Source organism: Pyramidobacter porci (assembly GCF_009695745.1).
Taxonomy (GTDB): domain Bacteria; phylum Synergistota; class Synergistia; order Synergistales; family Dethiosulfovibrionaceae; genus Pyramidobacter; species Pyramidobacter porci.
The window spans coordinates 287629-345299 of the sequence record NZ_VUNH01000001.1; the positions used below are offsets into that span (position 1 = coordinate 287629).

The following is a 57671-nucleotide window of genomic DNA, read 5'->3' on the forward strand; positions in this document are numbered from 1 at the left end:
GGCCGCGGCGATCTGCATGGCGATGTCGTGCCCCAGCTGCTGAAACTCCTCGGTCTTGGCGACGAAGTCGGTCTCGCAGTCGAGCTCCACCATCACGCCGACCTTGCCGGTGTTGTGAATGTAGGAGAAAATGCGGCCGTCCTTGGCGTTGCGGTCGGCCTTCTTGGCTGCCTTGGCAAGCCCCTTCTCGCGAAGAAAGTCGATCGCTTTCTCGGCGTCGCCGTTGCACTCGACCAAAGCTTTTTTGCAGTCCATCATCCCGCAGCCGGTACGATCACGAAGTTCTTTAACAGCAGCAGCAGTAATTTCCATTATGGCGACCTCCTTCGGAACTATTCGTCGTTGCCTTCGGCGGTAACTTCGCCGTAGGCCTCCGTCAGCTTCTCCTTCATATCGAGGATGGAAGCGTCGCTGGCGGCGGTCTCGTCGGCATCCGGAAGCTGAACGTCAGACACCGCGCCGTCTTCTCCGCCGCGGCCTTCGATCACGGCATTCGCCATCAGGCCGCAGATCAGTTTGATGGCGCGAATAGCGTCGTCGTTGCCGGGAATGGGATAATCGATCATTTCCGGATCGCAGTTCGTATCGACGATGGAAATGACCGGGACGTGAAGTTTGCGCGCTTCCATGACGGCGATGTCCTCGCGGCGGGGATCAATGACGAAGAGCGCGTCGGGAAGAGCGCGCATCTCCCTGATGCCGAGCAGATATTTCTCGAGCTTGGCCAGTTCCTTGCGGAACAGGGAAATCTCCTTCTTGGTATAGTCGCCCCAATCGTTGTCGGCTTCGTGTTTCTCAAGCTCGATCATGCGCTGCACGCGCTTGCGGATCGTGGCGAAGTTGGTCATCAGGCCGCCCAGCCAGCGCTGATTGATATAGAACTGGCCGCAGCGCTGCGCCTCTTCGCGGATCGTGTCCTGCGCCTGGCGCTTCGTGCCGACGAAGAGCACCGAACCGCCGTCCTTGGCCACGGAACGGACGAAATCATACGCCTTCTCGAGGCCTTTGACGGTCTTCTGCAGGTCGATGATGTACACGCCGTTGCGCTCCGTGAAGATGTAAGGCTTCATCTTCGGATTCCAGCGGCGCGTCTGATGTCCGAAGTGGACACCGCACTCAAGAAGCTGCTTCATGCTGACAACTGACATTCCAAAATTCCTCCTCGGTTATCCTCCACCGTATTCCAGCAGGCTTGGGACCCTCTCGCGAAGGCACCGCCCTCAGCCCTCGTACGGTGTGCGTTTTTAAAAACCGATTCATTATACCATACCGTTCCGCCATTGCAAGAGCTCATGCTTCCGCGTCAGCGATCGCGCCGGGATGAATTTTTCCACTTGACGTGCGGCTCCCTTCATGTGATACATTGAAGTCGCGAGATCATATCACACGTCAGAGTCTACATGGGGAGTTCGCCATGGAATACAGACCTCTCGGACGCACCGGGCTTTCCGTCAGCGCGATCGCGTTGGGATGCGAAGGCTTCACGGACAAAAGTCCGGAAGCCGTAAGGAAAGATTTTGACTACGCGCAGGATTTGGGAATCAACTTTTTCGACTGCTATTCTTCCGATCCGCAGCTCCGCTCCGCTTTTGGGGAGGCGCTGCGAGGGCGCCGGGAAAAATTCATCGTCCAGGGGCACGTTTGCTCTGTCTGGGAAAACGGTCAATACCTGCGCACGCGTGATCCCGTCAGAACGGAGAGCGCTTTTCGGGATTTGCTGAGGCGCCTGGGGACGGATTATATCGACGTCGGCATGATCCATTATGTCGACGCGGAAGACGACTTTCGCGCGGTGTTCGACGGCGAGATCATTCAATACGCTCGGCGATTGAAGGAGAGGGGGCAGATCCGCTTCCTCGGACTGAGCAGCCACAATCCGCACGTCGCGTCGCTGGCCGTTGGAACGGGGCTGATCGACGTCCTGCTGTTTGCCGTCAATCCCTGCTACGACATGCAGCCTGCCGGCGAAAGCGTAGAGGATCTCTGGGCCGATGAAAGCTATGGGAAAGATCTGCACAACGTGGATCCGGAACGTGAAAGTCTTTATGAACTGTGCGCGCGCCGCGGCGTGGGGATCGACGTCATGAAAACCTACGGCGGCGGCGACCTGCTCAGCGAGCGGAATTCGCCTTTCGGGCGCGCCTTCACGCCAGTGCAGTGCATCGAATACGTTTTGACTCGTCCTGCCGTGGCCGCCGTCATGATCGGCTGCAGGACGCAGGCGGAGATCCGCGCCGCCGTCGACTGGTGCGCGGCGACGCCGCAGCAGCGGGATTACGTGTCTGTCATGCAGGGGCTGACGCGTTTTTCCTGGCAGGGGCACTGTATGTATTGCGGCCACTGTGCTCCGTGCCCCAAAGGCATCAGCGTCGCTGCCGTCAATAAATTCCTCAACCTTGCCAAAGCGCAGAAGCAGATTCCGGAAACGGTGCGCGAGCACTATGCTCTGCTGCCTCACCACGCCTGCGAATGCATTGCCTGCGGCCGCTGCGAGAAACGCTGTCCCTTCGGAGTTCCGATCATCGATGCCATGAAGGAAGCTTTTTCGCTGTTCGGCTGCTAGACCGCGCGGCATGGGGATCCCCGGCGTTCAAAGAGCGCAAAAAAACAGGCGGCTGAGAGATTCAGCCGCCTGTTTTTTTTGCGCTCTTTGAAAATTTACAGCATCTTCAAATCTTCGAGGATATTGCGCGCCAGCTCTTCATAGGAATGATCCGTACTGTCGTAAATGCGGCACTGGAGCTTTTCCATCAAAGAACGGGCGTCGTCCAGTTCCGCCCTGATCTTGTCGATATCGGCATATGCCGCTTTCTGCGGATCGAGGCCCATGGCGACGATCCGTTCGCAGCGGAGCTCTCTTAAGCGCTCAGCCGAGATCAGGAGCCCGACCCTCTTTTCCACGCTCACATTCCAGATGCGGGAATCGGGAGCGATGCCGGGCAGCAAGGGAACGTTCGAGACGGCGTACCCTTTCAGGGCAAGCCAGATCGAGAGGGGCGTTTTTCCGGCACGGGACACGCCGAACAAAACGATGTCAGCGGCGGTCATCAGCTCGGGGGATTGTCCATCGTCGCACCGGAGCGTAAATTCGATGGCCTTGACACGACGCAGGTAATCGCCGTCGACGCGGCGGTTCACTCCCGGGCGCTGCATGGGCTGCCGCCCCGTGAGGCGGCAGATCTCTTCGACCAGGGGGCCCATCATGGACACATAGCCCAAGTTGTACTTTTTCGCGTCGGCAATCAACGCCGCCAACACGTCGGTTTTGACCAGAGTGCTGACGATCAGGTGGCCGCCGCGCCGATAAAAATCGCCGGCGATCCCGTGAACCTGAGCGACTTCGCGAACCGAACGATGGCGCTCGATCGTCACGTCAAGGTCATCGAATTGAGCCAGCGCCGCGTGGAGCATGCTTTCGGCAGTCTCTCCTGTTGAATCGGAAACGATGGAAACACGTAATGTCATAAAAATGCCTTTCAGTCTATTTGACTTTGCTGAGATCCCCGACGCGCATAAAGAGATTCTGACAATGGGACAACAGCGCGAGACGGTTGGCGCGAACGGCCACGTCCTCGTCCATGACCATCACGTCGTCGAAGAAGGCCGAAACGGCCGGGGAAAGCTGGGCCAGGACGTTCATCAGCCCGTTCCAGTCGCTTTTCCGCAGAGCGGCTTCCACTGGTTTTTCCGCCTCGTTCACGGCCGCATAAAGATCCTTTTCGGCATCCTTGACAAAAAGCGAAGGATTCACGGAACTCGAGACGCCCTCTGCCTTCGTCAGGATGTTCTTCACCCGCACCGCGGAATTGACCAGCTTCGTGAACCAGTCTTCCTGTTTCACCTCCGTGAACGCGCCCAGCAAATAAAGCGTCTGCAGGGGACGGGAGCCTGTCACGGAGAGCGCCAGTTCGATCAGTTCGTGGCCGTATTCTTTTTCCTTGAGCTGAATGAGCGTACGCTGCCTTACGAACTCCAGCAGCGAGCCCAAAGCCTCGCCGCCAACTTCGAGGTCCTGGGCGATGAAAGCGAGCAGCGCCTCCAGATCGAGGTCGAGGCGAAGCCCCCAGAGGATCTCGTTGATGCAGCGGATGGCGCGGCGAAGGCCGTAAGGATCCTGCGACCCCGTCGGCTGGAACCCCAGCTTGTAGGCTCCGAGCATGTTGAAGGCCCGTTCGGCAATCCCCACGACGGCGCCGATCACGTCGGAAGGAAGTTCGTTTCCCGCCGCGGTCGGCATGTACTGCTCGGCGATGGCCTTGGCAACCCGCGGATCCTCTCCGTTTTTCAGGGCGTATTCGCGGCCCATGATCCCCTGGAGTTCGGAAAATTCGCCGACCATGCCGGTGACAAGATCCGTTTTCGAGAGGTAGGCCGCGCGTTCGACCAGCTTTGCGTCGTCCTTGTTGCCGAGGAGGTCGCAAATCTTCCGGGAGATCTTGACCATTTTCATGGTCTTGTCGTAAACGGAACCCAGCTTCTCCTGATAGATGACGTTTTTAAGGTCTTCGACCCGCGCCGAGAGGGGGCGTTTCAGATCTTCCTTCCAGAAGAAAACGGCGTCTTCCAAACGGGCGCGCAGAACCCGTTCATTTCCTTCCCGAACCAGCTCCATATTGGGAATCAGATTGTTGCTGACGCCGACAAAGCAGGGCATCAATTTGCCGCTGTGGTCGTGAACGGCAAAATATTTCTGGTTGTCTTTCATCGAGGTCGTCAGGACTTCTTCGGGGATCTCCAGATACTTGCGGTCAAACGAGCCGTAAAAGGGCACGGGATACTCGACGAGATAAAGATTTTCCTGAACCAGTGAGGGATCGAGCTCGACGACGCCGTCAAGCTCTTTTTCGATGCCGGCGATGGCGGCGCGCATTTTCTCCTCGCGCTTCTTCTGATCGACGATGACCCAGTTGTCGTACATGACGGTCAGATAGTCGTCGCTCGACTCGATCTCCACGGAAGGCGCTCCCATGAAACGATGTCCGCAACTGGTCCGGCCGCTTTTCATGCCGTTCAGCTCGAACTCGACGACTTTCGCTCCGATCAGGCAGAGCAGCCAGCGGATCGGGCGGGCAAAGCGGACGGTCGAGTCGTACCAGTACATGTTTTTGGGAAAAACGATACGGGAGATGATGTGCTTCATCATGTCCGGAAGCAGGGCGTCCGCGGCGCCGCCCCTGTGATTGATGACGGCGAACGCATAATCCACGCCGTTGACGTTGCGGCTTTCAAGCTGTTCGACGGCAATGCCTTTGCTTTTGGCAAAACCTTCTGCCGCACGAGTCGGCGTTCCCGTGCCGTCGAAGGCGGATTTCCACGCCGGCCCTTTGTGCTCTTCGGAAAGGTCCTCCTGACGTTCCGCAACGGAACGAACCAGCAGCACGAGGCGGCGGGGAGTGCCCATCACCTCTATGCGCCCATGCCCGAGACGCTGCGCGGCAAACTCTTCCTCGGCGTATTGAGCAATGTCGCGCAAGGCGCTTGGCATAAAACGGGACGGTATCTCTTCCGTTCCAATCTCCAGAATCAGATCTCTTTCCATCGGTCCGTCCCCCTTTAAAATTTTTTCATGAGCGGATAGCCCATGTCTTTCCGTTGCTGGGCATAGGCTGAGCAGCACTTCGACGCAATGGCGCGGATGCGCGACACATACCCCGTGCGCTGCGTGACGCTGATCGCGCCGCGGGCGTCGAGAAGATTGAAAATCTGCGAGCACTTCAGCACGCAGTCCCAGGCGGGCAGAACCAACGCCTGATCGGCAAGGCGCAGGCTTTCCTTCTCATACAGGGAAAATATTTCCGCAAGCATGGCGACGTCGGCCACCTCGAAGTTATATATGGAGTTCTCGACTTCTCCCTGATGATGGACATCGCCATAGGTCACTTTGTCGTTCCACTTCAAATCGTAAACGTTGTCGGCCTTTTGGACGAACATGGCGATGCGTTCAAGGCCGTACGTTATTTCTGCGGGCACCGCTTCCATATCGACGCCGCCGACCTGCTGGAAATAGGTGAACTGAGTCACTTCCATGCCGTCGAGCCAGACTTCCCAGCCGAGTCCCCAGGCGCCGATCGCCGCAGACTCCCAATCGTCCTCGACAAAACGGATATCATGCTCGCGGGGGTCGATCCCCAGCGCGGCAAGGCTGTTGATGTAAAGCGCCTGGATGTTCTCCGGCGCCGGCTTCATGATCACCTGGAACTGGTAATAATGCTGCAGGCGGTTGGGGTTGTCGCCGTAACGCCCATCCGCCGGACGGCGGGACGGCTGCACATAAGCGACGTTCCAGGGTTCGGGACCGATGACCCGAAGCGACGTAGCCGGATGCATCGTACCGGCCCCGACCTCGATGTCGTAGGGCTGCTGAACGATGCATCCCTGATCCGCCCAATAGCGTTGCAATCTCAGCATGATATCCTGAAAATTCATTCCACACGCGACCTCCAATTCAAACTATCGATTATCATCAAGGTTTTTCACAAAGAGTTGCTGGACGTTTCGAGCCTGTTCCAACAATTTCGATGTGCTGTTCTCCGGTACAAAGCTTTTCGAAAGGGCGTAAGCCGCGAATTCATCGATGTCCAGCGGGTTCTGTCCGTGGGCGCAGTCCGCACAGACAAAGGTCCCCTCCCGCCAGACGGCGCGTCCGCCCAAAGGCTTTCCACAAATGCTGCAGGAGTGCAGATCAGGCGCGATCCCCCAGCTGAGGAGCCAGCGCCATAAAAAACGCGCATCGAGCAGTTCCGACGCGGCTCCTTCGCTCAGCGCCTTCAACGCCCAATAGAAGAGAGCCAGCAAATCGTCGTAGGGATACCCGGGAATCAAGTGCCGTTCGAACATCTTCGCCCAGCGGACAGCCTGGATCACGGCCCGCGGATAGCGTCGCAGCGCCCAGAAGTCCTCGGTGACCTCGATTTCCTTCAGATATGTTTTTCTTTTTGACTGATAAAGCTGGTAATGTCCCCAGACAAAAGGCTCCAAGGCGCCGCCGAAACGCATCGAGCCTTTCGAGGCTCCGGGAACGTACACCCAGTTCGTGCCGGCGCTTTTTAAAAACAACAATACGGCGACGTCTCCCTCCATGTAGTTTCCGCGCCGCAGCACGACGCCCGTCCGCTTGATGAGACGCTGAGACGTCTCCTCCGGGAGGTCTATTCGTATCCCAGTCTTTTCAATTCCTTTTCCGAGTCTCTCCATCCTTTGTCAACCTTAACCCAAAGTTCAAGATACGTTTTATGTCCCGTCATCTCTTCCAGCGCTTTCCGGGCGGCCGTGCCGATGGTCTTGATTTTTTCCCCTTTTCTGCCGAGAATGATGGCCCGTTGGCCTTCCCGCTCCACGTAGACCGTGGCGCGGACGAACAAGTCCCTGCGCTCCGGATATTCATCGGGCGACTTGAACTCTTCGATCTCCACGGCGACACTGTGCGGCACTTCCTCGTCGGTGAACGCGATGACCTTTTCGCGGATCAGTTCCTGCGCGATGAAACGCTCCGTTCTGTCCGTGATCATATCGTCCGGATAGAGCGGCGCCGCGACAGGAAGCAGACTCTCGAGGGTTTTGACAAGAACTTCAGTGTTGGTGCCGTCCTTCGCCGAAACGGGAACGACGTCTCTGAGTTTTATTTTTTTCGTGAAACGGTCGATCACAGGAAGGATCTTGTTTTTGGAGCCAGGCAAGTCCACCTTGTTGACGGCCATCACAACCGGAACGTCCGAATGCTCCCGGAGAACTTCCGCAATGCGGGCGTTCTCACGCTGTTCCGGGCGATCGTCAATAGTCACCACGTAAAGGATGACATTCGCGTCTTCAAGTCCCGATACGGCCCGCTCGACCAGACGTTCGCCGAGCTTGTTCAAAGGCGCGTGAATGCCGGGCGTATCGACAAAAAGGATCTGACTTGACGCTCCATTGTAAAGCCCCAGAATGTTGTCGCGGGTCGTCTGAGGTTTCGCGGAAACGATCGACAGCTTGTACTTGAGGATTCTATTGAGAAGCGACGATTTGCCCACGTTGGGGCGGCCGATGACGGCGACGACTCCTGCACGAAAATCTGTCTGCACTTTGATCTATTCTCCTGCCTCCGAGGTGTCCCTGCGGATCATAACGTCGTTGATCCGATGGCCATCCATGCTGAGGATCTCGAAAAGCCAGCCGTCCAACGCGACCGTATCCCCTTCGTGAGGAAAATTGCCGAACTGATCCAGTAAAAATCCTCCCACCGTGTCGACGTCGTCGCAGACGAAATGGCTGTTCAGAACGTCATTGAGCTCTTCAAGGGAAATACTGGCCTTCGCTCTGTAAGAATCATCGGAGAGACGTGTCACCGTTTGTTCCTCTTTATCGTATTCATCCTGAATTTCGCCGACGATCTCCTCCAGAAGATCTTCGAGAGTGATCAGTCCCGCCGTGCCGCCGTACTCGTCGACGACGACCGCCATGTGCATACGGACGTTTTGCATGATTCTGAAGAGCCTGGGCACGTACATCGTCTCGGGCACGAACAGCGGCGTCCTCATGAACTTGGTGACCGGCTCGTTCTTTTGCCCTTTCATCAAAGCTGTGAGCAGATCTTTGACGAGAACGATCCCGTCGATGTGATCCGGAGTGTCCGTAAAAACAGGGACTCGGGAATCCCCCATCTTTTCAATAAACTGAAGCGCGTCGTCCACCGTCCGCGCCGATTCGATCATGTGCATCCGAGTGCGGGGAATCATGATCTCGGAGACACGGATCTCGTCAAATGAAATGACGCCGTCGATCATCTGGCGTTCGGATTCTTCGATCGCGCCGGAGGCTTCGCCGATCTTCACGACTTGCCCTATTTCCTCTTTGGTAACGAAAGAATCTTTCAGAGAAAGATCCAAACCTGTGATGCAACTGGCTATTCTCGCAAACTGCTCCATTCCCCAGATCAACGGCGTCACAAGCCAGCTGAAAAAACGCACAAGCGGGAGAACCACGATAAGCAGACGTTCGCCCTTCGCCATCGCCACGCACTTGGGAATCACTTCGCCGAAAATGATGATCAAAATGCTCATCACGACGACGGCGGAAGCGACGCCGTGTTCGTCAATCAATGACGTTGCCAGCGCCGTGGCGGCAACGCTCGCCGCCACGTTGACGAGATTGTTGCCGATGAGAATCGCTGAAATCGCCTGATACCGGTCTTCATTGACCCAGTCTACGAAGCGTTCCAGAAAGGGATATTCCTCGGCCAGCAATTTCATTCTCGTGCTGCTGGCGGCCGTCAGCGCCATCTCGGACGCACTGAAAAAAGCCGAAAGGAACAACAGAATAACTATCGCCGTACATAATTGAGGCAAAGCGTCCAAAGATCATTCCTCCTGCGCTTTGGTGTGACGTTCCTTCTGAACTTCATGTGCGGAGCGCGTAAAGATGACTTCATTCACGCGGTGTTCCCCTACGTCGGTGACCCTTATCGTCCAGTCATCATCGCGGTAAATATCGCCTTTCTCGGGGAATCCCATGAACTTATCGAGAACATAGCCGCCGACGGAGTCAACATCGCTGCAATCGAAGTCGTATCCCACGACGGCCCCGAGATCCTCGAGCGACTCCGTGCATTTCACCCGGTACGAGTTCTCGTTCAACTGCACGATAGGGGCTGATTCCTCGTCATATTCGTCGCGTATATCGCCGACGATCTCTTCAAGCAGGTCTTCAAGAGTGACGATTCCCGCCGTGCCGCCGTATTCATCCACGACTACCGCAAAGTGAACGTGCTTGCCGCGCATCATGCCGAAAAGATCGTTGACTTTCATCGTTTCCGGGACGAAGAGCGCCCTCCGCATAAAAGCGCTGAGAGGGGTATCCATCTTGCCGGCTCGCAGATAGGGAATCATGTCCTTGAGGTAAACGACGCCGACAATGTCATCCGGCGTTTCACGAAAAACGGGAATTCTCGAATGTTCCCAATTTTGCATGAGAGAAGCGACATCGGCAATGGTCGCATTCACCTCCAATGCGTCCATGGACACGCGAGGGACCATGATCTCCGAGACTCTGGTCTCATCGAAGGCGATAACGCCGTCGATCATTCTGCGTTCCGAAGCTTCGATAGCCCCGGATTCTTCGCCGTTTTTCACCAATTGCTCTATTTCATCCCGCGTGACGACCGCGCTTTCCAACGTCATGTCGACGTGAAACAAGCCGCTGAAAAAGGCTACGATCTTCTCCAAAATCCAAATAAGGGGGCTGAAGACGACGGAGACCGCGCGCAAGCCGGGCAGGATGACATTGAAATTCCTTTCACCGAGGGCCATGCCGATACATTTAGGCAGGAAGTCGGCAAAAAGGACCATCAGGATCGTCATGATGACCGTCGCCCAAAAAACGCCTCTTTCACCCCAGAAGTTCGTCGTCAAGACCGTCGCGAATGAACTGGCAGCGACGGAAAAGAGATTATGCGCCACCAAGATGGCGATAATGACTTTTTGTCTTTCAGCAAGCTCCCAATCAACCAGCGGAGCCAGTTTGGCGTTGTCTTCGCCGAATGCCTGAGCCTTGGCTGCACTGACCGAAGAAATTGCCGCCTCGCCCACGCTCAGATAGCCGCTCAGCATCACGAGAAAGACGACGGTCAAAAGGAGGACGACAAAAGACGTCATTTTTTCTCGGGCCCCGCGTTACCGGCAACCGGAACGGACAGTCCTTTCAGAAAAAGATCTCGGAAATGTTCCTGCACGCTCCACATTCTCTTTTGTTTCTCCGGCGTGTCGTGATCCCACGCCAGAAGGTGCAGCATGCCGTGAAAAACAACGAGCGCCAGTTCCGATTCTTCCGATACGTGATGTTCGAAAGAATTCTTTCTGATGACTGCGGGACACACCACAATATCGCCGAGGAGAAGAGGCGCCCGCTGAGCGTCGGGGACAAACCTGCCTTCTTTTTCAAAAAGGGGGAAACTCAACACGTCCGTTGGAGCGTGGATCTGACGGTATTCATCGTTCACCTCGGACATTCGCGTCTCATCCAGGAACTGCAGAGAAATGAGCAGTCCCCCATGTGCGCGCCATGCCGGCCAATGGACGTCATATAAGTCTGCCGCCAGCCTTTCGAAAGTGGCGATATTCGTTTTTGCCAGCGTCAGCAGGGGATCCTGTTCGACGTCACTGGCGATGAGAATGCGGACTTCAGGATTCTTTCGCCGCCGCTGTTTTATTTTGAACCGCGACCATGTTCGAGGAGCCATGCGCATCCTGAGCCTCCTTTCCTTGCTCTTCAGGCAACGATTTCAGCGGTTTGATGTCGCGCGTATGATACATCGAACGCAACGTACTGACCAGCGCCGCTTTGATATCCGAGAGGTCTTTCAGAGTGAAGGGAACTTCGTCCAGCTGGCCAGTGCTTATCTTGGACTGCACCACGTTGTCGGCAAGACGGGTGAGGTCGAGAATGCCCTTGATGTTGGCGCTCTCCGCCCGCGCCGCGGCCTCCGTCGAATCGGCAATCATCAGAACTCCGGTTTCCTTGCTTCGCGGCCTCGGTCCAGGATAGCAGAATTGACTCTCGTCAGCTTTCAGCCCCGCCTGCAGCGCTTTTCGATAAAAATACGTCAAGCAGGTTGTGCCATGATGTTCCGCAATAAACGCTTTTATCTGCGACGGCAGACGATATTCGTCGGCAAGTTCCAGTCCGTCTTTCACATGCGACAGAATCACGAGCGCGGATAAAGCCGGCGACATCTCATCATGAGCGTTTCTTCCCGAAATTTGGTTCTCGATAAACGATTGCGGCCGTTTCAACTTGCCAATGTCATGGAAACAAGCGCCCGCCCGGAGCAGCATCGGATTCAGACCGATTTTCTCGGCTGCCGCCTCGGCCAGATTCCCCACCATTTGGCTATGATGATAAGTGCCGGGAGCCTCGACCTGCATTCTCTTCAGCAGCGGATGGGAAGGCTGCGTCAGCTCTACAAGCTGCAAAGGAGAAACGATATCGAAGAGGATCTCCAGCAGCGGCAGCAAGACGATAACCATAAAGCTCAACAGCAGGCACGCCGTAAACATAATAGCCACCTGACGAACGCTCATCAGATTGGTCAACCCCCATTGGAGCACCGAGGCGACCCCAAGCATCGCGATGCCGAGAACGAACACATGGATCCAGACGGCAGAGCGCGAATAATTTCTTTTGAAAAGAGAGATTCCCAAAATGGCTCCGGCGCACCCCGAAATTGCATTGATGGCAAACGCGGTGACATCGTATCCTGAGGTGATGATCGAGGCGCTCAACGTCACGGCGACAGCGCAATTCAACGCGCCGATGTCGGGAAGCGTGAGGTAGATCATGGCAATCACTGGGAAAACGCCGACGCCGTTGACGCCCCAATAGATCACGCCGATCTGAAAGAGCCAACCCAACAACAACAGAAAGAACGAATAAGTCCAGTCTCCATGATACGTCGTGCTTATAAAAACGTGGGTCATGGTCTTGCGGATCCACAGAACGCTTATGCAGGCCACGATGACGGCGAAGACAAGGGACGTCATCGGGAAACGCCCCTCGGGATACCCTTGGAGTTTCAGGATCCTCGCAAGCTGCGGCGTCACGATTTCCCCTTTGTTGACGATCCGGTCGCCGGCATAAAATATGTGCTTGGTCTGTTCGATATCGGAGGCCGCCAGCGATTTTATACGCTCCGTCAGATCGGGATCGACTTTCTGATCACCTTCGGACAGTCCGACGAGAATCTGATAAATGATGTTTGCGGAAGAAGGGTTCGTCTCCACCAGACCGATGCGCTGCCATATGAACTCATCCTTTTCGTCCGCAGACAAATTCATGTTGCGCTGAAGATCGTCATGGATCGAGCGCACGGTAGCGACAATCTGCTCCCGTGTGTCCAGAGACGCAGCATCCAAGAGCTCACGGAGTTCTTTGGGCAAAATTCTGTCGTCGAGCGGCCGATTCAAGAGGATCTCGCATTCATCGTCGAAACCGACTTCGCTTTTCATATGCCCCTTGACGACGACCCCGATGATTCCGTCGGCGACTTCCGCGCGCAGCCTTTCCGTCGCTTCGTTGTCGTCGTAGTTCATGTCGCGAACGGCGTAATACGTTCGCTGAGCGGTCGCACCGGAAATAAAGTAAGAGTCGGAATCAACCGTGTACCATCGTACCTGTACGACGACCATCGCCACAAAAGCCGCAATCGCGTAAGGCAGGAGCTTCACGATGTACTTGCAGGAGCTTTGGAAGAGCTTCCTCCATTGAGTCCGGTCCAGCTGATCAATATTCATCGTCCGTTTCCTCGCCGTTATCTCTTCTGTGATGCCTCATATTGATCATAGGCAGCAACAATTTTTTGGACAATTTCGTGCCGCACCACGTCTTCATTTTGCAGGTGAATAAAAGAAATCCCTTCGATATCTTTGAGGATCCCCTGAACGAGCCTCAGTCCCGACTGCTTGCCGTTGGGCAGGTCAACCTGAGTGAGATCGCCGGTGATGACCGCCTTGGAACCGAAGCCGATGCGAGTCAGAAACATCTTCATCTGTTCAGGCGTTGTATTTTGAGCCTCGTCGAGGATGACAAAACTGTCGTTGAGGGTCCGCCCCCGCATGTAAGCAAGAGGGGCGATTTCAATGATTCCTTTGTCGGCGTAACGGGCGAATTTTTCGGGGGAAAGAAGTTCAAAAAAAGCGTCATATAACGGGCGGAGGTACGGTTCCACCTTTTCACGAAGATCGCCGGGCAAAAAGCCCAGACTTTCGCCCGCCTCGACTGCCGGCCGCACGAGAATGACGCGGTTGACGCTTCCGGTTTTAAGCTGATTTACGGCCTGACAGACCGCAAGGTAGGTTTTCCCCGTTCCTGCCGGTCCAATGCCGAAAATCACCGTGTTCTTCTCCATCGCCTTGACATATTCAAGCTGCCGGGCGGTACGCGGCCTGATAGGCTTGCCCCGGTAAGTGATGCAAAGCAGTTCCGAATAGAGCGAAGCGACATCGACGTGACCGTTCTTGTGCAGAGTTTCAAGCATATAGCGAAAATCTTGCAGGCGGAACTGATGGCCATTTTGTGCCGCATCGCGTATCTGCGACAAAAAGGCATGGGCCTGGCGTACGTTTTTTTCTTCGTCCCCGGCGACGGTGATCAATTCTCCCCGCCTGAAAATGCGGACCTTTCGCTTTGACTCGAGAAATTCGAGGTTTTCATCGTCCTGCCCGCAGATTCTCATCAACAGCGCGGGGTCAGAACATTCCAACTGCATTGTATAGACTCGGTCTATGGTAATACCTCCCCCGCTTCCCCGCGTGAAAGTTTCATACAACAAACACAGCATGGAGGGACGGAAAAGCCGCCCCTCCTTTTTTATAGAGTTTTTCCGATTTCCGAATGCAAATACCGCGAACTCCTCGGCTCTTACACGGGATACGCGGAACCATCCACGAACTCGTTCAGGCCGATATCGGTCATCGTTTCACGGGCGTACTTCTTCACCAGAAAATCCTTGGCAACCGCCGGGAAAAGCACATAGGTCAGCACGTCCTCGGGCTGGGTGATCCACGACGCAACTTCTTTTCGGGCCTTTTCCAGCTCCGGCTCGATAAGATCGGCAGGACGGCAGGTAATAGGCTTGTCTCCGCCAAGAACTTTTTTCTGGATTTCCGGGTCCATCGGCGCGGGCGTCTGACCATACATTCCCTTGAAGAGATTATACACTTCCTTGGGAATGATTTTCCACCGTTCCCCGGAAAGCACGTTAAGCGTCGCCTGCGTGCCGACAATCTGGCTGCTTGGCGTCACCAGAGGCGGATACCCCATGGCCGCGCGGACATAAGGGACTTCCTCCAGGACTTGCGGCAGTTTATCCTGCTGCCCGGCTTCTTTCAGCTGATTGACGAGATTCGAATACATGCCGCCGGGAATCTGCGCAAGCAGAATATCCGTATTCGCGCCCTGAACCTTTACGAAGATTTTGTCGTATTTCGCGCGTATCTTCTTGAAATGATTGGAAATCGGCGTCACTTGGCGAATATCGAGCCCCGTGTCCCACTGGCTGCCGGCAAGAGCGGCCACAAAGGTCTCGGTGCACGGCTGACTGGTCCCCATCGAGAAGGGAGACAGAGCGCAATCGATGACGTCGGCGCCGGCTTCGATCGCGGCGTAATAAGCCAATCCTGCGAGGCCACACGTATAATGCGAATGCACTTGGATCGGCAGCGCCGTCGCCCGTTTGATGCCATGGACCAGTTCCTTGGCAGCCGTCGGCGTCAACAATCCGGCCATGTCCTTGATGCAAATCGAATCGGCGCCAAGGTCTTTCATCTGCGAAGCCAGTTTCACAAAGGCCTCTACCGTATGCACCGGAGACGTAGTATAGGCGATGCAGAGCTGAAGGTGCGCTCCTTCCGCCTTAGTCTGGGCAGCCGTCACTTCGAGGTTGCGGAGGTCGTTCAGCGCGTCGAAAATCCTGATGATGTCAATGCCATTGCCGACCGCCCGCTTCACAAATTCTTTGGCGGTATCGTCAGCGTAATGGCGGTATCCCACGAGATTCTGCCCTCTCAAAAGCATTTGCAGCTTGGTCTTCTTGAAATGCTTCTTCAGCGTGCGCAGCCTTTCCCAGGGATCTTCGTTGAGGAAACGCATGCAGGCGTCGAAGGTCGCTCCCCCCCAAACTTCTAAAGAGTGATAGCCGATCTCGTCCATCTGATCCAGTACCGGCAGCATGTCATCAAGGGACATGCGCGTAGCCATCAGCGACTGATGAGCATCGCGGAGCACCGTTTCAGTGATCTCCACCCTGCGCGTTTCGGAAATCTCGCGGGTGATTTCCCGTGCGGCAGACTCTTCGGCCGGCGGCATTTTCTTTTGGATGTCCGCCTTTTCATCCCCGACGGCGGCTGAAGAATGCGCTTTCTTTGAAACCATGTAAATTCCCTCCTACGGATATATTTCAATTTTTGCTTTTGTTCGAGAATATTTGCCAATGCGACTACTATATCACAAGGAAGCTTTCTTCGCTTGATTCCATAAATATATTAAATCGTTCAATGAAAGATCGTACCATTTTTTGTCATGCTGCTCGATTTGCGTCTCGATATAACGGAACCGACGTTCGAATTTTGCATTCGTCCTTGACAAAGCCAAGTCCGGGTCAACGCCGCAGCGCCGTGAAAGGTTCACGACCGCGAACAGAAGATCGCCGATTTCCCCGGCGAGCTCCTGTTTTTTATCGGCGTCGAGGACTTCGCAGACTTCGGCAAGCTCTTCCCTGATCTTCTCCACGACCGGCGTCTGTTCTCCCTGAGGCCAATCGAATCCTACGCCGGCGGCTTTCTCTTGAATCCTGTAAGCCTTCGCCAGAGCGGGCAGACGGCGCGGCACTCCCGTCAGAACGGAAACGTCCCGTGTCTGTTCCGCCTGGCGCTCCTGACGTTTTATTTCCTCCCAGCCGGTCGGGGCGCTCTGGTGTGCCTCGGCCGACGCTCCGCCAAAAATGTGAGGATGACGGCGAATGAGCTTCTCGGTTATGATCCTCGGAATGTCGTCGATTGAAAAATCGCCTTTTTCCTCTGCTATGGTGCCGATAAAAATCACCTGAAGCAGCAAATCCCCGCATTCTTCAAGGACATGTTTCATGTTCCCCTCGGCCTCGCGGCGCTCAATGGCGTCTACCAACTCGTAGGCTTCTTCGATGATATGCGGACGGAGGGACTCGTAATCCTGTTTGCGATCCCAGGGACAGCCGCCCGGAGAGCGCAGTTTTTTCATGGTCTCTATGAGTTCGGAAAAACGACCGGGCTCCTTGTCCATTTTTTGCCTCCTCAAATTAAGAAATATCACGCCCGGGGAACGACTTTTTTCATCAACTCCCCGGCAACGGCATGCAGTCCGTTGACGCCGCCAATGCCGAGGCGCGCGCCGCTTTTTACGATCCAGCGCGGAGGCAGGAAGGCACCTTCCCTCAAGGGACCCTCAAGAGCGACGAGCGCCTTCGAGACCCGGAGCTTCTCGATCCCGAGAGCCCCGCCTTCGCCGCGGACCAGAGCCGCGTCAAGTAGCCCTTGAACCTGCTCGGGCAGAGGCCCATACCGATCAAGAAGTTCCGCCCGCATTTCCTCGTATTCCTGAGCGCTCAAGGGGGATAACAAACGCCTGTACAACCCGATGCGCAGATCCATCTGCGGGACATATTCCACAGGAATCACCAGCGGCATGCCCACATCGACCAGCGCGGGCTTTATTCCGATCCCTCGCAGCTGGTCGACGCGCTCCTTCAATTTTTTCAAGTAAAGGGTATAGCCGATGCGCTCCTTAAAGCCATGCTGTTCCGTTCCGAGGATCTCGCCCGCCCCGCGGATCTCGAGGTCACGCTGCGCCAGTTGATAGCCGCCATTCTGCGAGCCGACGGCGCCCAGGGCTTCAAGGCGTTCGCGGGTCTGGCCGCCGCTTTCTTCGGATTCATAAAAAAACAGGGCGTAAGCGTTCTCGCTGCGTCGCCCGATGCGGCCGCGTATCTGATGCATCTGCGCCAGGCCAAGGCGTCTGACGTCGTCGACGATCAGCGTGTTGGCCCGCGGCACGTCAAGCCCGCTTTCGATGATCGTCGTGCACACCAAGATTTCAATTCTGCCGTCATAGAACTCGTTCATCGTCTTCTCGAGCTCGCGCTCTCCCATTTGCCCGTGAGCAACGGCCGTGCGGTGTCCGGGGAAAAGGTTGGCAAGACGCGCCGCGATCTGTTCTATGTCGTCGATGCGATTATGCAGATAGTATACCTGTCCGCCTCGCATGAGCTCGCGGAGAACCGCGTCATGCGCCAGACTGGGATCCCATCGGGAGGTCACGGTAAAGACTTCGCCGCGCCCTCGCGGCGAAGTGGCGATCACGGAAATGTCCCGGATGCCGCGCAGAGCCATGGAAAGGCTTCTGGGAATCGGCGTCGCCGAAAGAGAAAGCACGTCCAGCCCGGGATGCGCCACTTTCAGCCGCTCTTTGTGTTTGACGCCAAAACGGTGTTCTTCGTCGATTATCAGCAGTCCCAAGTCTTTGAATTGAATGTCGTCCTGAAAAAGGCGATGGGTGCCGATCAGGATGTCGACGCGTCCTTTTGCCGTTTCGTCGAGAATTTCCTTCTGCTTTTTCTTGGGGATCATTCGCGAAAGCAGCTCGACGCGGATCGGAAGTTCGCCCACTCTGGCGACGCAGGTGCGATAATGCTGGAGGGCCAAAACCGTTGTCGGCGCAATAATCGCCGCCTGCGCGCCATTTTCGACGGCTTTGACCGCCGCGCGCAGCACAACCTCGGTTTTGCCGTAACCGACGTCTCCGACAATGAGGCGGTCCATAGGCCAGCGGCGTTCCATGTCGTGCTTGACGTCGCGGATCGCCCGGAGCTGATCGACGGTTTCTTTGTAGGGAAAGCTCTCTTCGAAGCGTTTCAGCAGGTCGCCGTCGCGTCCAAAAGCTCGCCCCTCGGCCAGTTCGCGCTGGGCGTAGAGATTCAGGAGCCCTTGCGCTTCCGCTTCGATCTGCGCTTCCGCTTTTTTCCACGCCGAACGCCAGCGCTTCGACTTGAGGCTGTCGAGCTCGGGGACGCCGTTACCATTCCATGGGGTGAGGCGGAAAAGCTCAGCGGTAGGGATAATCAGTCTTTCGTTGTCGGCGAACCGCAGAACGATGGTTTCGTAATTCTGGCCGCCAAAATTCTCGACCGATGTCCCCTCAAGCTGGCAGACGCCATATTTTTCGTGGATGACCCACTGGTCCTTCTTCAAGCTCGCCTCAAGGTCCAAAGGCATGCCGTGGTTGACCTCTTCTTCGGCAACTTCGTTGATGCCGAAAAGTTCCGCGTCGGAAATCCAGATCTCGTTCCGGTCTTTCACCACGACACCGCCGCTTAAACTGCTGCCCTGCTGGAAAGAGACCTGCTCGGGAAATGAACTTCCGGTCAAGTTGCGGCTGGTGATATGGATCTTGAATCCCGCCTGCAGATGGCTGTCGACGTACGCGCGGGCCGCTCTCAGATCGCCCCGGAAATAAGGAACGACGCCGAAATCAAGGGCGTCCTGGTGAACGCCCTCCCCGGGAGCCGATACTCTCAACCGCGGCAGACGCCCCGTGTCCAGCAAAAACCTTTCGAACGCGTCGGGCGCAAGCCGCTGCTTTTCGTCGACAAGCGCGTTGTAGAGCTCGCAAAAAGCCGCAAAGCCGTCCTCGAGCCTGCGGGGCTGGACCAGCAGCGTTCCGTAACTGCCCCAGGCTCTTTCGCGCTGTTCGTCTTCGCTGTGATTGACGCTGCGCACAATGAAATGCGGCAGATTTTGAAAGCTCCTCTGCGAGCGGGGTTGAAAAAAGCGGATCGATTCCACGTCCTCGTCAAAAAACTCGACGCGCAGCGGCGCCTTTTCGGAGGGATCGAAAAAATCGACGATACCGCCGCGAACCGCAAACTCGCCGGGCTGCCATACCAACTCCGCCCGCCGATAGCCGTTTTCGGCAAGCCAAGACGTGAGTGTATCCCGTCCCAAACGTTTGCCGGCCGCCAAAGTCAATCCCACTTTGCCGAAGCGAAACGGCGTGAGCAACGCTCCCGGAGTGGCCACCAACATCCCGCTCCTTGCATTGAGCCATCCCGAAAGCGTATGGCCGCGCCGCAGAAACGAATCCCCGTTCCGCAGCTTCTCGCGGTCCAAAGGGGGCTCTTCGAGCAGACGGCTTTCGACCCCCAGCACTTTCAAATCAGAGTCCAGAGTCAGCGCCTCCTGGCGCGTCGGCACAAGAACAAGAACCTTTTCACATCCGCGCAGGGAACACGCCAGCCCGGCGCCTTCCAGAGGAATGCCGACCGACGCTCCGCGCGCCCAAAGCCGAGAATCGACGTCACTTAAGCGAGAAGTCAGAGTTCGTCACCTCCCTTTCGCTTATAGCGATCATAAACAAAAAACGGCGAAAGCGTCATGCTTCGCCGTTTACAGAACGTACATCACAACTGTTCACGCGGTTCATAAGTTTTTCTGCGTCAGACGAACACCACTCCAGACAAAAAGCTGAAGCTTTTTCGATTGACCTGTCAATGACGCGGCGATCGTCAGCGGAAAAACGCCCCGTCACCCAAGCGGCCATATCGTAGCGCGGCGGGCAGGGATCGACGCCGAGGCGCAGACGCGGAAAATCCCCGCTGTTAAGATGGGCGATGACGGATTTCAACCCGTTATGCCCCCCGGCGGAGCCTTTCGAACGAATCCTCATACGTCCCAGCGGCAGGTTGATATCGTCCACGACCACGAGGATATTCCTCGGCTCGATCTTGTAGAAACGGGCGATCTCCCCCACGGCTACGCCGCTGTTGTTCATGTACGTATAGGGTTTGAGAAACACGACCCGTTCGCCGCCGACATTCAACGGCCCCCAACAGGCGCCGCCGAACTTTGTCGACGGCTCGCCGGCCCGCAGGCGATTTACGAGACAGTCGATCACATCCCAGCCGACATTATGCCGCGTCAAAGCGTAATCCGTGCCGGGATTGCCAAGCCCTGCAATGAGGCGCAAGTGCTTATTCGTTCGCGCAGTAAAAGTCGATGTGCAGCAGCCGGTCCGTGGCGTAATTCTTCGTGGCGGACTTGATCACGCAGTTTTTCACTTCCCCGTTGGGAAGTTTTGCGGCAAAGACGGTCTTCTTCACATCGTCGGACATAAGGTAGGGCAGCATCGTTTTGGTCTCCACCTTAACGGAGTAGGTCTGGTCAAGGGCCGGTCCGTAGACGACGGCGGGGAGAAAGCCTTCCTTGCGCAAACGGCCGCAATACGCCGAACCTGAATCCTCGCGATTCTCAAGAACAATCTGAACTGCTTCTGACATAATACAAAGAGCCTCCTCAAAAAAATTATTTACAATGGCGGGTCCGAAATCACTCAAAAAGATCGCTCACCGACCCATCAGTGTGAATCCTTCGAATAGCCTCGGCAAAAACCGGGGCCATGGACACTTGCACTATTTTATCCAATTTCCTTTCCGCTGGCAATGGGATCGTGTCGGTCACAACGACTTTTGTGACGGCGTCGTCGCTGAGACGGTCGATGGCGGGGCCGGAGAGCAGGCCATGAGTCGCCGAACAGTAGACTTCCTTGGCGCCCAGGCTTTCCAACGCTTTGGCCGCGTTGACGATGGTGCCGGCCGTATCGATCATATCGTCGATGATAATGCACGTTTTGTCGGCCACGTCGGTGCCGATGATTTCCATGACCTCGCAAATATTGGCCATGTCGTGACGGCGGCGTTTATCGACGATGGAAATCTCCGCTTTCAGAAGCGTCGCCAGTTTCCGGGCGCGGACGACCCCGCCGGCGTCGGGCGATACGACGACGAATTGACTGGTGTCTTGATCGCCGATAAGGTGCTCTTTGAACCAGCCGGCCAGAAGCGGCACGCCCAAAAGATGATCCACGGGAATGTCAAAGAAACCCTGGATCTGCCGCGCGTGCAGGTCCGCCGTAACGACGCGGTCGGTGCCGGCGTGCTCGATCATATTCGCGACCAGCTTTGCCGAGATCGGCTCCCGCCCTTTGGCCTGACGATCCTGACGGGCATAACCGAAATAGGGCATGACAAGGTTGATCCTTCCCGCGGAGGCTCTCTTCAGCGCGTCGACCATGATCAGCAGTTCCATCAGGTTGTCGTTGACGGGCTTGCACGTTGGCTGGATCACATACACGTCTGCGCCGCGGACGCTCTCTTCGATGCGGAAGCCCACCTCTCCGTCGGCGAAGTTGTAGTGGGTAACGTTCGCCAGCCTGATTCCCAGCTCCTGGCTCACTTTCTCCGCGAACTCGGGATGAGCGGTACCGGAAATAACCATGATCTGCCTCTCGCTCGACATCATCTTTCAAGCCTCCATATTTTTTTCGCGCTCAGCCTTTTTTCTTTGTGCCCATCCCTCGCGCACGACCTGACGATTTCTCGCCACGGCGAGCGCGCCCGCGGGGACGTCCCGAGTGATGACCGACCCGGCGCCGATCACGGCGCCGTCGCCGATGTTCACCGGGGCGACGAACATCGTGTCGCTGCCGATAAAACAGCGATCCCCGATCCGCGTTTTGTTTTTATTGACACCGTCGTAGTTGCATGTGACGGATGCCGCGCCGATATTGGTTTCCGCGCCGATCACGGCGTCCCCCATATAGCTCAGGTGAGGAACTTTCGTCCCTGCGCCGATCTCGCTGTTTTTGATCTCGACGAATTTTCCGGCAAAAGAATCCCGCAGAAGATGCGTGCCGTCCCGCAAGAAACAGAAAGGCCCCATCTTCACGTTTTCTTCCGCAACGATATCTTCGGCGACCACATAGCCGAGACACTGCACGTTGTCCTTCAGTATGCAGCGGCGGAGGATCGTTCCCGAGCCGAGGCGGCAGCCCGCGCCGATCTCGCTGCATCCCCAGATCTGAACGTTCGGGGAAAGGAACGCCTCGCCGTGAAACACGACCCGCGGCGAGACCCACGCCGTGCTCGGGTCAACGCATTTTACCCCTTTGAGCATCCACGCCGCGAGAAGGCGGTCCCGCATTTTCAGCGAAAGCGCGGCAAGCTCGAGCGGATTGTTCACGCCGGCGAGATTCTCGGCACCGAGTTTCACCGGAACGACGTTCAGGCCGCGACGGCAGGCCCAGGAAATGAGATCGACAATGTAATATTCTCGTTGACTGTTGTTCTGCGTCAAGCCGGAAAGCCCCTCAAGAAGCGTGGGAACAGCGAACACGTAGACGCCGGCGTTTATTTCGGATATGCGCAGCTGCTCAGGCGACGCGTCCTTTGCCTCCACGATGCGGACGCCGCTCCCGCTCCTGACGACGCGCCCGTAGGAAGCCGGCTCGTCCAGATCGCAGGTCATGAACGCCGCGTCCGCCGCGTCCGCATGATCAAGAAAAGATCCGATCTCTTGTTCGGTGATCATCGGCATATCGCCGTTCACGACCAAAATGCGGTCCCGCTCTCTAATCCAATCGACAGCAGTCATGACCGCATGCCCCGTGCCAAGCTGCTCTTTCTGCCAGATCACTTTGGCGTCGGGGGCATTCTGTGCGAGCCACGCCTCGACGTGTTGCCCTCCGTGTCCGGCCACAACGGCGATGTCGTCGATGCCGGCGGCTCGCAGCGCTCGTAAAACATAGTAAAGCATCGGCTCTTCGAGGAGAGGCTGCATCACCTTGGGAACCGCGCTCTGCATTCTCGTTCCCTTGCCGGCAGCCAATATCAACGCGCTGCATTTCTCCGGCCGCGTCATTTTATCATCCTTTCAGAAAGTCGTCGGATGATGAACCCGATAACTTCCTCGTTTCATATTTTCATGGTAAGATTTGGAAAAGAGCAAAAGAACGAGTCTATACTATCATGGTCTCGAAGCCTGTCAAGGCAAAGAATGTAGAAAATCCCGGAGGCATCTGCTCATGAATATTTCAGCGGCCAAACCCTATGCGATGATCGTTCTCTTCGTCATGCTGATCGTTTTCTCGATTCTCGGCTTCATGGCCATGAAACCGCAAAGTACGCAGAAGAATATCGATGCGTTCTGGATTTCAGTGATTGCGTTTCTGTTTTTGCTTGCCGCCTACATTTTCTTTTTTGTCTCCCCTCTGCTGTCGATCGCGCCTCTTTTCCCGGTTTGCATCTTCATAAAATTGTTTCTGGCGACACGAAAGCCCTCCAAGAAATAGCGAATCTCCCGTTTCGCGCGCATCTCGCGAAACGGGAGATTCGTTTTAATGCTGGTTCTTGATAGAAAATATTAACATACCACAATGTATAGTATTTATACTATTTCTTGATAAAAAGCACTAACAGAGTTTGCAGGGCGCTGCGAGCAATCCGGCGCGTCCTATTTTTTCAGGAAACGGTCCATCCAGTCGGTGATCTCGCGCAGACGGGCCAGACGGCTGCGCGGTTTGCCCGAGCGGCTCAGTTCGTGATTCTCGCCGAGGAAATAGCACAGCCGAACCTCCACGCCGAGGACCTGCAAGGCCGTGTAGAACTGGAACGCCTGCTCGTCCGGGCAGCGGCGATCCTCCGCGGAATGAATGAACAGCGTCGGCGTCTTCACGTTCCCCACGTACTTGAGCGGCGACGCCTTCCACGCGCCTTCGAGATCGGTCAGCGGACCGCTGCCGCCCTGCTGGTCGACGCCGAAATACCAGCCGATGTCGCTGACGCCGTCAAAGGAGATCCAGTTGCAGATGCCGCGCTGCGAGGCCGCGCATTTGAAGCGGTCGCTGTGCGAGATCATCCAGTTGGTCATGTAGCCGCCGTACGATCCGCCGGTCACGCCCAGGCGCTCCGCATCGATAAAGTCGAAATGCGTGACCGCCCAGTCGAGCATGGCGTTGAAGTCCTGATAGTCTTTGACGCCGTAGAAGCCGCGGATGTCCGCGAACTCGTTGCCGCGCCCGTCACTGCCGCGCGGATTGCAGAAGATCACCGTGTAGCCGAGCGCCGCCCAGCACTGAGCCTCGTGGAAATACAGCGCGCCGTACGTCGCCTTGGGGCCGCCGTGGATGTCGAAGATCGTCGGATATTTTTTGCCCGGTTCGGCGCCCACGGGCTTCATGTACCAGCAGTCGATCATCAGCCCCTCGCCGTTGTCCACCGTATAGTGTTCGGGCTGAGAAAGCTGGAACTGCGCCATGAAAGAGTCGTTATGATGCGTCAGCTGCGTTTCGCCGTCGTTTTCGGCGACGTACAGTTCCTGCAGCTGCAGACCCCGGAAGCCGACGGCGAGGACGCGCCCGCCGCGCACGTCGAAACAGTCGGCCGAAAGCAGACCGGGCGTCAGGCTGCGGTCGTGTCCGTTCAGATCGTTGAAGTGGATCTGGCTGCTCGCCCCCTGCGTGGAAATGTAATATAGACCGTCGTCGTCGATCAGGCCGTACTGCGTTTCTACGCCGTAACGGCAATCGCCGACCATGCTGTTGTGGAAGCTGGTGTCGAGATCCGGCGTCAGGCAGGTCAGTTTTTTGTCCTTCAGCTCGAAGACCTGGGCGTTCTCGTTCATGCCGTAACGCTTCATGTCGCTGGCGAGGACGATGACGCGCTCGCCGCTCCAGCCGGCCGTCTTGAAGCTGTACTCGAGCCCCTCGCTGAGACGGTCCATCGCGCCGCTTTCGAGATCAAGACGCCAAACGTGGTTGCACAGCGGCTTGACCTTTTCGTACTCTTCGGCCACCAGCAGCGCCGCGCCGACGCAGGGCGGCAGTGTGCAGTCGAGCACGTCCATGCGGTCGGGTGTGAGGCGCCTGAGCTCGCCGGAACGGGGATCCCACAGCGCCAGGGCGCTGCGGCGCTGACCGGTAAAGTTCTTGCCGTTCTGCCAAAACGGGATCTGCGTGTAAACTTTGTACTGGGCGTTCTCGGGATTCGACTCTTCCGGCGTGTACACCGCGTTGAGCAGAATTTTGCCGTCCGCCAGCGGCCACAGGTCGTTCACGGGCAGCGGCACGACGCCCAGCCGGCGGGCTTCGCCGCCGCCGAGTTCCAGCCGGTAGAGCGCCGTCGCGTCCTTCTCCAGCGTGGCGTCGCGTTTCGACGTGAAGACCAGCGCTTTGCCGTCCGGCGTCCAGCGCGCGGTTTTGTCCGCGTTAGAGAACGTGATTTGACGGCTGCGCCCCGCGCCGCAGTCGTACAGCCATAGGTTGGTGTCGTAGCCGTCCTTTTCGAGGTCGGCTTGGGCGACCTGATAGACCGCCAGCGCGCCGTCCGGCGAAAGCCGCGGGCACGAAAGGAACTTGAAATGAAGCAGATCGTCGAACTGTATCGTTTTCTTTTCCGTCATCGAAAGGCCTCCGCTCAAAAAAATCGTTTCAAAAAACAAAGCGCCGCCGAGCCTCTTTCGAGCCTTCGGCGGCGCTTTTCAAAGACGGAACTCAAAAGAGTTTTTCCATCGAATCATAGCACAGTTTTCCAGATTCGACAGGAAAAGCTCATTGTATTCTTTTATTTGCAGGGCGAATAGCCGCAGCTGAAGCAATAGGCACAGCCGGCTACCATTTCCATCGGCGCGCCGCATTCGGGGCAGATCAGTTCGCTGCGCGGCTCGCCCGCGCCCTTCGCCGCCGCGCCGCTCCGTTGTTCGATCAGTTTCTGCAGCAGCAGCGCCACGGCGTCGGGGATCGAACGCACCATTTCGTCGTCGTCGCAGTCGAACATCCAGTATTCCTTGCCGGAAATGCCGCGCAGCGTGCCGATGAAATCCTCCAGATGACAGCCCGAACGCAGGCCGATGGAGATCACGCGCGAGATCGCTTCGGTCATGGCTTTCAGCTCCGAACCGCTCTTGCCCAGCGAGGCGAACACTTCGAACGGCTCGTTGCCGTCGTAGTTCAGCGTCACCCACAGACTGCCCCAGGGCGTACGGTCCTTGATCGTCTTGCCGAAGACGATCGGCGTGGAGCGCTGCTTCACCTTGCTGCTGTAAGGAACGTGCTCGTGCTCCTCGGCGGCGCGCTCCAGCCCTGCCGGCTGAGACGCTTCCTCGGCGCTCGGTTTTTCCTCAGCTTCAGCTCGCGTCACCGTGGCCGGCGCTTCGCTCTTAGTTTCGCCCTCTTTCTTCGTCTCGATGGGCTGGTTGTCACGCGAGCCGTCGCGGTAGATCGTGATGCCCTTGCAGCCCATGTCGTAACAGGTCTCGTACACGTTGCGCACGTCGTCCACGGTGGCCGACGAAGGCAGGTTGACGGTCTTGCTGATGCCGCTGTCCACGTAGCGCGCGAAGATGCCCGTCACGTCCACGTGCTGCTCCGGCGAAATGTCGTAAGCCGTCACGTAGCGCGGATCGGAAATGACGCCCGAACCGCGCAGTTCGTCCGCTTCCTTCTGCGTGATCAACGGGTGGAAATACTCGCGCACTTCCCAGCCGTCGCCGTCGGACTTCATCACCTTGCGGCTCCAGCGCCAGGCAAAGTTCGGCTCGATGCCCGCCGAGCTGTCGAAGATCATCGAGATCGAACCGGTCGGCGCGATGGAAAGGCGCCGGCTGTTGCGCAGCTGCCCTTCCAGCAGCGCCGTCATCAGCCGTTTCAGCTCGGGCAGCGCGTCGGCGCCAAGCACCTCCGGCAGGACCTCCAACGTGTTCAGCAGAGTGTAGGGCACCTGGCCGTGCGACCGCATCTGGGCGACAAACTCGCGGTAGGAGTTCAGATCCATCTCCTTGATCCACTGGCGCGCGAAGAGCTCGCCGCCGTGGACGCGATGCTCTCCCTCGAACAGCTTCGCCACGGCGAAACTCTCGGAAAAAGGATCCTTGCCCATGTGCGCGACCGCATCGACCGTTGCCATCAGCGCCGCACCGGACATATGAGCGCCCAGAGAATCGCAGAAACTTTTGAACGAGTCGGAGCCGTAGACGTCGCCGCTCAAAATCGCCGCATCGGCCAGCCCCATCAGCCCCAGCCCCACGGGGCGGATGCGCTTGGTGCGCTCGCCGATGCGCGGCAGCGGGTAGCTGGTGGCGTCGATGACGAGATCGAGGTAGTAGATGGACCGGTACACCTGGTCCATGAAACCTTCCATGTCGAAACTTCGGCGTCCCGTCTCGTCGGGGCGGACGAATTTGACCAAATTGACAGAGCCGAGATTGCAGCTCGTGTACGTCGGCAGCGGCTGCTCGCCGCAGGGGTTGGTGGATTCGATGTCGAAGTCCCCCGAGAGCTTGAGCAGATTGTCGGCGTTGGCGCGGTCGATGAAGAACACGCCGGGATCGCCGCGGCGCCAGGCGTTCTGGCACAGTTTGTTCCACAGCTCGTCGCCCTGTACCGTGCGCGCTACCTTGCCGTTGGCGCGGGAGCGGAGCGCGAAGGAGCGTTTCTCGCGCGCGGCGCTGACCAGCTCGTCGGACACGCAGACAGAGATGTTGAAATACGACAGTTTGCCCTCTTCCGTCTTGGCGTCCATGAACTGCTCGATGTCGGGATGGTCGTCGGGCAGCATCCCCATCAGCGCCGCGCGGCGACGGCCGCCCTGCACCACGACGCAGCCCATGGTGTTCCATGTCTCCATGAACGAGACGGGGCCCGACGCCTTGCCGCCGGTGCCGCCCTTGATGTCGGCGCCGCGCTCGCGCAGATGGCCGAAGTTGCCGCCCACGCCGCCGCCGTACTTGCTGATGACGGCGGCGTCACGCACCGATTCGAAGATGCCCTCGATGCTGTCGGGGATGTCGATCACAAAGCAGGCGAAGAGCTGCTGATTGTCCGTCTTGTTGTCGTAAAGGCGTCGGTAGTCCGCCAGCTCCATCTCGTCGGGCGAGCGGTAGATCAGCTCCGCCAGCTCCGGCACGCGGGTCATGCCCGCGCCGGAAGCGAAAAGGCACGGCGAGTTGAAAATGAAGCGTCCCTCCACGAGATCGGCGAAAAGATTTTTTTCCAGCCGACGGATCCACTCGATGTCGTCGGCCCCGCGGTACAGACTCTCGGCCGTGCAGACGATGCGCGAGACGCGGCGCGCGAACTCCTCGAAACTGCGCTCCTTGCGCAGCCCGCCCGTTTCCGGGTCGTAGCGGTCGGCGTAATAACGCTGCTCCAAAAGCCAGCGCGCGTTCTCCGACTGGCGCGGCACCAGAGGGTTTTCAAGCAGCCCCATATCCAGCGAATCCCGAAAGCGCTCTTTCATCGATTTATACATGGGCAGGTCTCCCGTTCTGTGGAATTTTTAAAAGTGGATCCTCTGTGCGGATCTTTTACGAAACGGCACAATCATTCTACCTCGTCCCGATAAAAAACGCCACTAGAAATAGTATCGCCTCAAGCACAAAAAACACTAAATACGCAAAAACGAAAGAATCCCGGCCTCTGTCCGAAAGAGACGGAAACCGGGAACTCCTCTATTTTCATATGCGCACATAGCGTGCCGTTTCTGTTTTTGTCATCGGCGTATGGAGGGGCGACGCTGAGTATTCTACCACAGAAAAGATTTCTGCGCTTCCGCCGGCAGAAATTCGTTCGGCATGTCTCCAAGGGTGTGCCGAAAACATTGGGGAAAACGCTGCCGAACGCCATTTTTGAGGTGCCCTTCACGGCAAAGCGTTCATGAAACGGGGCTCTTATAGATCGCTTTCTCTCCGGTTCGGAGCAGATCCTTCAGTCTCAGAGCCCCCAGCGTGAGCGAGGCGCACGCCGCCGGATATTCGTTGAGCGCTCCGCCAAAAGCGTCGACAATGCTCTGCGCGCGCGTCAGCCATCGTTCGTCTGCGGTGGCGCGATAAAGTTCGAGCAGATTATTCACCATCATGCCGTTTCCCGAGGGCAGAAAATCGTCGCCGGCATCCCACACCGGCAGGATCTCGAGAGTTCCCTCCCGGACAAGGCGCATTGCCCCGCGAATCCCAAAAAGTTCATCGGCCCTTGCGCTCCACGTTTCGGCGGCCTCAAGCCATGACGCGGAGCCCGATGCCCGATACAGCTTCAGACTTGCCCATATGAACGACGCATAATCTTCCAGCCCGCCTTCGCCGTCGCCAAGGCCGCCGGAAAGCGTATGGCAAAGGTCGTTCCGTGAAACCGCCGCGGTCGACAGGGTCTTCATGATCTCCTCGGCCTGCACCTGATACTCTTTCCGTTCCAAGACGTCGGAGGCCTGCGCAAGCACGGCAGCAAAACAGGCGTTGGCCCTCACCGAAATGCGCGTGTCCTTTTCCGGGCTCTTGCGACGCGACCGGCGTTCCCGCAGGATCCTCCGCGCGCTCTCGTTTTTTTCCCAAATGCCAAAAGTATTTTCGTCGCTTCCAGGCATTGCCGCAAGACGCAAAACATTTCTACCGGTCTTTTTCTGCGTCAGCGGATCGCTGTAATTTCCTTCGAAAGTGACTCCATAGACGCGGCAAAAGGCGTCCGAATCTTCGCGAAGAAGCCCGTCGATTTCATCTTTGCTCCATAAATAGTAGCGATCGATGGTATCCATGTCGCGAACGTCGTCCCCGGAACACAGCAGCCCGTTTTCTTCGCTCAAGGTGCGCCTCAGCAAAGCGATGCTGTCCTCGACGACTTCACGGTAGACGGGATTGGGAGCTTCCTTCAATGCCTCGACAAACACGTCCAGAACGGCCGCGTTCTGGGCAAGGTGCTTGCCCAGATAAGGGATCTGCCATTGCCGATCGCAACAGTAGTCGTGAAAGCCGGCAGCAAGATGATCGTACAGGCCTTCCCCGAACAGCGCCGCCAAGGAACGGTCAAAATGGGCGCGGAGCGTTTCGTTTTTCCGCCCGAGGTAGGAACACAGAAGCAGTTTCGGGGCCTGGGGAAATTTGGGCGCCGTCCCCCAGCCGCCGTTTTGGAGGTCCATTTCCTCAAGCAGCTGCTCGACGGCCCGCGCCTCGAGCCCCTCTTGGAGCGGCGCCGTATACGGCGAAAGCGCTTCTTCGAGCTGAGCGCCGTAGCTTGCGGATGCTTCGTCGATCTGCGGCCGTTTCATCAGCCACAGCCATTTGATGCGCCGCAGGACCTCGAGCAGTCCGGGGTTTTCGGGGGTCTCGCTTTGTTTGGGCAGGTACGAACAGGCAAAGATCGGTTTTTTTCCCGGCGTCATGAAAATGAACAGCGGCCAGCCGGCGCGGCCGAGCATGATCTGCGCCATGGCGCGGGCGGCCAGCGCGAGATGAGGCACGTCGTCGCTGTCGGCCAGCACGGGAATGAAGTCGTTGTTGAGCATTCCGATGATCTCGGGCTCTTCGAAATTGGCCTTCATCATGTGGCTCCAGCGGCTGCCGTTGTTGATCAGACACAGACAGAGCGGACGGTCCAGAGACGCGGCGCGCCGAAGCGTTTCCGCGTTCCACGGCCTCCAGCCGACGGATTCTTCTCTCCTCCGTCCCACAAAAGGATTGGCGCTTCTCCGACTCATCTTATCTCCTCCCACAGATCCGGCAGCTCGCTGAGATTCTCGATGACATGCGCAGCGCCGCTTCCCTTCAGTGCCGCCGCGCCATGATTGCCGGTCGTCACGCCGACGCTGGCGACTCCGGCATTGACCGCCGTTTTCATGTCGATATCCGTATCGCCGACGTAAACCCCTTCATCGGCTTTCAGTCCCATTCGCCGCAGCGCCTCCAGAACGATTGCCGGATCGGGTTTGGGGCTGAATCCGTCGATCCCGACAATGATCGGACAGAGCGTCTCCAGACCCGCCGCCCGCACGATTCCCAACGGGGTCAGACGGTTGGTCGCAATCCCCAGCAACGCGCCGCGCGAGCGCAATTTCCTGAGAGCCGGAACGGTTTCCGGAAAAGGCACGACGCCGGCGTAATTTCGTTCCTCAAAAAACAAACGATAGCGCGGCAGCCATTCCTCTTCTACGGGGCCGTCTCCCCAGAAAGACCGCATCGCGTCGGCCAACGCCCAGCCGATCGTCCGGCGCACCTCGGCAGGCTGCAGGCGGCGCAGTTTTTTCTCTGCGGCCAGAGCGTTCAAGTTCGCGCAAATCCCTCCGGTGCTGTCGACCAGCGTCAGATCGAAATCAAATACAATGCCCCGCAGCAAAGGGCCTCGCCTCCTTTTCTCATCAGCGATAGAACGCCGAATTTATGCCGCCGTTTCAAACGCCCTTCATTGTATCATCCGTGGAGTTTTTTCGCTTGCCGGAATAATTGCCACTCCGAGCTTCCTGAACGAAAAACAAAAATACATATTGAAAAATTGCTTCTTGACACAAATCCCAGAGCGCTAGTATACTTCGGAAAGTACGGAGATCTGCGCATTGCGCAGGAGGGACGTTCGCGGATCCATCGCTTTCCACGCTGAGTAAATCAGAGGATCCCCGTATGAATAAAAATACAACGAGGAGGTCTGTGTGAATGAAAAAAATATTGGCGTTGTGTGTCGTTCTTTCCGCACTTTGGGGGAGCGCTGCCGGAGCTGACACGCCGTCGCAGCTCAAGTTTATGGCAGGGCCTCCGGGCGGCAACTGGTTCGCTCTCGGCGGAGAACTGGCCGATCTCTGGAGCAAGGAAGTCATGCCCACCACCAGCGTCACGGGCGGCGCGGTCGCCAACATCATCAACGCGCACATGAGAAAGGGCGATCTCGGCTTCTCCAACACTTCCATGATTGCCGTGGCTCAGAAGGGCACCGACCTCGGCACGTTCAAAACGAAAAGCGACAACGCCAAGCTCCTTGCCAACCTGTACACTCAATACACCTACTTCATCGCCCGCAAGGACTTTGCCGAGAAGAACGGCATCAAGACCGTCGACGATCTGGTCAACAAGAAGCTCGCCTTCCGTTTTGCCACGCTGAAGACGGGCACGGGATCCGAATTCGTCGTCAAGAACGTTTTCGAGTCCGGATTCGGCATCGACTACCGCAAAGCCTTCAAGGAATGGGGCGGCACGGTGGAGTACGCCTCCTATTCGGGCGGCGCGGATCTGATCGCGGACAACCACCTTGACGTGTTCGCCTTCTCCGTCGGCAAAGTCGCCGCGATCGTCATGCAGATCGAAAGCACCACCGACGTCATCCTGCTCGGCATGAGCCAGGAAGCTCTGGACAAAGTGGGCGAAGCGATCGGCACCGTCACCTTCCTGATCGACCCCGGCATTTACAAGTCCGTTCCCGCCGGCGCCGAGCCCGTCAAAGTCGTCGGCGACTACACAAGTATCGTGGTGCGCGGCGATCTCGACGATCAGGTCGTTTACGATCTCTGCAAATCCATGTACAACAACGTGGAAATGCTGGCCAAGGGCGTGAAGGATATCGCCGAGCTCGATCCCAAGACGGCCGTTCCCGCCAAGGGGCTCGAGTCTCATCCCGGCGCCGTGAAGTTCTGGAACGAGGCCAGCGGCAAAATCCAATAAGGATACGGGGCTCCGCTTGGGGGCGCGCCGCAAATCGTCTCAAAAAAATATCGAAGCGCGAACGGGGAAATCCCCAAGAAGGCAGGCTCCAGGCCTGCCTTCTTCTGTACTTCCTGAGATTCCTTGCTCGTAGCGTGACGAGATCGCGCAGCTGACAAAAAAGGATGATGGTCGATGACAAAAAGGAAACTCGATGGAATCGTTGCGAAAGGTCTGTGGCTTTATGTACTGGCCATGGGGATCTTTCACCTTTATACCGCAGTTTTCGGAGCCTTCGAAGCGTACCTTCAAAGAGCGATTCACCTCACATGGGTCCTGCCGATGGTCTTCGTCGTCTATCCCATGTTCGAAAACAAAAAATCGGCGCAGTCCCAGACGGCCGTGCCGTGGTACGACTGGTGTTTCGCTGTTGTTTCCGCCGTGCCCGGCATCTATATCATGCTCAACTACAACATGATCGTCGAGCGCATGATCGGCGTCGACGAGATTACGGCGATCCAGCTGATTCTCGGCACGATCGTCGTCCTCGCTTTGATTGAGGCGACCCGCCGCGCCGTGGGGCTTCCCATCATTCTCGTCTCGCTCGCTTTTATGGGCTACTGCATGTATTACATGATGACCGACATCGCCACGCAGAGCGGGACGCTGGGCAACTTCTCGCTCGCCAATTTCTGCGATTGGTTCTCGGGCGCTTTCAAACTTTTGATCGAGGAGATGTACCTGACCGACGAGGGCATTTACTCGTCTTCGCTGGGCGTTTCGGCGACGCTGGTCATGATCTTCCTGATCTTCGGCGGCTTTCTCGAGAACAGCGGCGTCGGCGAGTATTTCATGGAATTCGCTCAGGCCTTCACGGGAACTCAGGCCGGCGGTCCCGCCAAAATCGCGGTCGTCAGTTCCTGTCTTTTCGGTTCGATCTCCGGTTCCGCCGTCGCCAACGTGTACGGCACGGGGACGTTCACCATTCCTCTCATGAAGCGCATCGGCTACAAGCCTTACTTCTCGGGCGCAGTCGAGGCCGTGGCAAGTTCCGGCGGGCAGATCATGCCGCCGGTCATGGGAGCCGGAGCTTTCGTGATGGCTTCGTTCCTCAACGTTCCGTTCAGCCGGATCGTCGTCGCCGCGATTCTTCCGGCGCTGCTCTACTACGCCGCCGTCCTCGTCATGGTCCACCTGACCGCCAAGCGCGACGGGCTCAGGGGGCTGCCGCCCGAAGAGCTGCCTGAGAAAAAGAGCGTGCTGAAACGCGCCTACATGATGTCGCCCATAATTCTTCTCGTCTATCTGCTCCTCGACGGCTACACGCCCATGTATGCCGCCATCGCCGGCATCGTTTTGGCCTGGGGCGTTTCGCTGCCCAATCCCAAGCGCCGCATGGGGCCAAAGGGCATCCTGCGCGCCATTCACGACGGCGCCAAAGGAATCCCCGTGGTCTGCACCGCCTGCGCTTCGGCCGGCTTCGTTCTCGGAGCCGTGGCTCTTTCCGGCATTGGCCCGAAAATCGTCAGCGCGGTCCTTTCGGTGTCCCACGGCATTCCCGTGCTCACGCTGCTGCTGATCGCCGTGGTCTGTCTGATCCTCGGCATGGGGCTGCCGACGACGAGCGCCTACATTCTCGCGGCGTCATTGAGCGTTCCGGCGCTCGGTCAGCTTCACTTCAACAGCATCGCCGCCCACATGTTCGTGTTCTATTATGCGATCATCTCCAACATCACGCCTCCCGTCGCCCTTGCCGCGTACGCCGCGGCGTCCATCGCCGAGGATTCGCCCAACAAGACGGGATGGGCCGCCTGCCGGCTGGGATTTCTGGCCTTCGTCATTCCTTTTGCGTTCTGTTACGACGGCGGTCTGCTGCTCCAACTCGACTGGACGCACAACGTCATCTCCATCGTCAGCGGCGTCGCGCTGGTGTTCGGCATCGGTTTCAGTTTTACCGGCTATTGCGGCGGCAGAATCCCGATGTGGAGCCGCGTCCTTTTCGCGGCCTTCGGACTGGCATCCATGTGGAAGAGTTCTCTGGTTTCTCTCGGCGGAACGGCGGCGATTTTCGTGTTGTACATCTTTTGTCAGAAGGTTTTCGCCGATAAAAAAGCGTCTTCCGCGATTTAACGAAATCTTCTCTCAAAGCCCCGTTTGGCGCGGGGCTTATTTTTTTGTTCCCGAGGCATGGACATCGAAGCCGCCTTTAGGTAAGATATGCGGTGGCTTTGGCAGTTCCGCACAGCACATCGAAAGGAGTTCTTCATTTATGGCCGATTACACAGGGCGTATCGCCCAGGAATTGAAACTTCCCGTCAGCGGCGTCGGCGCCGTCGCCGAACTTCTCGCGGAAGGGTGCACAGTCCCTTTCATTGCCCGCTATCGCAAGGAGAAAACCGGTTCCCTCGACGAAGTCGCGATCACCGCGATCCGCGACGGGCTGGCCCGAATCGAAGAACTCGAAAAACGGCGCGAGGCGATTCTGGGGTCGCTGACCGAGCGCGGCATCCTTACGGAAGATCTGAAAAAGACGATCGATGCCGCTGCGACGGTGACCGCGCTGGAAGACGCCTATCTTCCTTTCCGTCCCAAGCGCCGGACGCGCGCGCTGGTCGCCCGTGAAGCAGGGCTCCAGCCGCTGGCCGACGCTCTGCTGGAACAAAAGGGACGCGACCCGCGGGAACTGGCCGCAAGCTACGTGAACGAGAAAAAAGGAATCGCCGACGCCGACGCCGCTCTGGCCGGCGCGCGCGACATCATCGCCGAAAACGTCAGCGAAAATCCGTCGGTCCGTCAGGACATGCGCGTGATCTTTGTCCGCTTCGGCGTCTGCACCTCCTCGGTCGTCGAAAAAAAGAAAGAGGAACCGGAAGCGGCGACGTACGCCGATTATTTCGACTGGAAAGAGCCGCTCCTGCGCGTTCCTTCCCATCGCCTGCTGGCGGTGATGCGCGGAGAGAAGGAAGGCTACCTCTCCTTTTCGATCCGCCCCGAGGAAAAGCTGGCGCTGGAAAAACTTTACGCGCGTTACGTCACGGGAAGCGGCGAAGATTCCCGGCAAGTCGAAGCGGCCGTCACCGACGGCTATCGCCGCCTGCTGGCGCCTTCCATGGAAACGGAAGCCCGCAGCACGCTGAAAAAACGCGCCGACGCCGACGCCATCGCCATTTTCGCCCGCAATCTCCGCGAGCTGCTGATGGCTTCGCCTTTCGGCGCCCGTCCCCTCGTGGCCATCGACCCGGGGGTCAGGACGGGCTGCAAGGTCGTCTGCCTCGACTCCAAAGGCGATCTGCTGCACCACACGGTCATTTTCATCCAGCGCTCCGACGCCCAGTACGTCCAGGCCGGCGCAACCATCCGCGCGCTGGTAGCGCGGTTCAAGCCCGACGCGGTCGCCGTCGGCAACGGCACGGCCAGCCGGGAAACGGAAGAGTTCCTGCGCGGTCTTGACCTGGACATCCCCATTATCGTCGTCAGCGAAAGCGGCGCCTCAGTCTATTCGGCTTCGGAACTGGCCCGCAAGGAATTTCCCGATCAGGACGTGACGGTTCGCGGCGCGGTTTCGATCGGACGGCGCCTCATGGATCCGCTGGCGGAACTCGTGAAGATCGATCCCAAATCGATCGGCGTCGGCCAGTATCAGCATGACGTCGATCAAAAGCAACTCAAAAACGCCCTGGACGACACCGTCATCTCATGCGTCAACGCCGTCGGCGTCGATCTGAACACCGCCAGCGCCAAACTGCTGTCCTACGTTTCCGGGCTGACGCCGTCGCTGGCCGACAACGTCGTGAAATTCCGCGAAAGCGAGGGGCCCTTCAGGCGGCGCCAGGACGTGCTGAAAGTTCCCCGTCTGGGGCCCAAAGCTTATCAGCAGGCCGCCGGCTTTTTGCGCATCCGCGGCGCCGAGAATCCTCTCGACGCCAGCGCGGTCCATCCCGAAAATTACGGCATCGTCGACGCTATCGCCGCGGATCAGAACTGCACCGTCGCCGACCTGATCGCCGCCAAAGACCTGCGCGGCAAAATCGACTTGAATCGCTACGTCACCGACGAGGTCGGCCTGCCCACGCTCGAGGACATCCTCTCCGAACTGGAAAAGCCCGGGCGCGACCCCCGCAGCGCGTTGGAGATCTTTTCCTTCGATCCCAACGTGCGCGAACTGACCGACCTCGAGCCGGGCATGAAACTGCCGGGCATCGTCTCCAACGTCACGGCCTTCGGCGCGTTCGTCAACATCGGCGTGCATCAGGACGGGCTCGTCCACGTCAGCCAGATGGGGCGTTACGTGAAGGACATTTCCAGCGTGCTTCATCCCGGCATGGCGGTGGAAGTCTACGTCCTCGACGTGGACGTCAAGCGGCGCAGGATCTCTCTGCGCATGGAACTCGGCAAAAAAAACGCCCGCGAAAAAAGCGCGGTCAAATAAATCCGGCAGTGAAGAGGCCGTCTCCCCGAACCGGCGAGACGGCCTCTTCGTTATTTGTCATTGAATTTATAAGCGGTGCCGACTGCAACGACTTCGGCGGCGCCGCCGGCGACCTGAGGCGCCATGAACTGGATCGCGTAAACCCCGTCGGCCCCTCTCTCGCAAGCTTTTTCACCGAGCCGCGCGATGGCTTTTTCGGTGCTCATCCGCAGCAGCTCGGTGTATTGTTTCAGCTCGCCGCCCACCGACATGTTCCTGAGGGTGGCCAGGGCATCGCCCAGGATCGAGGTGCTGATCACGCAGCTGCCGGTCACCAGCCCGAGCTCCGCGACGCCCGGCGGGGGGACGGCCCCCGTGGAAAGAGCGATCTCTTTTTTATCCATCGTCCGTCATCTCTCCCCGATAAGCCGGCGCGCCGTCAGCGCAGATATTTTTGCCAGAGCCGGGCAGCGCCCAGCAGCGCCAGCGCGATCCCCGCGTAAAGCAGATAGTTTTCCGCCCGGTGCAGCAGATAGGCCGCGCCGCTCTGCCATGGAACGCGCGCCGCCTTGGGCAGGGATTTCATCCGCTCGATCTCCCGAGCGATCTCGCCGGGCGTTTTTCCGTCGGCGAAAAAACGTTCCGCCTGCGCCGGCGGCACTTCGTTCATGACCCACTGCACGCTCTCGGCGGGAAGCTGCGCCGCCGCTTCCCGCACCGCTCTGGGGCGAAGCGCGAGCCATCCGAGCGTTTGCAGCGAAGCCGCATTGGGAAGGTATTTGTCCCAGACGAGCCGGGGCAGATTTCGGAAAAGAGAAAAATATTCTTTCCCGGCGACGGCAAACCACTGACGGGCCAGCAGCGTGTCCCCCTGCGCCAGAATCTCTCTGAAAGCGGCGATGTCTTCCGCTTCGCTCTCGACGAGAATTCGGCCGAAATTCTCCACGATCGAACTGTAGCTCAAGGAATCGTTGAGCGGCCTGACGCTGATCAGACGGTCGATAAAATTCTTCTGTTCGGCTTCGGACATGCGCTCGGTCATGCGGCGGAACGTCGAAGAGGCAAGAATGGCCTTCGTGTCTTCGTCGCGGCGGGCCATGCGCCCCTGAATTTCCTCGAGTTCGGAGCGGACGCCCTTTCTCAGCGTCCGCCAGTAAATTTGGGGAGCTTCCGTCCGGTAATAATCGTCGTAGCGGACGATCAGAGCCGCGCGAAGTTTGGCCGGCGATTCCCAGACTTCCACCGCAAAGGAACCGACGTCATAAAGAGCCCAGCCCAACGTGAACAGCGCGCCGACTCCGGCGGCGGCCATGAGAACTTTTCGGCCCAGCCCCTTGCCGAAAACGGACAGCGCTTTTCTCCCCAAGGTACGGCGCAGGAGCTTGCGCCCCAGCATTACGCCCAGAAAAGCGGTGGAACCGGCCAGGGAAAGCTCGGGGCGCCCTCGGATCTTCTTCGTCAGGGATTCGCCGAGGACGGCGCGGTTCTGAGCGGCGGCGCGGCGCACCTGTTCTTCGAAAAAAAGCCGCACCGACGGGGCGTTGACGAGCGCCCCCACCCGCGAGGCCAGCAGCGCCTGATCGTACGCCGAAAGGCGATCCAGATACGTGTCGGTGAAAGAGTCTTCCGTGATCGCAAGGAAACGGTCGTAATCGCCGCGGAACGCCTCGGGAATTTTGTCCTGAAGCCTCTGGGCAACGCCGTCCAGATCCATGGCGACCTGAAGAGCGCCCGTCAGCCTGCCGCCCGACAAGTTGTCCGCAAAGACACGGTCCGCCGCCGCCGTCAGCTTGTCGCTCATCCCCTCGCGCTGCCAGAGCGCGTCGTAATCCTTAAGGAACGACGATTCGATTTCGTCGAGGAAGCGCCGGCGAGTTTCGGCGTCCTGAAAGAGCACCGTTTCGTCGTACGCGATCGCGTCTTTTTCGTATTTCTGAACGGCCGCCGGAAGCCGTCCGCGCATGCCCAGAAAAACGGCGGCCGCCACGACGAGACCGAGAAGTTTTTTGCACATTTCACGCTTCCTCAGGCGCTCGGCCGGCTCGGAAACATCAGAATTCGACCTTGGCGAGAGGCAGAACCGCCGCTCCGGCCGCTTCCATCTCGGCGAAAGCCTTTTCGCCGTCGTCCGGGTTCACGTTGACGGCGCGGCAGCCGTCGCTGACCACCAGCACGTCGAATCCCGCCTGCAGCGCGTCGAGGACGCTCGCCTTGACGCAATAATCCGTCGCCAGCCCGCAGATGATCAGACGCTCGATGCCCGCGTCATGAAGCACGCCGGCCGCCTGCGTGCCGTCAAAAGCCGAATAGGCTTCGGCGTTCGCGTCCGTCCCCTTGTTAAAGACCATCACGTCCACCGGCAGCTGCAGATCGGGGTGAAATTCCGCCCCGTTTTGTCCGGCCACGCAGTGCATCGGCCAGGGACCGCCGAAGTCCTTGAAACTGCAGTGATTGGCAGGATGCCAGTCGCGGCTGGCCAACACCGGGCAGCCGCGTTCGGCGGCCATCTGGATCAACCGGTTGCAGACCGGGACGACCGCAGTGCCGTCCGGAACCGCCAAAGCGCCGTTTTCACAGAAGTCATTCTGAACGTCGATAATAAAAAGCGCCGTTTTTTTCATGCAGAAAACCTCCTCAAGTACATTCCGAAAAGTCTTCGTCCAAAAAAGCAGCTTCGCGGAATTGGATTGAATCATTCATATTATACCGCACACAAAAGAGGATTGTCGTGATAGTATAAGACATTCAGGTATCTAGGCGCAAAAAGCCGAAGGAGATTTGTCGATGAGCACATTTGACGTTGTCGTTGTCGGCGGCGGTCCGGCTGGAATGATGGCGGCGGCCCGCGCCGCTCAATACGGCGCCCGCACGGTTCTGCTCGAAAAGAACCGCGAGCTGGGGCGCAAATTGATGATCACCGGCCGGGGACGCTGCAATTTTGCCCACGATCAGGAAGATCCGGAACTTTTATCGAAAGATTATCGCCGCGGCGGGGAATTTTTATTGCCGGCGCTTCGCACGTTCGGCGCCAAAGAAACCGCCGCGTTTTTTCTGCGCCGCGGCGTGGTGTCGACGCACGAACGCGGGCGTCGTCTCTATCCTCGCGAGGGGCAGGACGCCTCGTCGGTCGTCAACGCGCTGTGGACGGCGCTGAAGGACGGCGGCGTCCAGGTGCTGCGCGGAATAGAAGTTCGCTCTCTCGACATCCTCGGCGGCAAAGTCCGCCGCGTCACAACGGGACGCGAGGAGATCGAAGGGCGCGCCTTCATCCTCGCGACCGGAGGGCTTTCTTTTCCCCACACCGGCTCCACCGGCGACGGTTACCGCTGGGCCCGCAAGGCCGGGCACGAGATCGTCGAAACGACGCCGGCGCTGTGCCCGATCAAGATCGCGGAACGCTTCGACGAGCAGCTGTCCGGCTTGAAGCTCAAAAACGTGCGCGTCACGGTTCGCCACAACGGTGAAACCGCGGACGAACGCTTCGGGGAAATGGACTTCACGCCGTTCGGCATTTCCGGCGCCATCGTCATGGACCTGGCCGCCAGCGTGGGAAACTGCCTGTGCAAGACGGGCCGCACAACCGTTCATATCGACCTCAAACCGGCGCTCGAACCGGAACGTCTCGACGCCCGCATCGAACGCGATTTCCAGGAATTCGGCGGCGACGCGCTGCGTTTTGCGCTCAGAAAAATGCTGCCCGCCCAGATCATCCCCGAAACGCTCAAAACGGCCGCGCTCGACATGGGGAAACCCTGCGGCGAGACCACGGCCGAAGAGCGGCTCGCGCTCAGAAACACAATCAAGGATTTCGTCGTCACGCCCGTGGAGCTTCTGGGATTCAGACACGCCATCATCACCAGCGGCGGCGTGAGCACCGACGAGATCGAGCCGGAAACCATGGCCTCGAAGATCGTTCCCAACCTTTACTTCGCCGGCGAAATGATCGACGTCGACGGGCCGACCGGCGGCTACAACCTTCAGGAATGCTGGAGCACCGGCTTCGCCGCCGGGAGCGCGGCTGCCGAAGCGCTGGGATTCAAAAAGCCCACCGACGAGGACATCGTCAGGCAGATGGAAGCGGCGCGCAGCCGCAGATACGAGATCTCCCAAGCGGAGCGGCAGAAATTCAAGGAGGAGAAAACTGAAGACATGACGATCAAAACCGGCCCCACCGATGACAAAGAGTTCTGCGGCTGGAGAGATCCCCGCAGACGACAAACAGCCCAACAGGCGGAAGAAGGCGCAGGCAGAGGCGACAGTTCCGGTTTCAAAAAAGATCGTCGCCCCTCCTTCGAAGACCGGCACCGCGAGAGACGCCCTTTCCAGCGTCCGGACCGTCCCCGGGAGACGCGTCGGGAAGAGAGAGATTTTGGAGAGCGCCGGGATTCCGCCGGCCGGCCGCATTTTTCGGAAGAGCGCCGCTCCTTCCGCCGGGACGAAGACCGGCCGTTCGAAAACGATCGCGACGGTCAGCGGGCATTCCGCCGCAGCGACGGCCCTCGCGAAGAATACCGTCAGAGCTTCTACGGCAGAGGGCCCCGCGAGGAATTTTCGGAATCGCGCCGCTTTCGCGAAACGGCGCCCGAAGAAAGATCCCGCCGTTCGGAATGGCGTCCCTTCGACCGCCCCGGCTCCAGGGAACGCGACGAACTCCGCGCCTTCGAACAGCCGCGCGATCCGCGTCCGTTCCGAGAAAATTTCCGCGACAAAGATCCCGAATATCAGAGACGCTCCGACTCGCCTTCGCGGAATTGGCGTCCGGACGATCAGGAGCGGCGTCCCCGTTTCTCCGACGCTTCCAGACGCCCCTATGCGCCTGACGACAGGGAACGTCGCAGCTCTTACGAGCGAGGTTTCGGCGATGAACGAGTTCCGCACGCTGAGCGTTCGGAGCGCCCCGGCGACAACCGCCGGGGCCATACCGGCCGTGACTTTCACGCCGGACGGGACGCTCAGGAACGGCGGTTCCCCGGCAAACGGCGGTTCGACGAAGACCGGCCCCGGGAAAGGGATTTTCACCACGAGAACAGGCCGCCCCGCAACGAGCCGCCCGTTTCCAAACCGCGTCCGCGAAAATTCGCCAGTTTTTCCCGCTTCAAAAAAGACCGCGAACGATAAAGCGAAAAACACAATACCATCCATCTCTCAACAGGAAGGCCAGTCGTATGCAGGAACAAATTGACAAAAGTGCCGTTGATCCCATCCCTGACGAAGAAACGTTTCGCCGGGCCCTCGCTCAGCTTGAAGCGTTCGGCAAGCAGATATTTCAGATCGCCGTACGCCAGAAAGATCTCCTGATCAACGAACAAGAACAGAGCGGGCGCGAGAGGTTTTTGCTCCGCAAGCGGCTTGACGAAAGGGAGAACGAACTGGAAGCGCTCCGAAAAAATCTTATGAACGCCCAGATGGAGCTTTCCGAAGCTCGCCGCAGCGAAGCCTCGCTGAAGCTCGAAATAAAACAGATCAGGGAACAGCTCTCCGTTTACCGCGTCGACGCCCGCCGCATTGAAGAAGCCGAAAGCCAGTTGCGCACCGCGAAAGAAGAAAACGCCCACCTTCGGACCCATATCGAAGAACTGAATATCGAAGCGGCCAAAGCCGCCCGCGCGCACAAAACGGAAATCGACGCTCTGACCTTGAAATACGAGCAGGAGAAAGTGACCCTGCGCGAAAACATTCAAATCGCGGAAGACCGTGCCCGCAGCGCCGCCGAGACCATCGCCCGGACTCAGTCCCTGGGCAGCATCGCCGAGCGCGAAAAAAACGCGGCGCTGGAAGATCTGGCGCGCTGCAAGCGCGAACAGAAGCAGCAGCTGGAAAAACTGCAGAACGATCTGGCCCGCCACGAAGCGGCCGCTTCCGAACAGGAGCGCCGCTTCGCCGACCAGCAGCGCGAGTACGAGCGCAAGCTGTCGCTGATCCAGCTGCAAACGGGGCAGCAATACCAGTCGCAGATGGAAGCCCTGAAAAGCGTCCTCGAGGACAAAACGCACGAACTCAACCGCGCCCACTATCAGATCGAACAGCTCAACGACGATCACCGGCGCGCTCTCGAGGCGCTGAATCAGGATATGGAAAAGCAGCTTGAGATCCGTGCCGACGAAATCCGCCGCCGGTTTATTCTGAAATCCGCGGAAAAAAGCGGATCCCCGTCGCCATGATACAGATCAGGGATCTCAATCTGACCTTTGCCGGCGGGCGGAAAATTTTCGATAACCTGAACTGGCAGATCGACACCGGAAGCCGGACGGGGCTCGTCGGCCCCAACGGCATCGGCAAAACCACGCTGCTGCGCGCCATGGTCGGGCAAGTGAGCGCCGACAGCGGCGACATCAATCTCTCCCCTCTTTCCGCAACCGTCGGATACCTGCCCCAGGATCTGGCGGAGCTGCCCGACGTCACGCTGATGCAGTACCTCAAAGACCGTACCGGCATCACGGCGGCGGAAAAGAAACTCAAACGATGTTCCGAAGAACTCGCCGCCGCGCCCGCGAGCGAACATATCCGTCTGATGAAGCTGCACGATGAAGCGGCCGCCGCCTATGAGAACCTCGGCGGCTATTCTTTTGAGGCGCTGTCGCGCAAGGCACTGCGCGGACTGGGATTTCACGACGGCGACGACGCCAGACCCTGCGGAGAGTTCTCCGGCGGCTGGAAAATGCGCGTCACGCTGGCCGCGCTGCTGCTTTCGCGCCCCGACATCCTGCTCCTCGACGAACCGACCAACCACCTCGATACGGAAAGCATGGAATGGCTGGAAAACTGGCTTTCCGACTATCGCGGCACGCTCGTAGCCATTTCCCATGACCGCGTCTTCATGGACAAGATCATGAAATGCATCGCCGAGCTCCATTCCGGGAGGATCCGCATTTATAAGGGCAACTTCTCCGATTATCTGCGCGCCTCGGAAGAACAGAAAGCTCAGCTCGAGCAGGCCGCCGCCCGCCAAAAAGAGGAGATCGCCAGGACGAAAGAATTCATCGAACGCTTCCGCTACAAAGCCACAAAGGCCGCGCAGGTGCAAAGCCGCGTCAAGGCGCTTGAAAAGGTCCAGATCATCCGGACGGAGACGGCGGCCCGCCGCATAACGCTGAAATTCCCGCCCTGCCCGCCCAGCGGACATATCGTTCTGACGCTGACCGATCTCGGCATGGCCTACGGAACGCACCGCGTCTTTGAGCGCCTCAACGCGACCGTCGAACGCGGGCAGAAGATCGCCCTCGTCGGCGTGAACGGCGCCGGCAAATCCACGCTCTCGCGCCTCATTTCAGGCAAAGAGCGCCCCACCTCCGGAAGCTGCGAAACGGGCTACCACGTGCTGCCCGCGTTCTTCTCGCAGGAGAGCGCCGAAAACCTGAACTACGACCGCACCGTCTGGCAGGAGATCTGCCCGCTCAACATGGAGATGTCCGAGGCGGACAAACGCGCCCTGCTGGGCTCGTTCCTGTTCAGCGGCGACGACATTTACAAGTCCGTCAAGGTGCTTTCCGGCGGCGAGAAGTCGCGCCTTTCCCTCGTCAAGATCCTCATGAACCCGTCGAACTTCCTGATCCTCGACGAACCGACCAACCACCTCGACATGACCACGCGCGAGCTCTTTCAGCAGGCGCTGCTCGCCTACGACGGCACGCTGCTGATCGTCTCGCACGACCGCTATTTCCTGAACCAGCTCGCGCAGCGCGTTTGGGAACTGCGCGACGGGACCCTGCACGACTACGCCGGCAATTACAGCCGCTTTATCGAACAGCGCCAGGCGTCGCTCGCGCTCAACGTCCCGGCGGTTGATCCCGATCCGAAACGCCGCGGCGGCGAACGCGAAAAAAAACGCGAAGAAGCGCAGCGGCGCAACGAAATCTACCGCCGCAAAAAAGTTTACGCGGACGAACTCGCCGCGTTGGAAGGACGCATCGACGACCTGGAAAATCGCAAGGCGAAAGACGAACGAGAGCTTTGCCGGCCGGAAGTGCTGTCGGATTCCGTCGAAGTCCAGGCTCTCATGAAAGATCTCGCGGACGCCGGCACGGAGATCGAGGCCGCAACAAACCGCTGGGAAGAATTGATGAAAATCATCGAAAAAATCGAAAAGGGAGAATGAACCATGCCTCAGACCGTGAGAAAAGGCGACAAGATCCGCGTACATTACACAGGAACGTTGAACGACGGTTCCGTTTTCGATTCTTCCGTGCTCAACAAACGACCGCCGCTGGAGTTTACCGTCGGCGCCGGACAGATGATCGCCGGCTTCGACAAGGGGGTCGAGGGCATGACCGTCGGCGAAACGAAAACGCTGAAACTCGCCCCCGAAGAAGCGTACGGCCGGCGCCGCGACGACATGCTCGTCACCGTCGAAGCGAACCGCATGCCCAAAGGCTACACGCCGCGCGTCGGCGATCAGCTTCAGATGGGACGCCGCCCCGTCACCGTCGCCGCGGTCAAAGACGACGGTTCCGTCACGCTCGACGCCAACCATTCCCTGGCCGGCAAGGAACTGAACTTCGAAGTCACCGTCGTGGAGATTCTCTGATACCGGTTTTCAATGAAAAGGCATCGTCGAAAATCAGGATGAATCGAAAAATCCGGCATGAACGCAGATAAAAAAATGACCTTTGCCGTCGCTTCGGCACAGGTCATTTTTTTTCGTACACAACTCATACTCTTTCTTGATAAAACGCATTAACATAGTTTACTGGGCGCGGCAAGGGAGTTCAGTCGCTCGCCGCGCCCTTATGCTCGGCCTTTTAATTGAGAAATAGTATCAGGCAAAGAGCCGCGCGATCAGAGGCACGCAGACGACGATGGAGATCATGCGCACGGCGTGAAAGACGCCGACGATCAACGGATCGGCGCGCAGATCCTCCGCAAAGAACATCACTTGACTGAGGCCGCCGGGACAGGTGGCAAGCACGGCGGTCATCACGTCCCAGCGGGTAAGGCGGTGCATGATCCAGGCGAGCAGGAAGGAAAGGGCCTGAATCAGCGTCACCGAAAACGCCAGAGGGAAGAAGAGTTCCCTCGCCAGGTGAATCGTGCGCGGCGACAGGGCTACGCTGATGGTCATGCTCAGACAGATCTGGGCGGCACCGCGCAGCCACGGCGGGAGGGTCATCACCTTCCCCGAACGAAGATTCATGGCGCCGGCTCCGCACATAGCCCCGATCATGTAGGCCGACGGAAAATGCGCCGCCTCGAAAAGCAGCGCCAGCGCGCCCGTGACGGCCGCGAAGCGGGCAATCTCGCCGGGCGTAAAGGAGACTCTTGTTTGCGCGCCCGACGCCGGCGCTTTCGGCAGGACGGCGCCGGGCGCGCGGCGCGCCAGCCAGGCCGTGGAAAACGGCAGCGTCGCGTAAAGCACGATGATCCGCACGGACTGAAAGAAAGCCACGATGCCCACGTCGGCGCCGGCGGACATGGCGAAGATCGACATTTCCGCGATGCCGCCGGCCGACGACGAGGCCAAGCAGGTCATCAGCGAAAGTCTGCCGCCGGCGAGGACGAACAACAGCAGACCGGTCGCAATGGAAGCCATGACCATCCAAAACGACGCCAGCGAGACGGGAAAAAGCATCTTTCTGACCGCGCTCGTCATATGGCGGTCGATTCGCTGCCCAAGAATGACGCCGCTCAGCACCTTGGAAACGAAGGATACCGGCGCCTGATAAAAGGGCAGTCTAAGGCCCGTCAGGTTGAGAAGCCCCAGCAGGAACAGCGAACCGAGCATGGCCGCGGCAGGCCAGCCCATCTTTTTTGCGCCGCGGAATCCCGCGTAGCCGACGGCGAAAAGCGCGGCGGTCCCTGCAGAGCGAGCGAGAATTTCCATCACCAGCCTCCGATCCTTCCGCAGCACGCCGCCCTGTGTCTAACCCAGGATCAGACGCAGCCCCCAGCGGACGGCCGGAGACATCAGGCGCCCGACGACGCCGAGGTAGATCAGGGCCAGCAGCACCGGCAGGCTGTAACGATCGAGCCACTCGAATGCGGGACGGGCCGTCCGCGGCAGGACGAGGGCCAGCAGTTTGGAACCGTCGAGCGGCGGCACCGGGATCAGATTGAAGACGGCGAAGTTCAGGTTGATCGTCACGAAGGCGATCAGCACCTGCTGCAGGCCGTAATTGCCGAAAAGAACCGCGGGGAAAAAACGGACCAGCCCGCGGATCGCCAGTCCGGCGGCGACGGCGGTGAGGGTGTTGCCCGCGACGCCCGCGACGGAGACGAGGAACAGGTCGCGGCGCGGGCGTCTGAAATTGTAGGGGTCGATCGGCACGGGACGCGCCCAGCCAAAGTGGAACAGAAACATGCACAGGGCTCCCCACAGGTCGAAATGAGCCATGGGGTTCAGGGTCAGGCGCCCGGCGTCCTTCGCCGTCGGATCGCCGCAGCGCAGCGCAGCCCACCCATGGCAAAACTCATGGAACGAAATGGCCCACAGGATCGCGGGCACGGCCGGCAGCAGGGAAATAAATTCCCGTCCGGCTTCGGCAAAGAATCGATTCATGATGCGGATTCACCTTTTCAACAGTCAGTTTGTGCTTCGCGGCGGGATCGCAGAGCCTGGATTTCCCGCCAGATTTTTTCCAATTGCGCTTCCAGATTCTCCACGGAACCGTCGTTGCAGACCACCCAGTCGGACAGCGCCATGCGCCGCCCGCGGTCCATAAAGAACCGTTCCCGCCGCGCTAGCTCGGTCTCGTCGAGCCCGCGGAAGCGGTTGCGCTCCGCGCGGAGACGCGGGGGCGCGGCCATGAACAGCACTTTGTCCACCCAGTCGGGGCGTCCCGCCTCGAACAGCATGGGGATCTCGGCCACGACGATGCCTTCTTCCGGCAGAGCCGCCTTCATCCTGGCCAAAACGACGGGATGGGTGGCGCGGCAGAGCCAGCGGTATTCCTTTTCGTCGGCGAAGACCCGCGCCGAGACGGCTTTTCTGTCGATCTTCCCGTCGGCGCCGAACACCGATTCTCCCCAGCGGGCGCGCGCCTTCTGGGGAAGCTCGCCGCCGTCCCAGAGCCCGCGGACGATCCCGTCCGCGTCCAGCAGCGCCGCGCCGTGAACGCGAAACCACTGCGCTGCCGTGGATTTACCAGCGCCCGGCTCGCCGGTAAGGGCGATTACGACCGTAGCCATAGCGTTCGGGCTCCTCCTTCTGCTCGAAAACTTCCGTACATTCGTCGGGAAGTTCCGCCAAAAAGCGCGAGAAGCCTTCCCGCAGCACGGCCCCGAACAGACGGCGCTGACGCGCGCCGCTCATGTAGAGCCTTTCCTCGGCGCGCGTCATACCGACGTAGCAGAGACGGCGCTCCTCTTCCAGCTCTTCCGGGCTGTCGGAGCTGCGGCTGTGGGGAAAGATCCCCTCCTCCATGCCGGTCATGAAGACCACGGGGAATTCGAGCCCCTTGGCGGCGTGAAGCGACGACAGGTTGACGGCGTCGCGCGCTTCGTTCTGCGTGTCCATGTCGGTGTAGAGCGAGATCTGATCCAACACCTCGGCGAGATTTTCTCCTTCCGGCGCGATGGAGAGCAGCTCGCGCACGTTTTCCACGCGTTCTTCCCAATCGGCAGGCTCGGCTTTCATCAGCAGATTCTCGTAGCCAACGCCGTTCAGGATCCACTCGAGCGCCAGCGGCAGGCTGTGCTGACGTTCCAGCAGCGTCAGCATGTGGCCGGCCAGCTGCGCGGCGCCCTCGGCGGCCTTGCCGGCCAGGCCGCCTTTTTTCACTTTCACGGTCCCCCACACGTCTTCCGCAGCGCCTTTGGCGTTTTCCCGCATCCAGGCGCTCAGCTTCTCGAGGCTCTTCGGCCCGAGGGCGCGGGCCGGCAGGTTGCCGACGCGGTTCAGGGCCACGAGATCCCACGGGTTGACGGCCAGGCGCATGAAGGCGACGACGTCGCGGACTTCCTTGCGGTCGTAGAAACTGGTGCCGCGCACGATGCGGTACGGGATGCCGGCCTCGATCAGGGCCTGTTCGAGCGCGCGGCTGAGGGCGTTCATGCGGTAAAGGACGGCGATGTCGCCGTAATGATACGCCGCGGTGAGGTTGACGATCTCGCGCGCCAGCGCTTCGGCCTCCGCTTTTTCGTCGCGCAGATACCAGACGCTGACTTTCTGCCCTTCTTCCCGGTCCGTGCGCAGGTTTTTCTCGCGGCGGTTCTTGTTGTGCCGGATCAGCTGGTTCGAGGCGTCGAGGATCATGGCGGTGGAGCGGTAGTTCCGCTCCAGCAGCGTCACCTTGGCGTTAGGAAAATCGCGCTCGAAGTTCATGATCGTGGCGTAATTCGCGCCGCGCCAGCCGTAGATGGACTGGTCGGGGTCGCCCACGACCATCAGGTTGTTCGAACCGCCGACGAGCAGCCTCATCATCTGATACTGCGAGCCGTTGACGTCCTGATACTCATCGACGAGCAGCCACTGCAGGCGCTCCCGCTCGCGCGCAAGCAGTTCAGCATCGCTTTTCAGCAGGGCCAGAGGCACCGCGATCAGGTCGTCGAAATCGAACGCGCCCTGCTCCCTGAGCGCCTGCGAGTATTTTTCGTATACGTCGCCCATGAAGTTGTCGTAAGCGGTGAACTGCACCGAAGCGGGGTCGGCGGAAGATTTGATCTCCGAGATCTTGTTCAGCGCCCACGAGGGCGCGAATTTCTCCGTGTCGACGTTCAGTTCCTGCATGACGTGCTTGACGGCCGTCAGGGAATCGGAACGGTCGTAGATCACGAAGCTGGGATTGTATCCGCGGTCGCGCAGCAGTTCGCGGTTGCGGAAAAGCAGGTTCAACCCGTACGAGTGAAACGTGCAGATCTGCGCGCCGCCCAGCGAACCGCCCAGCAGTCTCTCGACGCGTTCGCTCATTTCCCGCGCTGCCTTGTTGGTAAAGGTCACCGCCAGCACGCGCCACGGTTTGACGTCCTGCGCGGCGATCAGCCAGGCGATCTTGCTCGTCAGCACGCGGGTCTTGCCGCTTCCCGCCCCGGCCAGCACGAGCTGCGGCGCTCCCGTGAAGGTCACGGCTTCGCGCTGAGCCTCGTTCAGGCCCTTCAGCAGTTTTTCGGGATCAGTCATCTGTCTTCCTCATGCGTTCTCCGCCGTCCGGTCACGGTCTTCGGGAAGCCTTCTTCGCCTCGCGCCAGTCGTACAGCATCTTCATCCAGAACTCCAGGCCTTCGCCGCTGAGGCTGGACAGGCGCAGGCGGCGCGCCTTGGGGTTGAGCCGCGTGACGTCGTCCCAGTAAAGCGTTTCGTCGAAATCGACGTACGGTTTCAGATCGATTTTCGTCAGCACCACGGCAGCCGCTTCGGAGAAAAGCAGCGGGTACTTGAGCGGCTTGTCGGAACCTTCGGGCAGGCTGGAGACGGCTACCTTGCAGTCTTCGCCGATATCGAACTCGGCGGGACAGACCAGGTTGCCAACGTTCTCCACGAAGATCAGGTCGAGTTCGTCAAGCGGCAGCTGTTCCAGCGTGCCGGCCACCCAGTTCGCTTCCAGATGGCAGCCGCCGTTCGTGTTGATCTGCACGCTGGGCGTGCCGGTCGCTCGGATCCGCTGCGCGTCGCGGTCGGTGGCCACGTCGCCTTCGATCACCGCGCACTTCAGATCGAGACCGGTCAGCGTCCGCTCCAGCAGCATCGTTTTGCCGGAGCCGGGAGAACCGATCAGATTGACCATCAGGATCCCCTTTTCCGCGAGAAGGTCCCTGATTTTCTGCGCATAGCCAAGATCCGCCGCCATGACGGCCTGCTGTACGTCAACTTTTTTTCGCGTCATCGTCTTCCACCTCGATCGAATCAATATTCAGTTCCATGCCCTGCTCCATCTGCGCGTCGGGCGAACCGCAGAAGGGGCACAGCACGCTCATGCGCTCTTCGCCCCACTTGCGGCCGCAGCGCGGACAGCAGACGCGGATCGGAACCGGCTCGATATCCAATTCCGCGCCCTGCAGCCGCGAATCCCGGGACGCCGCCGCAAAGGCAAATTTCATGATTTCCGGCACGACCTGACGCATGGCGCCGATGCGCAGCGTCACTTTTTCTATCCTCTTCCAGCCGTTTTCCTCCGCCAGAGACTCGACGGATTCGATGACCGCCTTCACCAGCGAGAACTCATGCATCAGTCCACCTCCCAACTTACCTATTCTACTACACGGCGGCAAAAAAATGGCGGCGTCGGCACGTTTTGTCGCAAATTATTGTTCTCCGAAACGCGGAGGCTGATATAATAGCGGTGCTTCGCTTTCATTCCAGAACTGTCAGAGGTCATTCACGTGCTCAAACGTCATTTCACCGCCTGCCGACTTTTTTCTCCGCAAGGCAACGCCGCAGCCGCTCCGCGGAATGCGCCCCGCCGATGAACGCCGAAAAGTTTCACATCGAAGCCGCCGAAGCGCTGACTGTATGGTATAATTCCCACAAGCGCGACCTGCCCTGGCGCCTCGACCGCGATCCCTACCGCATCCTCGTCTCCGAAGCCATGCTCCAGCAGACTCAGGTGGAACGGGTGAAAAGCTTTTACGCGCGCTGGATGGAGCGCTTCCCCACGCTGACGTCGCTCGCTTCGGCGAGTGAAGACGACGTTCTGGCCTGCTGGCAGGGACTGGGTTATTACAGCCGCGCCCGCAGCCTCCGCAAAGCCGCGCGGCTCGTCCGCGACGCCGGCCTGACGACGCTGCCCCCCGACTGGGAGTTCCTGCGCTCGCTCCCCGGACTGGGACCGTACACCGTCGGCGCCGTCTGCTCGATCGCCTTCGACCTGCCGGTTCCGGCTATCGACGGCAACGTCAGGCGCGTTTTTTCGAGACTGCTGGACATGCCGGACGACCCCGCCAAGGCCAAAGGCACGGCGCTGATCGCCGCCCACGCCGCGGCGATTTTGAAGCTGGGCTCGCCGCATATTTTGACGCAGGCGTTCATGGAACTGGGCGCGACCGTCTGCACGCCCGGGGCGACCTGCCGATGCCCCCAATGCCCTGTCAGCCGCCTGTGCGCCGCCAAAGCGGCCGGCACACAGGGGCAGCGCCCCGCGGGTCCGCGCAAAAACGTCGTCGAGCGCCGGAACGGCGCCGCTCTGCTGATCTCCCTTCCCCAAGGCTGCGCCGTGCGCAAGCGCCCCATCGGCGGACTGTGGTCCGGTTTTTGCGAGATCCCGTGGCTGCGCGGCGAAGAAAAAGAAAGCGCGTTCAGCTGCCTTTCCCGGCTGGCCGCCGAACTGCGGCTTTCCTGCCCGTGTACAGATCTCAAGTTGGAAGAGACTTTGAAGTTCACGCGCTGGCAGGTTCGCCTTCATTTGTGGAGCTGCCGCATGCCGCAGCCGCCGGCCGGGTGCGACGAGCTTTCCACGGACAAACTGATCGGTTTGCCCATGCCGGCCGGACTGAAACGCCTCGTTCAGAAAGCACTCGAAAAATCCGGCGAGAAGCAGCTCGAACTCTTCTCGCCGGTCCGCTAGAGCGCCGTTTTCGTTGAAGCGCATCCATTCATTTCAAGGAGGAGATTTTCATGAAAGTCACCGTCTATGGCACCATGAACTGTCCCGACACCGTCGACGCGCTGCGCGAGTACAAAGCGCGCGGCATCGCCGTCGAATTCCGCAACATCGACGCCGACATCAAAACGCTGAAAGAGTTTCTCAAGCTGCGCGACACGGAAAAGGTCTTCGCCGACGCGCGCCAAGAGCACTTCGTCGGCGTTCCCTGCGTGGTCAAAGAAGACGGCTCGCTCACCCTCGACTGGGAATCGCTGCTGTAAAAGATTTTTCGCGCCGAAAGATCCGCATACGAAAAGGCCCTGACGCATAAAACGCCAGGGCCTTCGATTTTTTTGGCTCCTCGAGCAGGACTTGAACCTGCGACCTAGTGATTAACAGTCACCCGCTCTGCCAACTGAGCTATCGAGGAATTTATCAAGAATGTGGAAATTATACTCTTCACGCTTCCCGCGTCAAGGGGCAAACACGAAAAAAAAAGCAGCTCGGCGCGAATGTGCCGAACTGCCTTTCTGTCGAAAAAGGATTAACGCTTGCTGAACTGGAACTTCGCGCGGGCGCCTTTCTGGCCGAACTTTTTGCGTTCGACCATGCGGGGATCGCGAGTCAGAAGCCCCGCCTTTTTCAGCACGGGACGAAGATCGGGGTTCATCTTCAGAAGCGCGCGGGCCAAGCCGAGGCTGATCGCGCCCGACTGGCCGGTGAGGCCGCCGCCCTGGGCGTTGACGAACACGTCCACTTTGCCCTCGAGCCCCGTCACGACCAAAGGAGACAGAGCGCCGCTCAGCCAGTTGTGGCGAGGGAAGTACTCGGCGGTCTCGCGGCCGTTGACCAGGAACTTGCCTTCGCCGGCAGCGATATGGACGCGGGCGACCGCGTTCTTGCGGCGTCCCGTACCCCAGTAATAAGAAGTAGCCATCGAATCTCCTCCTTACTTTACAGAGTGATCGTCACGGGCTTCTGGGCCGCGTGAGGATGATTGGCGCCGGCATAGACTTTCAGCTTGCGCCCGAAGTTCAGGTGATTGTGTTTGGGAAGCATGCCCTTGATGATGCGCTCAAGCAAGCGCACGGAGCTGCGCTTCATCGCCTCGCCGTAAGTCATTTCCTTGAATCCGCCGGGATAGCCGCTGTAAGAATGGATCTTCGAAGTCTCCAATTTGTTGCCGGTCAGGCCGACCTTGTCGGCGTTGATGACGACGACAAAGTCCCCCGTATCGACGTGAGGCGTATAAATGGGCTTGTTCTTGCCCGTGAGGATCAGAGCGACGCGCGAAGCCAGACGCCCCGCGGGAACGTCGGTGGCGTCGATCAGGAACCAGTTCCGCTGAACGGTCTCTTTACGAGCCATGAATGTCCGGTTGCCGGTCATTCGAAACACTCTCCTTTTACGTTCTTGTTTTGAAGTACTGCATGAGATCGGACCGCCGGGCTCTGGGGAACCCAAGGGATCCAGTGTTTGGAGCGCAACCGTCACTTCATCGATCAGAGGCCGTAGGGAAGTGTGTGACAACTCTACCAGAGCTCGAACGAGGAGGCGCGTTTCTCACAATTGAATATTATACTCTCACCAGCAGCGGATTGTCCAGTGGTCCGGGCAATCTGCCTCGTTTTGCCACCGGTTTTCCGTCAACTTCTTTGAGATCGAGCGTCATGTCGATCTGAGCGCCGTGGCAGATGTAGCTGCCCACGCCGAAAGTGTCGGCTCCGGCCTCGGAAAGGACGCGGATCCGCTCGGGCGTCAAGCCGCCGGTCGCGACGATCTTGACGTGTTTAAACCCGGCCATGTCGAGGCGATAGCGAACTTCGCGAATCAATTCGGGCCCGACGCCGCCGCGCTCGCTGGGCGTGTCCAGACGAATGGCGCCCAGATGCGCCCCGAGCGCCTGGGCAACGCGGAGCGCTTCTTCGCTCTCGTCCTTGAACGTATCGACGAGTACGACGCGCGTTTCGCCGGCCGGCGTGATCTCGTCGTACACTTTGGCCAGCTTGAGCGTGTCGCCGGCCATCAGGATCGCGGCATGGGGAATGGTTCCGGAAGGGTTCTGTCCCAGCAGTTTGGCGCCGAGGATACAGCTCGCCCCGGCGCAGCCGCCGACTTTCACGGCGATACGCTCCATCACGGGGGCGACTGCGGGATGGACGTGCCGGGCACCGAAACAGAGCACGGGCTTGCCGGCCGCGGCTTCGACGCACTCGCGGGCCGCCGTCGCCCAGCCGGTCGAGGACGCCAGCATGCCCAGCAGCGTGGTCTCGTACATGCCAAAGGCGCCGTACGGCCCGGTCAGGCGCATCAGCGTGTCTTTCGGCTTGAAGGGAGTGCCCTCGGGAACAGCGTCGATGCGGACGTTTTTCCCGCGAAGAAGGCGGGCCGTCTCCTCCACGCCGGCGAAAATGCCGCTGCGGCGGGCGAAGACCTCCGCCACGACGGGAGCGTTCAGAAGGCCCATATGGTCAAGCAGATCGCGGGTCCTGATGAAATAGATGTCCGTGGTCAGACCGTTGAGGATTTCCTCGTGCGTCGCGCTGGGCAGACGGTCAGGGGAAACTTCTACCGACGCGACGTCTTTCAGAGTTTCGATGCTTGCAGTTGACATTGATCGCGGGCCTCTTTCGCATTAGAGAATGATCAGAGCAAGAGAGTTGAGCATGAACAGAGCGCAGACAATCACGGTGATCTTGGACAGGCCGGAGAAGCGCGCCCACTGATTGGCCGTCGGATCGGCCAGCGTGGCGCCGCCGAAGATACCGCCGCGGCCCTGTTTGCGCGGCTGAAGCAGGACCACGGCCATCAGCACCACGCAAAGAAGAATCTGGACAATGGAAAGAAAAGTTTTCACTGGAGTGCACCTCCGAAAATTTGTACTGAGTCGTTCGTATCCATCTTACCCGATGAATTCCGGATGATTGTACCACAAAGTCCCGCTAGAGGGAAATCGGCCAGCGGGGCAACCTCAGGAGGAATGTCCGTGCGCCTGATTTTCAGTTTTTCAGGCCGTGCAGCATTTCGATAAAAGCCTGCGACGCCTTGGCTCGGTGCGACAATTTCGCCTTCGTTTCCGCCGGCAGCTGGCCGAACGTCAGGTCATATCCTTCGGGAATGAAAAGTGGGTCGTAGCCGAAGCCGTTCCCGCCGCGTTTTTCCTGAACCACGCGGCCGTTGCAGTAGACCAGCGTCTGCCAGGGAACGCGTCCGTCGGGAAAGGCCAGCACGAGCGCCGCGGCGTAGCGGGCGAAACGGTCCGACTTGTCGGCCATGTTGGCGATCAGCCATTGCCGGCAGGCTTCGTCGTCTTCGCCGCCGACGCGCGAAGAATATATGCCCGGCCGCCAATTCAGCGCGCGCACTTCGATGCCGCTGTCGTCGCTGACGGCGGGCAGCCCCGTATGCTTTGCCCAAGCGCAGGCTTTCAGCGCCGCGTTTTCCAAGAAAGTGGCGCCGGTTTCCTCCACATTCAGCGGACGCTCGTAATCGCCGCCGAAAATCAGCTCGATCCCGAGCGGCGCCAGAAGAGCGCGAAACTCTTCGTACTTGTGGCGATTGCCGCTGGCGATCACCAGTTTTTGAAGCGAAACGCCGTCCATCACGATCATTTACCGGGCCTCCGCGTCGTCCCACCGCAGCGTGCGCCGCTGCAGCGCCATCAGTTCGTGAATTCCCGACGAAGCCAGGTCGAGCATTGCCGCCATTTCCTCGCGGGAAAACACGCCGCCTTCTCCCGTTCCCTGTACTTCGATAAAATCGCCCTGTCCGTTCATGACGACGTTGAAATCGACCTCGGCCGTGCTGTCTTCCTCGTAGCAGAGATCCAGCAGCAGCTGCCCCCGCACCTTTCCGACGCTGACGGCCGCCAGCGATGACTTGAGCGGCAGTTTCTCGAAAGCGCCCTGTCCGCGCAGCCAGCGCAGCGCGTCGACCAGCGCCACATAGGCGCCGGTGATCGAAGCCGTACGCGTGCCGCCGTCCGCCTGGATCACGTCGCAGTCGAGCGTGATGCAGCGTTCGCCCAGCGCGTCGAGGTCTACGGCGGCGCGCAGCGAACGGCCGATGAGGCGCTGGATTTCCTGGCTGCGTCCGTTGACTCGCCCTTTTGCGGAATCCCGCGGCACGCGCACCGCCGTCGAACGCGGCAGCAGCGAATATTCGGCCGTCACCCAGCCCTTACCCTGCCCGCGCAAAAAGGGCGGCACTTTGTCCTCCACCGTGGCCGTGCAGAGCACTTTGGTGCGCCCGCAGGAAATCACGCAGGAGCCTTCGGCATAAACGTTCCAGTTTCGTTCCATGGTCACGGGGCGAAGCGCGTCGGCCCGTTCTCTCGTCAAAGTATGAATCTCTTTTCGCCTCCATACGCGATGGACAGTGTTCCCCCGTCCTCGACAATTTTGAAAAATACAAGATCAGCGCGCACGAGTGTTTTCTGCGCGCCGATCCTTCGTTCAGCCGTTCGCGTTCTCCAATCCCCAGGGGTCGGAAAGGCGAATCGAGCCGACGTTCTGCACCCAGCGGCCTTCCTGAAGGAAATAAACCTGTTTGACCGGCAGGAAATTCTCCACAACCGTGCGCACGATTCCCGTCAGCATCAGCAAGGCGCGCTCTTCGGACATCTTTCCCAGGCCGGCGGCGAATCCCTGCGGCAGATCGAGATAAACAGCGATGCCGTCGCGATAGACGTGTTTCGCTTCGATCACGTTGGCCCAGCTTTCCGAAGATTCCCGGAAGACCGCATTCACAGCCTGGATGATCTCGTCCTCCTGCACCTCGGACAGGACTTTCATGCCCGCTTTCACCATACCGTCGCGCCCGAGCGGATATACCACAAGCTCTTTGCGCGGCCCCACGACGTTGTCGCTCGAATCCTCGGCCGCCAAGAGACGCTGGAGGTCCTCCGTGTTGGAAACGATATTTTCCTGTTTGAGCACGTTCCTGCGGTCAAGCATCTTCAAAAACAAATCGGCCCCATAATAACCTGCCGCCAGAAAGATCACCATCACGCTCAGCTGCGCCAGCACGCGCAGGAAA

50 protein-coding genes and 1 tRNA gene (2 of these 51 only partly in view) are annotated in these 57671 nt (G+C 58.9%); 11 read left to right on the plus strand and 40 right to left on the minus strand.

The features are described 5' to 3' along the window. A protein-coding gene (tsf, locus tag FYJ74_RS01340) for a translation elongation factor Ts (protein ID WP_154527818.1) crosses the window boundary here: on the minus strand, positions 1-312 show its 5' portion. It extends 282 nt beyond the left edge of the window; only the first 312 of its 594 coding nucleotides appear in the window; the start codon lies at positions 310-312; its stop codon lies off the left edge, out of view. 20 nt (positions 313-332) lie between these two features. After that, the gene (rpsB, locus tag FYJ74_RS01345; RefSeq protein ID WP_154527819.1) at positions 333-1148 is read right to left on the minus strand and encodes a 30S ribosomal protein S2; all 816 of its coding nucleotides are present in this window, start codon (positions 1146-1148) and stop codon (positions 333-335) included. Between the two features lie 266 nt (positions 1149-1414). On the opposite strand from rpsB, the gene FYJ74_RS01350 reads away from it, so the two are divergent. Further along, positions 1415-2563: an aldo/keto reductase gene (locus tag FYJ74_RS01350; RefSeq protein ID WP_154527820.1), complete on the plus strand. Its 1149-nt coding sequence runs from the start codon at positions 1415-1417 to the stop codon at positions 2561-2563. Positions 2564-2658: 95 nt separating this feature from the next. Here the strand turns inward: FYJ74_RS01350 and FYJ74_RS01355 are convergent, their stop codons facing one another. The 17 genes from FYJ74_RS01355 to glmU form a co-directional block, all read right to left on the minus strand. Continuing rightward, a complete protein-coding gene (locus FYJ74_RS01355; protein ID WP_154527821.1) occupies positions 2659-3465 on the minus strand; it encodes a pyruvate, water dikinase regulatory protein in 807 nt (268 codons plus the stop codon). A gap of 16 nt (positions 3466-3481) precedes the next feature. Then, positions 3482-5539: a glycine--tRNA ligase subunit beta gene (gene glyS, locus FYJ74_RS01360; protein ID WP_154527822.1), complete on the minus strand. Its 2058-nt coding sequence runs from the start codon at positions 5537-5539 to the stop codon at positions 3482-3484. A gap of 14 nt (positions 5540-5553) precedes the next feature. Further along, on the minus strand, positions 5554-6426 hold the full coding sequence (locus tag FYJ74_RS01365; RefSeq protein ID WP_154527823.1) for a glycine--tRNA ligase subunit alpha: 873 nt from the start codon (positions 6424-6426) through the stop codon (positions 5554-5556). 24 nt (positions 6427-6450) lie between these two features. After that, positions 6451-7194, minus strand: a complete 744-nt coding sequence (gene recO / locus FYJ74_RS01370; protein ID WP_154527824.1) for a DNA repair protein RecO — start codon at positions 7192-7194, stop codon at positions 6451-6453. Then, positions 7149-8060, minus strand: a complete 912-nt coding sequence (gene era / locus FYJ74_RS01375) for a GTPase Era (RefSeq protein ID WP_326830842.1) — start codon at positions 8058-8060, stop codon at positions 7149-7151. Before era ends, recO begins: the two co-directional genes overlap by 46 nt. A gap of 6 nt (positions 8061-8066) precedes the next feature. After that, positions 8067-9332 (minus strand): hemolysin family protein, encoded by a 1266-nt coding sequence (locus FYJ74_RS01380; RefSeq protein ID WP_154527825.1) that lies wholly within the window; start codon positions 9330-9332, stop codon positions 8067-8069. Between the two features lie 3 nt (positions 9333-9335). Further along, on the minus strand, positions 9336-10628 hold the full coding sequence (locus FYJ74_RS01385) for a hemolysin family protein (protein ID WP_154527826.1): 1293 nt from the start codon (positions 10626-10628) through the stop codon (positions 9336-9338). Beyond that, positions 10625-11218: an rRNA maturation RNase YbeY gene (gene ybeY, locus FYJ74_RS01390; RefSeq protein ID WP_154527827.1), complete on the minus strand. Its 594-nt coding sequence runs from the start codon at positions 11216-11218 to the stop codon at positions 10625-10627. Before ybeY ends, FYJ74_RS01385 begins: the two co-directional genes overlap by 4 nt. Next, on the minus strand, positions 11154-13262 hold the full coding sequence (locus FYJ74_RS01395; RefSeq protein WP_154527828.1) for an HD family phosphohydrolase: 2109 nt from the start codon (positions 13260-13262) through the stop codon (positions 11154-11156). Before FYJ74_RS01395 ends, ybeY begins: the two co-directional genes overlap by 65 nt. 17 nt (positions 13263-13279) lie before the next feature. Next, on the minus strand, positions 13280-14236 hold the full coding sequence (locus FYJ74_RS01400) for a PhoH family protein (protein WP_154527829.1): 957 nt from the start codon (positions 14234-14236) through the stop codon (positions 13280-13282). 152 nt (positions 14237-14388) lie between these two features. Next, positions 14389-15900 (minus strand): pyruvate carboxylase subunit B, encoded by a 1512-nt coding sequence (locus FYJ74_RS01405; RefSeq protein WP_154527830.1) that lies wholly within the window; start codon positions 15898-15900, stop codon positions 14389-14391. Positions 15901-15972: 72 nt separating this feature from the next. Further along, complete coding sequence (gene mazG, locus FYJ74_RS01410; protein WP_154527831.1) at positions 15973-16785, minus strand: nucleoside triphosphate pyrophosphohydrolase; 813 nt, start codon at positions 16783-16785, stop codon at positions 15973-15975. A 26-nt stretch (positions 16786-16811) separates the two neighbouring features. After that, positions 16812-19751, minus strand: coding sequence for a DEAD/DEAH box helicase (locus tag FYJ74_RS01415; RefSeq protein WP_326830843.1), 2940 nt, complete (start codon positions 19749-19751; stop codon positions 16812-16814). Positions 19752-19929: 178 nt separating this feature from the next. After that, the gene (pth, locus tag FYJ74_RS01420) at positions 19930-20523 is read right to left on the minus strand and encodes an aminoacyl-tRNA hydrolase (protein ID WP_154527833.1); all 594 of its coding nucleotides are present in this window, start codon (positions 20521-20523) and stop codon (positions 19930-19932) included. 4 nt (positions 20524-20527) lie between these two features. Next, entirely contained in the window at positions 20528-20833 is a 306-nt protein-coding gene (locus tag FYJ74_RS01425) for a 50S ribosomal protein L25 (protein ID WP_154527834.1), read from the minus strand. 49 nt (positions 20834-20882) lie between these two features. Next, positions 20883-21854, minus strand: coding sequence for a ribose-phosphate diphosphokinase (locus tag FYJ74_RS01430; RefSeq protein ID WP_154527835.1), 972 nt, complete (start codon positions 21852-21854; stop codon positions 20883-20885). Positions 21855-21857: 3 nt separating this feature from the next. Further along, positions 21858-23252, minus strand: coding sequence for a bifunctional UDP-N-acetylglucosamine diphosphorylase/glucosamine-1-phosphate N-acetyltransferase GlmU (glmU, locus tag FYJ74_RS01435; protein ID WP_154527836.1), 1395 nt, complete (start codon positions 23250-23252; stop codon positions 21858-21860). Between the two features lie 163 nt (positions 23253-23415). Here glmU and FYJ74_RS01440 point away from each other — a divergent pair, with 163 nt between their 5' ends. Next, positions 23416-23682: a hypothetical protein gene (locus FYJ74_RS01440; protein WP_154527837.1), complete on the plus strand. Its 267-nt coding sequence runs from the start codon at positions 23416-23418 to the stop codon at positions 23680-23682. A gap of 161 nt (positions 23683-23843) precedes the next feature. Here FYJ74_RS01440 and FYJ74_RS01445 read toward each other — a convergent pair whose 3' ends face one another. The 4 genes from FYJ74_RS01445 to FYJ74_RS01460 form a co-directional block, all read right to left on the minus strand. Next, positions 23844-25790 carry a S9 family peptidase gene (locus FYJ74_RS01445; RefSeq protein WP_154527838.1) on the minus strand — a complete coding sequence of 649 codons (1947 nt, stop codon included), beginning with the start codon at positions 25788-25790 and terminating at the stop codon, positions 23844-23846. 161 nt (positions 25791-25951) lie between these two features. Further along, positions 25952-28636, minus strand: a complete 2685-nt coding sequence (locus FYJ74_RS01450; protein ID WP_154527839.1) for an adenosylcobalamin-dependent ribonucleoside-diphosphate reductase — start codon at positions 28634-28636, stop codon at positions 25952-25954. A 402-nt stretch (positions 28637-29038) separates the two neighbouring features. Beyond that, positions 29039-30850, minus strand: a complete 1812-nt coding sequence (locus FYJ74_RS01455; RefSeq protein WP_154527840.1) for a thioredoxin domain-containing protein — start codon at positions 30848-30850, stop codon at positions 29039-29041. Further along, positions 30847-31485 carry an HAD family hydrolase gene (locus FYJ74_RS01460; protein WP_154527841.1) on the minus strand — a complete coding sequence of 213 codons (639 nt, stop codon included), beginning with the start codon at positions 31483-31485 and terminating at the stop codon, positions 30847-30849. The genes FYJ74_RS01455 and FYJ74_RS01460 overlap by 4 nt, the downstream gene beginning before the upstream one ends. Positions 31486-31799: 314 nt before the next feature. Between FYJ74_RS01460 and FYJ74_RS01465 the strand changes: the two genes are divergently transcribed. The 3 genes from FYJ74_RS01465 (at position 31800) to FYJ74_RS01475 (ending at position 37206) form a co-directional block, all read left to right on the plus strand. Then, positions 31800-32798 (plus strand): TAXI family TRAP transporter solute-binding subunit, encoded by a 999-nt coding sequence (locus FYJ74_RS01465; protein ID WP_154527842.1) that lies wholly within the window; start codon positions 31800-31802, stop codon positions 32796-32798. A 174-nt stretch (positions 32799-32972) separates the two neighbouring features. Further along, positions 32973-34907, plus strand: coding sequence for a TRAP transporter permease (locus FYJ74_RS01470; RefSeq protein ID WP_154527843.1), 1935 nt, complete (start codon positions 32973-32975; stop codon positions 34905-34907). A gap of 139 nt (positions 34908-35046) precedes the next feature. Then, the gene (locus tag FYJ74_RS01475) at positions 35047-37206 is read left to right on the plus strand and encodes a Tex family protein (protein WP_154527844.1); all 2160 of its coding nucleotides are present in this window, start codon (positions 35047-35049) and stop codon (positions 37204-37206) included. A 50-nt stretch (positions 37207-37256) separates the two neighbouring features. On the opposite strand, the gene FYJ74_RS01480 is transcribed toward FYJ74_RS01475, so the two are convergent. From FYJ74_RS01480 to pncA, 3 genes are read right to left on the minus strand one after another with little or no spacing between them, the layout of a single operon-like run. Beyond that, complete coding sequence (locus FYJ74_RS01480; RefSeq protein ID WP_154527845.1) at positions 37257-37589, minus strand: YbjQ family protein; 333 nt, start codon at positions 37587-37589, stop codon at positions 37257-37259. Positions 37590-37624: 35 nt separating this feature from the next. Next, positions 37625-39199 (minus strand): hypothetical protein, encoded by a 1575-nt coding sequence (locus tag FYJ74_RS01485; RefSeq protein ID WP_154527846.1) that lies wholly within the window; start codon positions 39197-39199, stop codon positions 37625-37627. Positions 39200-39236: 37 nt separating this feature from the next. Continuing rightward, the gene (gene pncA, locus FYJ74_RS01490) at positions 39237-39806 is read right to left on the minus strand and encodes a bifunctional nicotinamidase/pyrazinamidase (RefSeq protein ID WP_154527847.1); all 570 of its coding nucleotides are present in this window, start codon (positions 39804-39806) and stop codon (positions 39237-39239) included. A gap of 163 nt (positions 39807-39969) precedes the next feature. On the opposite strand from pncA, the gene FYJ74_RS01495 reads away from it, so the two are divergent. From FYJ74_RS01495 to FYJ74_RS01510, 4 genes are read left to right on the plus strand one after another with little or no spacing between them, the layout of a single operon-like run. Then, entirely contained in the window at positions 39970-42303 is a 2334-nt protein-coding gene (locus FYJ74_RS01495; protein WP_154527848.1) for an aminoacetone oxidase family FAD-binding enzyme, read from the plus strand. A 47-nt stretch (positions 42304-42350) separates the two neighbouring features. After that, positions 42351-43346 (plus strand): coiled-coil domain-containing protein, encoded by a 996-nt coding sequence (locus FYJ74_RS01500; RefSeq protein WP_154527849.1) that lies wholly within the window; start codon positions 42351-42353, stop codon positions 43344-43346. Continuing rightward, complete coding sequence (locus FYJ74_RS01505; RefSeq protein WP_154527850.1) at positions 43343-45280, plus strand: ABC transporter ATP-binding protein; 1938 nt, start codon at positions 43343-43345, stop codon at positions 45278-45280. The genes FYJ74_RS01500 and FYJ74_RS01505 overlap by 4 nt, the downstream gene beginning before the upstream one ends. 3 nt (positions 45281-45283) lie before the next feature. Then, positions 45284-45709: an FKBP-type peptidyl-prolyl cis-trans isomerase gene (locus FYJ74_RS01510; protein ID WP_154527851.1), complete on the plus strand. Its 426-nt coding sequence runs from the start codon at positions 45284-45286 to the stop codon at positions 45707-45709. Positions 45710-45940: 231 nt separating this feature from the next. On the opposite strand, the gene FYJ74_RS01515 is transcribed toward FYJ74_RS01510, so the two are convergent. Genes FYJ74_RS01515 through hypA form a run of 6 tightly spaced genes read right to left on the minus strand, consistent with a single transcriptional unit; the run spans position 45941 to position 51282 of the window. After that, the gene (locus FYJ74_RS01515; protein ID WP_154527852.1) at positions 45941-47002 is read right to left on the minus strand and encodes an AbrB family transcriptional regulator; all 1062 of its coding nucleotides are present in this window, start codon (positions 47000-47002) and stop codon (positions 45941-45943) included. Positions 47003-47041: 39 nt separating this feature from the next. Beyond that, on the minus strand, positions 47042-47677 hold the full coding sequence (locus FYJ74_RS01520) for a site-2 protease family protein (RefSeq protein ID WP_154527853.1): 636 nt from the start codon (positions 47675-47677) through the stop codon (positions 47042-47044). 17 nt (positions 47678-47694) lie between these two features. Next, a complete protein-coding gene (gene coaE / locus FYJ74_RS01525) occupies positions 47695-48306 on the minus strand; it encodes a dephospho-CoA kinase (protein WP_154527854.1) in 612 nt (203 codons plus the stop codon). Beyond that, positions 48260-50236: an ATP-dependent helicase gene (locus tag FYJ74_RS01530; RefSeq protein WP_154527855.1), complete on the minus strand. Its 1977-nt coding sequence runs from the start codon at positions 50234-50236 to the stop codon at positions 48260-48262. The genes coaE and FYJ74_RS01530 overlap by 47 nt, the downstream gene beginning before the upstream one ends. A 31-nt stretch (positions 50237-50267) precedes the next feature. Continuing rightward, positions 50268-50939, minus strand: a complete 672-nt coding sequence (gene hypB, locus FYJ74_RS01535; protein ID WP_195838759.1) for a hydrogenase nickel incorporation protein HypB — start codon at positions 50937-50939, stop codon at positions 50268-50270. Beyond that, the gene (hypA, locus tag FYJ74_RS01540; protein ID WP_154527857.1) at positions 50920-51282 is read right to left on the minus strand and encodes a hydrogenase maturation nickel metallochaperone HypA; all 363 of its coding nucleotides are present in this window, start codon (positions 51280-51282) and stop codon (positions 50920-50922) included. The genes hypB and hypA overlap by 20 nt, the downstream gene beginning before the upstream one ends. Positions 51283-51518: 236 nt before the next feature. Between hypA and FYJ74_RS01545 the strand changes: the two genes are divergently transcribed. Both FYJ74_RS01545 and FYJ74_RS01550 read left to right on the plus strand, forming a co-directional pair. Next, the gene (locus FYJ74_RS01545; protein ID WP_154527858.1) at positions 51519-52616 is read left to right on the plus strand and encodes an A/G-specific adenine glycosylase; all 1098 of its coding nucleotides are present in this window, start codon (positions 51519-51521) and stop codon (positions 52614-52616) included. A 50-nt stretch (positions 52617-52666) separates the two neighbouring features. Then, entirely contained in the window at positions 52667-52915 is a 249-nt protein-coding gene (locus tag FYJ74_RS01550; protein ID WP_154527859.1) for a glutaredoxin, read from the plus strand. Between the two features lie 73 nt (positions 52916-52988). Here FYJ74_RS01550 and FYJ74_RS01555 read toward each other — a convergent pair. From FYJ74_RS01555 to FYJ74_RS01590, 8 genes are all read right to left on the minus strand, one after another. Next, positions 52989-53064, minus strand: a tRNA-Asn gene (locus FYJ74_RS01555). A 114-nt stretch (positions 53065-53178) separates the two neighbouring features. Next, the gene (gene rpsI / locus FYJ74_RS01560; protein WP_154527860.1) at positions 53179-53571 is read right to left on the minus strand and encodes a 30S ribosomal protein S9; all 393 of its coding nucleotides are present in this window, start codon (positions 53569-53571) and stop codon (positions 53179-53181) included. A gap of 17 nt (positions 53572-53588) precedes the next feature. Then, entirely contained in the window at positions 53589-54023 is a 435-nt protein-coding gene (gene rplM, locus FYJ74_RS01565; protein WP_154527861.1) for a 50S ribosomal protein L13, read from the minus strand. Between the two features lie 187 nt (positions 54024-54210). Continuing rightward, positions 54211-55248, minus strand: coding sequence for a nicotinate phosphoribosyltransferase (locus FYJ74_RS01570; protein WP_154527862.1), 1038 nt, complete (start codon positions 55246-55248; stop codon positions 54211-54213). A gap of 21 nt (positions 55249-55269) precedes the next feature. Next, positions 55270-55491, minus strand: a complete 222-nt coding sequence (secG, locus tag FYJ74_RS01575; protein WP_078016248.1) for a preprotein translocase subunit SecG — start codon at positions 55489-55491, stop codon at positions 55270-55272. A gap of 142 nt (positions 55492-55633) precedes the next feature. Continuing rightward, a complete protein-coding gene (gene rdgB, locus FYJ74_RS01580; protein ID WP_154527863.1) occupies positions 55634-56245 on the minus strand; it encodes an RdgB/HAM1 family non-canonical purine NTP pyrophosphatase in 612 nt (203 codons plus the stop codon). Continuing rightward, positions 56246-56974 (minus strand): ribonuclease PH, encoded by a 729-nt coding sequence (gene rph, locus FYJ74_RS01585; protein WP_154527864.1) that lies wholly within the window; start codon positions 56972-56974, stop codon positions 56246-56248. It abuts the gene before it with no gap. Between the two features lie 114 nt (positions 56975-57088). Next, positions 57089-57671, minus strand: partial view of a hypothetical protein gene (locus FYJ74_RS01590; protein ID WP_154527865.1) — the 3' portion only. 77 nt of this gene lie beyond the right edge of the window; the window shows 583 of its 660 coding nt (coding positions 78-660); its start codon lies beyond the right edge, outside the window; its stop codon occupies positions 57089-57091.

Excerpts from the sequence above, each read along its gene's own strand:
- rpsB (WP_154527819.1), bottom strand. The coding sequence starts at position 1,148 with ATGTCAGTTGTCAGCATGAAGCAGCTTCTTGAGTGCGGTGTCCACTTC.
- FYJ74_RS01350 (WP_154527820.1), top strand. The coding sequence starts at position 1,415 with ATGGAATACAGACCTCTCGGACGCACCGGGCTTTCCGTCAGCGCGATC.
- FYJ74_RS01355 (WP_154527821.1), bottom strand. The coding sequence starts at position 3,465 with ATGACATTACGTGTTTCCATCGTTTCCGATTCAACAGGAGAGACTGCC.
- glyS (WP_154527822.1), bottom strand. The coding sequence starts at position 5,539 with ATGGAAAGAGATCTGATTCTGGAGATTGGAACGGAAGAGATACCGTCC.
- FYJ74_RS01365 (WP_154527823.1), bottom strand. The coding sequence starts at position 6,426 with ATGAATTTTCAGGATATCATGCTGAGATTGCAACGCTATTGGGCGGAT.
- recO (WP_154527824.1), bottom strand. The coding sequence starts at position 7,194 with ATGGAGAGACTCGGAAAAGGAATTGAAAAGACTGGGATACGAATAGAC.
- FYJ74_RS01385 (WP_154527826.1), bottom strand. The coding sequence starts at position 10,628 with ATGACGTCTTTTGTCGTCCTCCTTTTGACCGTCGTCTTTCTCGTGATG.
- ybeY (WP_154527827.1), bottom strand. The coding sequence starts at position 11,218 with ATGCGCATGGCTCCTCGAACATGGTCGCGGTTCAAAATAAAACAGCGG.
- FYJ74_RS01395 (WP_154527828.1), bottom strand. The coding sequence starts at position 13,262 with ATGAATATTGATCAGCTGGACCGGACTCAATGGAGGAAGCTCTTCCAA.
- FYJ74_RS01400 (WP_154527829.1), bottom strand. The coding sequence starts at position 14,236 with ATGCAGTTGGAATGTTCTGACCCCGCGCTGTTGATGAGAATCTGCGGG.
- FYJ74_RS01405 (WP_154527830.1), bottom strand. The coding sequence starts at position 15,900 with ATGGTTTCAAAGAAAGCGCATTCTTCAGCCGCCGTCGGGGATGAAAAG.
- mazG (WP_154527831.1), bottom strand. The coding sequence starts at position 16,785 with ATGGACAAGGAGCCCGGTCGTTTTTCCGAACTCATAGAGACCATGAAA.
- FYJ74_RS01425 (WP_154527834.1), bottom strand. The coding sequence starts at position 20,833 with ATGTCAGAAGCAGTTCAGATTGTTCTTGAGAATCGCGAGGATTCAGGT.
- FYJ74_RS01430 (WP_154527835.1), bottom strand. The coding sequence starts at position 21,854 with ATGATGTCGAGCGAGAGGCAGATCATGGTTATTTCCGGTACCGCTCAT.
- glmU (WP_154527836.1), bottom strand. The coding sequence starts at position 23,252 with ATGACGCGGCCGGAGAAATGCAGCGCGTTGATATTGGCTGCCGGCAAG.
- FYJ74_RS01440 (WP_154527837.1), top strand. The coding sequence starts at position 23,416 with ATGAATATTTCAGCGGCCAAACCCTATGCGATGATCGTTCTCTTCGTC.
- FYJ74_RS01445 (WP_154527838.1), bottom strand. The coding sequence starts at position 25,790 with ATGACGGAAAAGAAAACGATACAGTTCGACGATCTGCTTCATTTCAAG.
- FYJ74_RS01450 (WP_154527839.1), bottom strand. The coding sequence starts at position 28,636 with ATGTATAAATCGATGAAAGAGCGCTTTCGGGATTCGCTGGATATGGGG.
- FYJ74_RS01455 (WP_154527840.1), bottom strand. The coding sequence starts at position 30,850 with ATGAGTCGGAGAAGCGCCAATCCTTTTGTGGGACGGAGGAGAGAAGAA.
- FYJ74_RS01465 (WP_154527842.1), top strand. The coding sequence starts at position 31,800 with ATGAAAAAAATATTGGCGTTGTGTGTCGTTCTTTCCGCACTTTGGGGG.
- FYJ74_RS01470 (WP_154527843.1), top strand. The coding sequence starts at position 32,973 with ATGACAAAAAGGAAACTCGATGGAATCGTTGCGAAAGGTCTGTGGCTT.
- FYJ74_RS01475 (WP_154527844.1), top strand. The coding sequence starts at position 35,047 with ATGGCCGATTACACAGGGCGTATCGCCCAGGAATTGAAACTTCCCGTC.
- FYJ74_RS01480 (WP_154527845.1), bottom strand. The coding sequence starts at position 37,589 with ATGGATAAAAAAGAGATCGCTCTTTCCACGGGGGCCGTCCCCCCGCCG.
- FYJ74_RS01485 (WP_154527846.1), bottom strand. The coding sequence starts at position 39,199 with ATGTGCAAAAAACTTCTCGGTCTCGTCGTGGCGGCCGCCGTTTTTCTG.
- pncA (WP_154527847.1), bottom strand. The coding sequence starts at position 39,806 with ATGAAAAAAACGGCGCTTTTTATTATCGACGTTCAGAATGACTTCTGT.
- FYJ74_RS01495 (WP_154527848.1), top strand. The coding sequence starts at position 39,970 with ATGAGCACATTTGACGTTGTCGTTGTCGGCGGCGGTCCGGCTGGAATG.
- FYJ74_RS01500 (WP_154527849.1), top strand. The coding sequence starts at position 42,351 with ATGCAGGAACAAATTGACAAAAGTGCCGTTGATCCCATCCCTGACGAA.
- FYJ74_RS01505 (WP_154527850.1), top strand. The coding sequence starts at position 43,343 with ATGATACAGATCAGGGATCTCAATCTGACCTTTGCCGGCGGGCGGAAA.
- FYJ74_RS01510 (WP_154527851.1), top strand. The coding sequence starts at position 45,284 with ATGCCTCAGACCGTGAGAAAAGGCGACAAGATCCGCGTACATTACACA.
- FYJ74_RS01515 (WP_154527852.1), bottom strand. The coding sequence starts at position 47,002 with ATGGAAATTCTCGCTCGCTCTGCAGGGACCGCCGCGCTTTTCGCCGTC.
- FYJ74_RS01520 (WP_154527853.1), bottom strand. The coding sequence starts at position 47,677 with ATGAATCGATTCTTTGCCGAAGCCGGACGGGAATTTATTTCCCTGCTG.
- coaE (WP_154527854.1), bottom strand. The coding sequence starts at position 48,306 with ATGGCTACGGTCGTAATCGCCCTTACCGGCGAGCCGGGCGCTGGTAAA.
- FYJ74_RS01530 (WP_154527855.1), bottom strand. The coding sequence starts at position 50,236 with ATGACTGATCCCGAAAAACTGCTGAAGGGCCTGAACGAGGCTCAGCGC.
- hypB (WP_195838759.1), bottom strand. The coding sequence starts at position 50,939 with ATGACGCGAAAAAAAGTTGACGTACAGCAGGCCGTCATGGCGGCGGAT.
- hypA (WP_154527857.1), bottom strand. The coding sequence starts at position 51,282 with ATGCATGAGTTCTCGCTGGTGAAGGCGGTCATCGAATCCGTCGAGTCT.
- FYJ74_RS01545 (WP_154527858.1), top strand. The coding sequence starts at position 51,519 with ATGAACGCCGAAAAGTTTCACATCGAAGCCGCCGAAGCGCTGACTGTA.
- FYJ74_RS01550 (WP_154527859.1), top strand. The coding sequence starts at position 52,667 with ATGAAAGTCACCGTCTATGGCACCATGAACTGTCCCGACACCGTCGAC.
- rpsI (WP_154527860.1), bottom strand. The coding sequence starts at position 53,571 with ATGGCTACTTCTTATTACTGGGGTACGGGACGCCGCAAGAACGCGGTC.
- rplM (WP_154527861.1), bottom strand. The coding sequence starts at position 54,023 with ATGACCGGCAACCGGACATTCATGGCTCGTAAAGAGACCGTTCAGCGG.
- FYJ74_RS01570 (WP_154527862.1), bottom strand. The coding sequence starts at position 55,248 with ATGTCAACTGCAAGCATCGAAACTCTGAAAGACGTCGCGTCGGTAGAA.
- rdgB (WP_154527863.1), bottom strand. The coding sequence starts at position 56,245 with ATGATCGTGATGGACGGCGTTTCGCTTCAAAAACTGGTGATCGCCAGC.